This is a genomic window from Neoaquamicrobium microcysteis (assembly GCF_008180155.1).
Lineage (GTDB): Bacteria > Pseudomonadota > Alphaproteobacteria > Rhizobiales > Rhizobiaceae > Aerobium > Aerobium microcysteis.
Genome location: NZ_VSZS01000064.1, coordinates 164,592 through 221,052 on the forward strand (window position 1 = coordinate 164,592; position 56,461 = coordinate 221,052).

The 56,461-nt window shown below is 66.5% G+C and carries 54 protein-coding genes and 1 tRNA gene (2 of these 55 only partly in view); 26 read left to right on the top strand and 29 right to left on the bottom strand.

What is annotated here, in order from left to right; translation table 11 throughout:
• The 4 genes from FY036_RS14465 to trxA form a co-directional block, all read left to right on the top strand.
• On the top strand, positions 1-450 hold the 3' portion of the coding sequence (locus tag FY036_RS14465) for a nucleotidyltransferase family protein (RefSeq protein WP_148915450.1). 273 nt of this gene lie to the left of the window's left edge; only the last 450 of its 723 coding nucleotides appear in the window; its start codon lies beyond the left edge, outside the window; the stop codon is at positions 448-450.
• Positions 447-3,557 carry a double-strand break repair protein AddB gene (gene addB / locus FY036_RS14470; RefSeq protein WP_148915451.1) on the top strand — a complete coding sequence of 1,037 codons (3,111 nt, stop codon included), beginning with the start codon at positions 447-449 and terminating at the stop codon, positions 3,555-3,557. Before FY036_RS14465 ends, addB begins: the two co-directional genes overlap by 4 nt.
• A complete protein-coding gene (gene addA, locus FY036_RS14475; RefSeq protein WP_148915452.1) occupies positions 3,554-7,081 on the top strand; it encodes a double-strand break repair helicase AddA in 3,528 nt (1,175 codons plus the stop codon). Before addB ends, addA begins: the two co-directional genes overlap by 4 nt.
• A 70-nt stretch (positions 7,082-7,151) precedes the next feature.
• A complete protein-coding gene (trxA, locus tag FY036_RS14480; RefSeq protein WP_148915453.1) occupies positions 7,152-7,475 on the top strand; it encodes a thioredoxin in 324 nt (107 codons plus the stop codon).
• Positions 7,476-7,717: 242 nt separating this feature from the next.
• Here the strand turns inward: trxA and FY036_RS14485 are convergent, their stop codons facing one another.
• From FY036_RS14485 to FY036_RS14510, 6 genes are read right to left on the bottom strand one after another with little or no spacing between them, the layout of a single operon-like run.
• Entirely contained in the window at positions 7,718-9,055 is a 1,338-nt protein-coding gene (locus tag FY036_RS14485) for a bifunctional folylpolyglutamate synthase/dihydrofolate synthase (protein WP_201744767.1), read from the bottom strand.
• A 40-nt stretch (positions 9,056-9,095) separates the two neighbouring features.
• A complete protein-coding gene (gene accD / locus FY036_RS14490) occupies positions 9,096-10,022 on the bottom strand; it encodes an acetyl-CoA carboxylase, carboxyltransferase subunit beta (protein ID WP_148915454.1) in 927 nt (308 codons plus the stop codon).
• Positions 10,023-10,070: 48 nt separating this feature from the next.
• Complete coding sequence (gene trpA / locus FY036_RS14495) at positions 10,071-10,910, bottom strand: tryptophan synthase subunit alpha (RefSeq protein ID WP_148915455.1); 840 nt, start codon at positions 10,908-10,910, stop codon at positions 10,071-10,073.
• 2 nt (positions 10,911-10,912) lie between these two features.
• Positions 10,913-12,133: a tryptophan synthase subunit beta gene (gene trpB / locus FY036_RS14500; RefSeq protein ID WP_148915456.1), complete on the bottom strand. Its 1,221-nt coding sequence runs from the start codon at positions 12,131-12,133 to the stop codon at positions 10,913-10,915.
• A 25-nt stretch (positions 12,134-12,158) separates the two neighbouring features.
• On the bottom strand, positions 12,159-12,818 hold the full coding sequence (locus tag FY036_RS14505; protein WP_148915457.1) for a phosphoribosylanthranilate isomerase: 660 nt from the start codon (positions 12,816-12,818) through the stop codon (positions 12,159-12,161).
• Between the two features lie 32 nt (positions 12,819-12,850).
• Positions 12,851-13,510 (bottom strand): hypothetical protein, encoded by a 660-nt coding sequence (locus FY036_RS14510; protein ID WP_148915458.1) that lies wholly within the window; start codon positions 13,508-13,510, stop codon positions 12,851-12,853.
• Between the two features lie 141 nt (positions 13,511-13,651).
• On the opposite strand from FY036_RS14510, the gene FY036_RS14515 reads away from it, so the two are divergent.
• Positions 13,652-13,870: a hypothetical protein gene (locus FY036_RS14515; protein WP_148915459.1), complete on the top strand. Its 219-nt coding sequence runs from the start codon at positions 13,652-13,654 to the stop codon at positions 13,868-13,870.
• 19 nt (positions 13,871-13,889) lie between these two features.
• Here the strand turns inward: FY036_RS14515 and FY036_RS14520 are convergent, their stop codons facing one another.
• The 4 genes from FY036_RS14520 to FY036_RS14535 form a co-directional block, all read right to left on the bottom strand.
• Entirely contained in the window at positions 13,890-14,654 is a 765-nt protein-coding gene (locus tag FY036_RS14520; RefSeq protein WP_148915460.1) for a M48 family metallopeptidase, read from the bottom strand.
• 122 nt (positions 14,655-14,776) lie between these two features.
• Positions 14,777-15,211: a DUF2852 domain-containing protein gene (locus FY036_RS14525; RefSeq protein WP_148915461.1), complete on the bottom strand. Its 435-nt coding sequence runs from the start codon at positions 15,209-15,211 to the stop codon at positions 14,777-14,779.
• 107 nt (positions 15,212-15,318) lie between these two features.
• Entirely contained in the window at positions 15,319-16,473 is a 1,155-nt protein-coding gene (locus FY036_RS14530; RefSeq protein ID WP_148915462.1) for a benzoate/H(+) symporter BenE family transporter, read from the bottom strand.
• Positions 16,470-17,261 carry an alpha/beta hydrolase gene (locus tag FY036_RS14535; protein ID WP_148915463.1) on the bottom strand — a complete coding sequence of 264 codons (792 nt, stop codon included), beginning with the start codon at positions 17,259-17,261 and terminating at the stop codon, positions 16,470-16,472. Before FY036_RS14535 ends, FY036_RS14530 begins: the two co-directional genes overlap by 4 nt.
• A 213-nt stretch (positions 17,262-17,474) precedes the next feature.
• On the opposite strand from FY036_RS14535, the gene infC reads away from it, so the two are divergent.
• The 7 genes from infC to pheT all read left to right on the top strand — a co-directional run bounded on the left by infC (position 17,475) and on the right by pheT (position 23,638).
• The gene (gene infC / locus FY036_RS14540) at positions 17,475-18,011 is read left to right on the top strand and encodes a translation initiation factor IF-3 (protein ID WP_148915464.1); all 537 of its coding nucleotides are present in this window, start codon (positions 17,475-17,477) and stop codon (positions 18,009-18,011) included.
• A 53-nt stretch (positions 18,012-18,064) separates the two neighbouring features.
• Positions 18,065-18,685: a methyltransferase family protein gene (locus FY036_RS14545; protein WP_235897678.1), complete on the top strand. Its 621-nt coding sequence runs from the start codon at positions 18,065-18,067 to the stop codon at positions 18,683-18,685.
• A 156-nt stretch (positions 18,686-18,841) separates the two neighbouring features.
• On the top strand, positions 18,842-19,051 hold the full coding sequence (gene rpmI / locus FY036_RS14550; RefSeq protein ID WP_148915466.1) for a 50S ribosomal protein L35: 210 nt from the start codon (positions 18,842-18,844) through the stop codon (positions 19,049-19,051).
• 36 nt (positions 19,052-19,087) lie between these two features.
• A complete protein-coding gene (rplT, locus tag FY036_RS14555) occupies positions 19,088-19,489 on the top strand; it encodes a 50S ribosomal protein L20 (protein WP_148915467.1) in 402 nt (133 codons plus the stop codon).
• A gap of 152 nt (positions 19,490-19,641) precedes the next feature.
• Positions 19,642-20,739, top strand: coding sequence for a phenylalanine--tRNA ligase subunit alpha (gene pheS, locus FY036_RS14560; RefSeq protein ID WP_148915468.1), 1,098 nt, complete (start codon positions 19,642-19,644; stop codon positions 20,737-20,739).
• Positions 20,736-21,137, top strand: a complete 402-nt coding sequence (locus FY036_RS14565; protein WP_148915469.1) for a GFA family protein — start codon at positions 20,736-20,738, stop codon at positions 21,135-21,137. The genes pheS and FY036_RS14565 overlap by 4 nt, the downstream gene beginning before the upstream one ends.
• 20 nt (positions 21,138-21,157) lie before the next feature.
• On the top strand, positions 21,158-23,638 hold the full coding sequence (pheT, locus tag FY036_RS14570; RefSeq protein WP_148915470.1) for a phenylalanine--tRNA ligase subunit beta: 2,481 nt from the start codon (positions 21,158-21,160) through the stop codon (positions 23,636-23,638).
• Between the two features lie 5 nt (positions 23,639-23,643).
• Here pheT and FY036_RS14575 read toward each other — a convergent pair whose 3' ends face one another.
• The 3 genes from FY036_RS14575 to FY036_RS14585 form a co-directional block, all read right to left on the bottom strand.
• Complete coding sequence (locus FY036_RS14575) at positions 23,644-24,237, bottom strand: cell wall hydrolase (RefSeq protein ID WP_148915471.1); 594 nt, start codon at positions 24,235-24,237, stop codon at positions 23,644-23,646.
• Positions 24,238-24,330: 93 nt separating this feature from the next.
• Positions 24,331-24,690 carry a DUF423 domain-containing protein gene (locus FY036_RS14580; protein ID WP_148915472.1) on the bottom strand — a complete coding sequence of 120 codons (360 nt, stop codon included), beginning with the start codon at positions 24,688-24,690 and terminating at the stop codon, positions 24,331-24,333.
• A 94-nt stretch (positions 24,691-24,784) separates the two neighbouring features.
• Positions 24,785-26,155, bottom strand: coding sequence for an HD-GYP domain-containing protein (locus tag FY036_RS14585; RefSeq protein ID WP_148915473.1), 1,371 nt, complete (start codon positions 26,153-26,155; stop codon positions 24,785-24,787).
• A 255-nt stretch (positions 26,156-26,410) separates the two neighbouring features.
• On the opposite strand from FY036_RS14585, the gene dnaK reads away from it, so the two are divergent.
• The 10 genes from dnaK to FY036_RS14635 all read left to right on the top strand — a co-directional run bounded on the left by dnaK (position 26,411) and on the right by FY036_RS14635 (position 35,539).
• Positions 26,411-28,327 (top strand): molecular chaperone DnaK, encoded by a 1,917-nt coding sequence (dnaK, locus tag FY036_RS14590; RefSeq protein WP_148915474.1) that lies wholly within the window; start codon positions 26,411-26,413, stop codon positions 28,325-28,327.
• Between the two features lie 128 nt (positions 28,328-28,455).
• Positions 28,456-29,577 (top strand): molecular chaperone DnaJ, encoded by a 1,122-nt coding sequence (gene dnaJ, locus FY036_RS14595; protein WP_148915619.1) that lies wholly within the window; start codon positions 28,456-28,458, stop codon positions 29,575-29,577.
• A 118-nt stretch (positions 29,578-29,695) separates the two neighbouring features.
• A complete protein-coding gene (gene pmtA, locus FY036_RS14600) occupies positions 29,696-30,298 on the top strand; it encodes a phospholipid N-methyltransferase PmtA (protein WP_148915475.1) in 603 nt (200 codons plus the stop codon).
• Between the two features lie 71 nt (positions 30,299-30,369).
• On the top strand, positions 30,370-30,960 hold the full coding sequence (locus FY036_RS14605) for an NADPH-dependent FMN reductase (protein ID WP_148915476.1): 591 nt from the start codon (positions 30,370-30,372) through the stop codon (positions 30,958-30,960).
• On the top strand, positions 30,957-31,541 hold the full coding sequence (locus FY036_RS14610; protein WP_148915477.1) for a histidine phosphatase family protein: 585 nt from the start codon (positions 30,957-30,959) through the stop codon (positions 31,539-31,541). The genes FY036_RS14605 and FY036_RS14610 overlap by 4 nt, the downstream gene beginning before the upstream one ends.
• A complete protein-coding gene (gene pyrF, locus FY036_RS14615) occupies positions 31,531-32,229 on the top strand; it encodes an orotidine-5'-phosphate decarboxylase (RefSeq protein WP_148915478.1) in 699 nt (232 codons plus the stop codon). Before FY036_RS14610 ends, pyrF begins: the two co-directional genes overlap by 11 nt.
• 194 nt (positions 32,230-32,423) lie before the next feature.
• Positions 32,424-32,717, top strand: coding sequence for a DUF1330 domain-containing protein (locus FY036_RS14620; protein WP_148915479.1), 294 nt, complete (start codon positions 32,424-32,426; stop codon positions 32,715-32,717).
• 164 nt (positions 32,718-32,881) lie between these two features.
• The gene (locus FY036_RS14625; RefSeq protein ID WP_235897679.1) at positions 32,882-33,250 is read left to right on the top strand and encodes a GNAT family N-acetyltransferase; all 369 of its coding nucleotides are present in this window, start codon (positions 32,882-32,884) and stop codon (positions 33,248-33,250) included.
• 219 nt (positions 33,251-33,469) lie between these two features.
• Positions 33,470-34,747, top strand: coding sequence for a polyhydroxyalkanoate depolymerase (locus FY036_RS14630; RefSeq protein WP_148915480.1), 1,278 nt, complete (start codon positions 33,470-33,472; stop codon positions 34,745-34,747).
• A 168-nt stretch (positions 34,748-34,915) separates the two neighbouring features.
• Positions 34,916-35,539 carry a transglutaminase-like cysteine peptidase gene (locus FY036_RS14635; protein WP_235897680.1) on the top strand — a complete coding sequence of 208 codons (624 nt, stop codon included), beginning with the start codon at positions 34,916-34,918 and terminating at the stop codon, positions 35,537-35,539.
• 793 nt (positions 35,540-36,332) lie between these two features.
• Here FY036_RS14635 and FY036_RS14640 read toward each other — a convergent pair.
• The 5 genes from FY036_RS14640 to FY036_RS14660 form a co-directional block, all read right to left on the bottom strand.
• The gene (locus tag FY036_RS14640; protein ID WP_148915481.1) at positions 36,333-37,865 is read right to left on the bottom strand and encodes a YifB family Mg chelatase-like AAA ATPase; all 1,533 of its coding nucleotides are present in this window, start codon (positions 37,863-37,865) and stop codon (positions 36,333-36,335) included.
• A 254-nt stretch (positions 37,866-38,119) separates the two neighbouring features.
• Positions 38,120-38,602: an SRPBCC family protein gene (locus FY036_RS14645; RefSeq protein ID WP_148915482.1), complete on the bottom strand. Its 483-nt coding sequence runs from the start codon at positions 38,600-38,602 to the stop codon at positions 38,120-38,122.
• 82 nt (positions 38,603-38,684) lie between these two features.
• Positions 38,685-39,626 (bottom strand): glutathione synthase, encoded by a 942-nt coding sequence (gene gshB, locus FY036_RS14650; RefSeq protein ID WP_148915483.1) that lies wholly within the window; start codon positions 39,624-39,626, stop codon positions 38,685-38,687.
• Positions 39,627-39,721: 95 nt separating this feature from the next.
• Positions 39,722-40,096, bottom strand: a complete 375-nt coding sequence (locus FY036_RS14655) for a GtrA family protein (protein WP_148915484.1) — start codon at positions 40,094-40,096, stop codon at positions 39,722-39,724.
• Complete coding sequence (locus tag FY036_RS14660) at positions 40,093-41,073, bottom strand: glycosyltransferase (RefSeq protein WP_148915485.1); 981 nt, start codon at positions 41,071-41,073, stop codon at positions 40,093-40,095. Before FY036_RS14660 ends, FY036_RS14655 begins: the two co-directional genes overlap by 4 nt.
• Before the next feature lie 87 nt (positions 41,074-41,160).
• Between FY036_RS14660 and FY036_RS14665 the strand changes: the two genes are divergently transcribed.
• The 3 genes from FY036_RS14665 (at position 41,161) to FY036_RS14675 (ending at position 45,450) form a co-directional block, all read left to right on the top strand.
• Positions 41,161-42,933, top strand: a complete 1,773-nt coding sequence (locus tag FY036_RS14665; RefSeq protein WP_148915486.1) for a GtrA family protein — start codon at positions 41,161-41,163, stop codon at positions 42,931-42,933.
• A 105-nt stretch (positions 42,934-43,038) separates the two neighbouring features.
• Complete coding sequence (locus FY036_RS14670) at positions 43,039-44,388, top strand: putative bifunctional diguanylate cyclase/phosphodiesterase (RefSeq protein ID WP_148915487.1); 1,350 nt, start codon at positions 43,039-43,041, stop codon at positions 44,386-44,388.
• Between the two features lie 6 nt (positions 44,389-44,394).
• Complete coding sequence (locus tag FY036_RS14675) at positions 44,395-45,450, top strand: D-alanine--D-alanine ligase family protein (protein ID WP_148915488.1); 1,056 nt, start codon at positions 44,395-44,397, stop codon at positions 45,448-45,450.
• Here the strand turns inward: FY036_RS14675 and FY036_RS14680 are convergent.
• The 3 genes from FY036_RS14680 to FY036_RS14690 all read right to left on the bottom strand — a co-directional run bounded on the left by FY036_RS14680 (position 45,447) and on the right by FY036_RS14690 (position 48,465).
• Positions 45,447-45,806, bottom strand: a complete 360-nt coding sequence (locus FY036_RS14680; protein ID WP_148915489.1) for a septal ring lytic transglycosylase RlpA family protein — start codon at positions 45,804-45,806, stop codon at positions 45,447-45,449. The genes FY036_RS14675 and FY036_RS14680 overlap by 4 nt on opposite strands.
• A gap of 154 nt (positions 45,807-45,960) precedes the next feature.
• Positions 45,961-47,340, bottom strand: coding sequence for a M20/M25/M40 family metallo-hydrolase (locus FY036_RS14685; RefSeq protein ID WP_148915490.1), 1,380 nt, complete (start codon positions 47,338-47,340; stop codon positions 45,961-45,963).
• Positions 47,341-47,421: 81 nt separating this feature from the next.
• Complete coding sequence (locus tag FY036_RS14690; RefSeq protein WP_148915491.1) at positions 47,422-48,465, bottom strand: HD-GYP domain-containing protein; 1,044 nt, start codon at positions 48,463-48,465, stop codon at positions 47,422-47,424.
• Positions 48,466-48,626: 161 nt separating this feature from the next.
• Here FY036_RS14690 and FY036_RS14695 point away from each other — a divergent pair, with 161 nt between their 5' ends.
• The gene (locus tag FY036_RS14695) at positions 48,627-49,739 is read left to right on the top strand and encodes an NAD(P)/FAD-dependent oxidoreductase (protein WP_201744768.1); all 1,113 of its coding nucleotides are present in this window, start codon (positions 48,627-48,629) and stop codon (positions 49,737-49,739) included.
• A gap of 3 nt (positions 49,740-49,742) precedes the next feature.
• Here FY036_RS14695 and hutG read toward each other — a convergent pair whose 3' ends face one another.
• The 8 genes from hutG to mepA form a co-directional block, all read right to left on the bottom strand.
• The gene (gene hutG / locus FY036_RS14700; RefSeq protein WP_148915492.1) at positions 49,743-50,552 is read right to left on the bottom strand and encodes an N-formylglutamate deformylase; all 810 of its coding nucleotides are present in this window, start codon (positions 50,550-50,552) and stop codon (positions 49,743-49,745) included.
• Positions 50,553-50,792: 240 nt separating this feature from the next.
• Positions 50,793-50,877: transfer RNA gene (locus FY036_RS14705), tRNA-Leu, on the bottom strand.
• A 120-nt stretch (positions 50,878-50,997) separates the two neighbouring features.
• Positions 50,998-51,618, bottom strand: a complete 621-nt coding sequence (locus FY036_RS14710; RefSeq protein ID WP_148915493.1) for a 2,3-bisphosphoglycerate-dependent phosphoglycerate mutase — start codon at positions 51,616-51,618, stop codon at positions 50,998-51,000.
• 25 nt (positions 51,619-51,643) lie between these two features.
• Positions 51,644-52,450 carry a 4-hydroxy-tetrahydrodipicolinate reductase gene (dapB, locus tag FY036_RS14715; protein ID WP_148915623.1) on the bottom strand — a complete coding sequence of 269 codons (807 nt, stop codon included), beginning with the start codon at positions 52,448-52,450 and terminating at the stop codon, positions 51,644-51,646.
• A 2-nt stretch (positions 52,451-52,452) separates the two neighbouring features.
• Positions 52,453-54,258 (bottom strand): ABC transporter ATP-binding protein, encoded by a 1,806-nt coding sequence (locus tag FY036_RS14720; protein ID WP_201744769.1) that lies wholly within the window; start codon positions 54,256-54,258, stop codon positions 52,453-52,455.
• A gap of 84 nt (positions 54,259-54,342) precedes the next feature.
• Positions 54,343-55,368, bottom strand: coding sequence for a glucokinase (locus FY036_RS14725; protein WP_148915494.1), 1,026 nt, complete (start codon positions 55,366-55,368; stop codon positions 54,343-54,345).
• Positions 55,358-55,771 carry a methylglyoxal synthase gene (locus FY036_RS14730; RefSeq protein WP_148915495.1) on the bottom strand — a complete coding sequence of 138 codons (414 nt, stop codon included), beginning with the start codon at positions 55,769-55,771 and terminating at the stop codon, positions 55,358-55,360. The genes FY036_RS14725 and FY036_RS14730 overlap by 11 nt, the downstream gene beginning before the upstream one ends.
• A gap of 82 nt (positions 55,772-55,853) precedes the next feature.
• A protein-coding gene (mepA, locus tag FY036_RS14735) for a penicillin-insensitive murein endopeptidase (protein ID WP_148915496.1) crosses the window boundary here: on the bottom strand, positions 55,854-56,461 show its 3' portion. The gene runs 424 nt beyond the window's last position; only the last 608 of its 1,032 coding nucleotides appear in the window; its start codon lies beyond the right edge, outside the window; its stop codon occupies positions 55,854-55,856.

Here is a 56,461-nt window from a genome sequence, read left to right on the forward strand (position 1 = left end):
GGCATCGTCAGGGCGCTGCCGCTTCTCGGCGGCGATCCGTTCTTCGTGCTCAACGCCGATACGTTCTGGATCGACGGAGATCTGGCCAATCTTCAACGGCTTGCCCTTGCATGGGATGGCGCGCGCATGGATATTCTTCTCATGCTCGCCCGCCTCGAAGACGCCACCGGCCACAGCGGCACCACCGATTTTCTGCTCGACGGCGAAGGCCGCCTGTCGCGCGCAAAAGGCGCGCCGCACGGCCTGATCTATGCGGGCGCGGCGATCGTCCACCCCCGCATCTTTGAGGGCGCAAGCGCTCAGCCGCATTCGCTCAACGCCTATTTCGACCGCGCGATCGCAGCCGGCCGGCTTTTCGGCATGGCCATGCAGGGCCACTGGATCACTGTCGGCACGCCCGACGCCGTGGCAGAGGCGGAAGCCGCCATCGTGCGGCATGGCGGGTCATGAGCGTCGGCCGGCAGCCGCGCGTTCTGTCCATTCCCGCCGGCGCGCCCTTTCTGCCCACCTTGGCCGACGGCCTTCTCTCGGGGCGCATCGTTCCGGGCTTCGGCTATGACGGCGACCCGCTGAAGCTTGCCGAGGCCACCATCTACGTGCCGACCCGCCGTGCCGCGCGCGCGTTGCGCGATGCATTCGTGGAGAGGCTGGGCGGCGTCTCGGCCATTTTGCCGACCGTGCGCCCGCTTGGCGAGTTCGACGAGGATGCTGCGGTCTTCGAGGGCGGGCAGGCCGACGAACTGGCGCTCGCGATGCCAATCGAGGCGCTGGACCGGGTGCTGCTGCTGGCGCCGCTGGTTCAGGCGTGGAAGCGCCGTCTGCCGGCGCACCTCGCCGCGCTCTTCGGCGAGGACGTGGTTGTCCCCGCCTCGCTGGCCGATGCCGTCTGGCTCGCGCGCGACCTTGCCGCGCTCATGGACGAGATCGAGACCGGCGGTGCGGAATGGGCGCGGCTTGCGGGCCTGGTCCCGGCCGATCTCGCCAATTGGTGGCAGGTCACGCTGGAATTTCTCGACATCGTCACCGGGGCGTGGCCGCAGCTTCTGGCGGAGCGCGACCGCTCCAACCCGGCGGCCCACCGCAACGCGATGATCCTTGCGGAGGCCGAGCGGCTCTTGCGCAATCCGCCCCCGGGCCCGGTCATCGCTGCCGGTTCCACGGGCTCCATCCCGGCCACCGCGCAGCTTCTGGCGGCGATCTCGCGCCTGCCTTCGGGCGCGGTGGTGTTGCCGGGGCTCGACTGCGCCATGGATGAACGCAGCTGGCTGGAGATCGGCAACGCCGAGCTTCCGCCCGCAAGCTTCGGTCACCCGCAGGCGGGCCTGAAAAAGCTTCTTGGCGTGCTTGGCATCGAACGCCGCGACGTAGACGAGGTCGCCTCCGCTCCCCCAGCCATCGCCGCCCGCGTTGTGATGGTGAGTGAGGCACTGCGTCCCGCCGAGACGACCGACGTGTGGGCGGAGCTCGGTCCTGCATCCGATCCAGCGGCGCTTGAGGGTGTGACGCTGGTCGAGGCGGCCAACGAGCGTGAGGAAGCGCTGGTGATCGCGGCCGCCCTGCGCCTCGCGGTCGCCGGGGGAAAAAGCACGGCGCTGGTCACGGGCGACCGCGCGCTGGCGCGCCGCGTGGCAAGCGAGCTTCGCCGCTTCGGCATCGAGGCCGACGATTCGGGCGGTGTGCCGCTCGTCCAGACGCCGCCGGCCTCGTTGTTCCGACTGATGCTGGATGCGGCCTTCGCGCCGGGTGACCCGGTCGCCATCATGGCGCTGCTGAAGCATCCGCTGCTGCGCCTTGGCATGGAGCGCGCCCGTCTGCGCGAGGCCGCCGAAACCGTCGATCTCGTCGCCCTGCGCGGCGGCACGGGCCGGCCGGATATCGGCACGCTGGCAGCCGATTTCGACAGGCGGCTGCAGGCGCGGCGCGACGACCCTCGAAAGCCGTTCTGGCTGGTGCGCCTGAACGCCGACCGCATCGCCGCCGCACGCGCAGCGCTGGCAGGGCTCGAGGCGGCCATGGCCCCCTTGTGTGCATTGCGCGGCCGCGACACGGACCTTGCCGGGATCGCCCGCGCCTGCGTTGCCTGCTTCGAGGCGCTCGGCCGCGACGAGAGCGGCACGCTGGCGGAGCTCTATCGCGGCGATGCCGGCGAGGCTCTGGCGTCGTTCCTGCGCTCGCTCGTCGGCGCGAATGTCGATTTTCCTGTCAGGGCCGAAGAATGGCCTGATGTCTTCGCGGCACTCGTTGCGGGCGCGTCGGTCAAGCCGTCGCTTGCCGGCGACAGCCGCGTCGCCATCTGGGGTGCGCTGGAGGCCCGGCTCCAGAGCGTCGACCTGCTCGTGCTTGGCGGGCTCAACGAAGGCTCGTGGCCACGTAAGGCCGACCCCGATCCCTTCATGTCGCGCTTCATGAAGGCAGGCATGGAGCTGGAGCCTCCGGAGCGGCGCATCGGCCAGGCGGCGCACGATTTCATCATGGGGATGGGCGCGAAAGAGGTGGTGCTCACCCGCGCGGCGAGGGCTGGCGACGCCCCGGCGCTGGCCTCGCGCTGGCTGCAGCGGCTGAAGACATTTGCCGGCGAAGCAAACGTCAGGCTGATGACCGAGCCGGGCCGGGCGCTGCTGCACTGGGCGCGCGACCTCGACAGCGCGGAGCCGGTGGATTTTGCACCACGTCCCAGACCGTGCCCGCCTCTGGACCTTCGGCCGAAAGCCTTTTCGGTCACCGAGATCGAGACGCTACGCCGCGACGCCTATGCCGTCTACGCCCGGCGCATGCTGCGGCTGGAGCCGCTGGAACCGCTGTTGCGCGATCCCGGCGCGGCCGAGCGTGGCAATCTGTTCCACGACATCGTTCACCGCTTTGCCGTCGATGAGGTTGACCCCTTCGCGGCCGACGCCGAGGCGAGGCTGGTCGAGATCGGACGAACGGTTTTCGACGCTTATGCGCTGCCGCCCGATATCGACGCCGTGTGGTGGCCGCGTTTCGTGCGCATGGCCGGCCATTTCATCGTGTGGGAGCGCGGCCGTCCCGCCGGCATCAAGCAGCGTCTGGCCGAGGCGCGCGCGGCACCGACGCCCATCGGCGCTACCGACGCGACGCTTCGCGGACGTGCCGACCGCATCGACCTTCGCGCAGCCGACATGGCCGACATTCTCGATTTCAAGACCGGTTCGTCGCCGTCCAAGGCCCAGGCCCACACGCTGCTTTCGCCCCAGCTTGCCCTTGAAGGCGCGTTGCTGATGCGTGGCGCCTTCGCGGATCGCGCATATACGCCGTCCGAGCTTGCCCATGTGCGCATGAAGGCCAATGGCGAGGTCCACGAGGAATCGATCCTCGAATACAATCGCCAGTTCAAGTCGGCGCGCGAGCTCTCGTCCGAAGCATGGGAACGTCTGGAGCGCCTGATCGCTTATTACGGTGTCGAAACGAATGGCTATTTGTCTCGCGCCCTGCCGTTCCGCGAGGGCGATGCGGGCGGTGACTACGACCATCTGGCGCGGGTGCTCGAATGGTCGGCGGGTGGCGATGCCGCGGCCGAGGAAGGCGGTGGCGAATGAGCGACCGCCCCAACATTCCCGAAGACACGCGCGCCGCGCAGTCTGCCGCAGCCACCCCCGGCGTGTCTGCCTGGGTGTCGGCCAATGCCGGGTCCGGCAAGACCCATGTGCTGGCCAGTCGCGTGATCCGGCTGCTGCTGGGCGGGGCGGAGCCGTCGCGCATCCTGTGCCTCACCTATACGCGTGCGGCGGCCGCCAACATGGCGGCCCGCGTCTTCGCCAATCTGGCGCGCTGGACCACGCTGGCCGAAGAACGCCTCGCAGCCGAACTGACGGAGCTTGAAGGCCGCCGTCCGGACGCCGCCCGCATCCGTCTGGCACGCAGGCTTTTTGCCCATGCGCTTGAAACGCCGGGCGGGCTCAAGATCCAGACCATCCATGCCTTCTGTGAGGCGGTGCTGCACCAGTTTCCGCTGGAAGCCAACATCGCCGGCCATTTCGAGATGCTGGACAGCCAGATGGAAGCTGCCCTCGTGGCCGAGGCGCGGCGCGAGATGATCGCCCATGCCGCAGCCGATGCGGGCGCCGATCTGGCCGAGGCCTTCGCCGTCGTGCTGGAGCATGGCGGCGAGAGCGGACTTGAAAGCCTGCTCGGAGGCATCGTCGCCCAGCGCGACGCGCTTAGGGCTTTCATTGCGCAGGCGGGCGAGGGCGATGCCCGCTTCCGCCCCTTTTTCGAGGAATTCGGCTTCGCCGAAACCGACACGACCGCTTCTCTGGCCGGCGCGATCTGGCCCGATCCCTATTTCAACCGCGGTCTGGCGGTCGCCATCGGCAGCCGCGCCGCCGCCGCAGGCAAGTCGATCGCCGAAACCTTCGCCTCCGACCTGACCAATGCCTGTGCGCTGGCCGATCCCGTCGAGCGTCTCGACGCCTTGCGCGGCCTCCTGCTGACGAAGAAGAGCGGCGGCGTGTGGGCGGCAAAGTCGGCGTCGCGGATCATGGCGAAGGGCGTGGGCGAATACTTCCCCGACTTCGTACCCGAGTTCGAGCGTTTCGCCGGCGCGATCGACGCGGCATGCGACCGCAAGGCCCTGCTGGCGATGTTGCAGGCGACGCGCGCCGCCCTCGTCATTGCCGACTGGCTGATCCTGCGCTACCAGCGGCTCAAAAGTGCGCGCGGCTTCCTCGACTTCAACGACCTCATCACCCGCACTGCCGCGCTTCTTGCGCGCAACGATGCTGGCGCATGGGTGCAGTACAAGCTCGACAAGGGCATCGACCACATCCTGCTCGACGAGGCGCAGGATACCAGCCCCGACCAGTGGGCGGTGGTCAACGCGCTGGCTTCGGAGTTTTTCGCCGGCATCGGCGCACGCGAAGGGCGCACGCGCACCGTCTTCGCCGTGGGCGACGAGAAGCAGTCGATCTACTCTTTCCAGGGTGCCGAGCCCGAATCCTTCGCGCTCAGTGGGCGCACCTTCCGCGAGCGCGTTGAGGGTGCCGAGGGACGGTTCGAGCATGTGAGGCTGACACGGTCCTTTCGTTCCACCGAGGACGTGCTTTCGGCGGTCGATCTTGTGTTTGCGAGCGAGACGAATCGCGACGGCCTGACCCGCGATCCCGAGCCGATCGAACACCTCGCCATCCGCGAGAACGCGCCGGGCCATGTCGAGCTGTGGCCGTCGCTCAGCCCCACCGTCGTCGAGGAACCCGACGATTGGACGCAGGCCATCGACCACGCGTCCGCCCCGGCCGTGCGGCTGGCGCAGCAGATCGCGTCCACCATCGCGCACTGGCTTTCTTCCGGCGAGGTGATCGCCGGCAGGGGCAGGCTGCTTGCGCCCGGCGACGTCATGGTGCTCGTGCGCAAGCGCGACCGTTTCATCCATGCGCTGGGTCGCGAGCTGAAGAACCGACGCATTCCGGTGGCCGGCGCAGATCGCCTCATGCTCACCGGCCATATCGCCGTTCAGGATCTGATGGCGGCAGCGCGCGTCGCGCTTCAGCCCGAGGATGACCTGTCGCTGGCGGCGCTGCTCAAGAGCCCGGCCTTCGGCTTCGACGAGGATTTGCTGTTCGAGCTCGCGGCAAGAAGGCCGGCGGGCCAATCGCTGCTGAGCGCGCTGCGCGCTTCCCATTCCACCGACGGGCGGGTGACGACGGCTCTCGAAACCGTTTCGCGCTGGCGGAACGAAGCCGGCTACAAAAGGCCGTTCGAGTTCTTCGCCGGCCTGCTCGCGCGCGATGGCCTGCGTCGAAAGTTCATCGCCCGCCTTGGGCCTGAGGCCGGTGATGTGGTCGACGAGTTCCTCAATTTCTGCCTGGTGGCCGAGCGCAGCGGCGTCGTCGGGCTGGAGGCGCTGATCGCGCTGCTGGACGGCGGCGGGCCGGAGATCAAGCGCGAGATGGACCAGACGCGCGGCGAGGTGCGGATCATGACCGCCCATGCTGCGAAAGGCCTGGAAGCGCCGGTCGTGTTTCTGGTCGACAGCGGGGCTGCGGCCTTTTCCGACAGCCACCTGCCGCGCCTGATGCCGTTCGAGGCTCCGCAGCGCGGCTGGCGGGGCAAGGGGTTCCTCTGGCGCGCCACCTCGGACATGAACAATTCTTTCGCGCAGGGGCTTTCGGCAACCGCGCGCCGCAAGGCCGAGCAGGAATACCGCCGGCTGCTCTATGTCGGCATGACGCGGGCGGAAGACCGCCTTGTCGTCTGCGGCTATCACGGCAAGCGCGGCCAGCCCGAAGGGGCTTGGCACGTCATGGTGCGCGACGCGCTGGCTGGCTCGCCCGCCACGCGTGAGATCACCCATCCGGCCACCAGCGAGACGATCCTGCGCTATCAGGTGACACCCTCTGGGCCCGTCGCGCTCAAGGCCGAGCAGGCGGGCGTCGCGCCTACGGTGCCGCCCCTGCCTCCCGCGCTCATGGAAGACGTTCCGCCCGCACCCGTCCTTCCGCGGCCGCTGTCGCCCTCCAGCGCCGGCGTGGTGATCGAGCCCGGCCCGGATGCCGTCCAGTCTCCCCGTTCGCCGGTTCTCGATGCCGATGCCGTCGGTTCGTTCGGCATAGAGCGCGGGCTTGCCGCCCACCGCCTGCTGCAGATCCTGCCGACGCTGCCCGGCGACCAACGCGATGCCGCCATGCGGCGCTATCTCGACCGTGTCGGCAGAGACTGGACACAGGGCGAGCGCGAGAAGCTGGGCGCCTCGGTGGCGGCCCTGCTGGCCGATGCGCAGTATGCGCCGATCTTCGCGCCGGGCTCCCGCGCGGAGGTCGCCATCATGGGTCGGGTGACCATCGGTTCCGTCGAACGCGCGGTGTCTGGAAAGATCGACCGGCTGGTGGTCACCGACGACGCCGTGCTCATCGTCGACTACAAGACCAACCGTCCGCCGCCGGCCGCGCCGGGCGAGGTTCCGCAGGCGCATATCGCCCAGATGGCGCTCTATCGCGCGCTTCTGGCGCCGCTCTATCCGGGCAGGCCGGTGCGCGCCGCACTGGTCTACACCGAGCGCCCTATCCTCGTTCCGGTTTCGCCCGAGACGATGGATGCCGCGCTTGCCCGACTCACCCATGCGTGAGAGAAGGGTGCTTGAAGCACGCCTGCGCGCGCACCACATAGCTGCTGACACAATCCATCAGGAGACCGCCATGGCCACCGTCACAACCGACAAGAACAACTTTCAGGCCGATGTGCTGCAGGCTGCCGAGCCCGTCGTCGTGGATTTCTGGGCCGAGTGGTGCGGCCCCTGCAAGATGATCGCCCCGGCTCTGGAAGAGATTTCGGCTGAACTCGGCGGCAAGGTGAAGATCGCCAAGCTGAACATCGACGAGAACCCGGAGCTCGCCGCCCAATACGGCGTGCGTTCCATCCCGACGCTCATGCTCTTCAAGGGCGGCGAGGTTGCCGACATGAAGGTCGGCGCCGCGCCCAAGACCGCGCTTTCGGCCTGGATCGGCGGCGCCGTCGCCTGAACAGGCCTGAAATTGAACTGAGAACAGCCCGGCCTCTGCGCCGGGCTTTTTCTTGGAGCCTTTCATGTTACCCGGAATGGTTCTGCCGGAGGAAATTCGGGACAAGGTCGAGGGCTTCGGCGAAGGTCGTATCGGGATACGGCCAAGTCCGAAGACCGAAGGATTTGGCCCGAATTGACCCGGCCCACGGATCGCTTCGTCATCGCCGAAACAGAACCGTTTCCGTGTAACGATGAAAGGCTCTAGGCGGGCGGCGTGCCGTTCTTACGCAGCACCTCGCCGACGAGGTAGAGCGAGCCCGAGATAAGGATGCGCGGCGGATGATCGATGTCGTCCCAACCGTCACGCAGCAGCATAAGCGCGTTCTCCACCGATGCGACCGGCTCGGCCGGCAGGCCCGCGGCCGCTGCTCTTGCCGCCAGCTCGTCATTGGGCACGCCGGCATCGCTTTCGTTGACGGGAACGGTGAATACGCGCCGCGCCATGCCGACGAAATTGTGGAAGTAACCCGTCTGGTCCTTGGTGTTTATCATGCCCGCGATCAGCACCAGGGGCCGCGGCCGCTTTTCCTCCTGATCGGCCAGCATCTCGGCCACCACCGCGCCCGCGCCCGGGTTGTGCCCGCCGTCGATCCAGATTTCCGCGCCGCGCGGCGCAAGCGCGACGAGGCTTCCCTCCGTCAGCTTCTGCATCCGGCCGGGCCACTCGACCCGCGCCATCGCCGCATCGGCGACGCGGTGGGTGATGCCGAAGCCGGCGGCCTTCACGGCGGCTATGGCGGCGGCAGCGTTGGCATACTGGTGCCGGCCCGGCAGGCGCGGCGGCGTCATGTCGAACAGCCCGTCATCGTCCTGATAGATCATGCGGCCGTTTTCCTCGAAGGCAAGGAAGTCCTGTCCGTAGACGAGCAGCGGGCAGTCGAGCCGGTCTGCGGTTTCGATCAGCACGTCGCGCGCCGGCTCGTATTCCTGCGCGCCGATCACCACCGGGCGGCCCGGCTTAATGATGCCGGCCTTTTCCGCCGCGATCAGTTCCACCCGGTCGCCCAGATAGGCTTCGTGGTCGAGCGAGATCGGCATGATGAGGCTGACGGCCGGCGAGGCGATCACGTTGGTGGCGTCGAAGCGTCCGCCGAGCCCCACCTCCACGATGGCCGCATCCGCCGGGTGCTCTGAAAACAGCACGAACATCGTTGCGGTGAGGATTTCGAAGACGGTGATCGTCTCGCCGCGATTGGCTTCCGCCACGCGCGAGATCGCTTCGGCCAGCACGGTGTCTTCAACGAGGCTGCTGCCGCGTGGCCCACCGATGCGGTAGCGCTCGTGCCAGTTGACGAGGTGCGGCGAGGTGTGGACGTGGCAGGTCAGCCCTGCCGCCTCCAGCAGCGCGCGCGAAAATGCGGCGGCCGAGCCCTTGCCGTTGGTGCCGGCGATGTGGATCACCGGCGGCATCCGGTCCTGCGGGTTGCCGAGCCGGTCGAGCAGCCGCCCGATGCGGTCGAGCGACAGGTCGAAACCCTTTGGATGGAGTGACATCAGCCGCTCGATCTCGCGGTCGGCGGCGTGTGCTTCGATGGTCATGGCGACCGTCCCCGGTGTCGCGGCTGTGAAGGCAGTGGTATCAGGCCTGCGCCACGGTTTCGGCGACGGCGGTCGGCGGCGGCAGGATTTCCGGCTCGATGGGCTTTGCCGCGCTGGCCTTCTGCTTGAGCAGTATCTTCAGCAGCCGCGCCACCGTTTCCTTCATCTCAAGGCGCGAGACGACCATGTCGACCATCCCGTGCTCCATCAGATATTCGGAGCGCTGGAAGCCTTCGGGCAGCTTTTCGCGGATCGTCTGCTCGATAACGCGCGCGCCGGCAAAGCCGATCACCGCGCCCGGCTCGGCGATGTGGATGTCGCCCAGCATCGCGTAGGAGGCGGTCACGCCGCCGGTGGTGGGGTTGGTCAGCACGACGATGTAGGGCAGGCCTGCTTCCTTCAGCCGGTCGACTGCGACCGTGGTGCGGGCAAGCTGCATCAGCGACAGGATGCCTTCCTGCATCCGCGCGCCGCCCGAGGCCGAAAACAGCACCAGCGGACGCTTCAGCTCGATCGCCTTCTCGAATCCCCTGACGATCGCCTCGCCGGCCGCCATGCCCAGCGACCCGCCCATGAAGGCGAAGTCCTGCACGGTGACGACGATCGGCAGATCCTCGATCGTGCCGGTCCCCGACAGCACGGCGTCCTCAAGCCCGGTGCGCGACTTGTAGTCCTTGAGGCGGTCGGTGTAGCGCTTCTCGTCGCGGAACTTCAGCGGATCGACCGGAACCTTGGGGCTTTCCAGCAGCTCGTACGCGCCGTTGTCGAAGAACGCCTTCAGCCGCTCCTTGGCCGAGATCTTCATGTGGTAGCCGGAAGACGGGATCACCCACTGGTTGCCCTCCAGCTCGGTATGGAACACCATCTCGCCGGTCTCGGGATCCTTGATCCACAGGTTCTCGGGCATGTCGCGCCGGCCAAGAAACGAATTGATCTTGGGGCGGACGAAATTGGTGATCCAGTTCATTGCAGTATCCTCGGCTGCTTGTGCAACTCGGTCTAGATGGGACGACTATCAGGCAGGAGCAAGGCGCGCGTCGCGCACGCCGTGCGCCAGCCCGTCCACCAGCGTGGCGACGGCCTCGGCAGGATCGGCCACCATCTTGCCGTCAGGGCCGATCACGTTGGCGACCGCGTTGACGATGGCGGTACCGACCACCACGCCGTCGGCCGATGCGCCGATGGCGCGCGCCTGGCTTGCCGTCTTGACGCCGAAGCCGACGCAGACCGGCAGGCCGGTATGCGCCTTGATGCGCGACACGGCGCCGGCAACCTTGCTGGTGTCGGGCAGCGCCGAGCCGGTGATGCCGGTCATCGACACGTAGTAGACGAAGCCCGACGTGTTCTCGAGAACCTTGGGCAGGCGCTTGTCGTCGGTTGTGGGTGTCGCCAGCCGGATGAAGTTGATGCCGGCTTTCAGCGCTGGGATGCACAGCTCGTCGTCCATCTCGGGCGGCAGGTCGACGACGATCAGCCCGTCGATGCCCGATGCCTTCGCATCGGCCAGGAAGCGCTCGACGCCGTAGATGTAGATCGGGTTGTAATAGCCCATCATGACGATCGGGGTCTCGTCGTCTTCCTTGCGGAAGTCGGCGGCCATCGCCAGCGTCTTGGCCAGCGTCTGGCCGCTTTTCAGCGCGCGCAGGCCCGCCGCCTGGATGGCGGGGCCGTCGGCCATCGGGTCGGAGAACGGCATGCCCAGCTCGATGACGTCCGCACCCGATTTCGGCAGCGCCTTCATGATGCGCAGCGACGTCTCGTAGTCCGGGTCGCCGCCCATGAAGTAGGTCACCAGCGCCGGGCGGCCTTCCTGCTTCAGCTTCGCCATGCGGCGGTCGATGCGGGTATTCGTCATCGTCAGATCTCCATGCCCATCATGCCGGCGACGGTGTGCACGTCCTTGTCGCCGCGGCCGGAAAGGTTGACGACGATGATCTCGTCCTTGCCCATCTTCGGCGCGATCTTCATTGCATGGGCGATGGCGTGGGCCGATTCCAGCGCCGGGATGATGCCTTCGGTTTTGGTGCAAAGCTGGAAGGCTTCCATCGCCTCGTCGTCCATGATCGGCACATAGTCGACGCGGCCGGTGTCGCGCAGCCAGCTATGCTCGGGGCCGACGCCCGGATAGTCGAGCCCGGCCGAGATCGAATGGCCGTCGAGGATTTGCCCGTCGTCGTTCTGCAGCAGATAGGTGCGGTTGCCGTGAAGCACGCCGGGCCTGCCGGCGTTCATCGAGGCGCAATGCTCGTCTCCGCCGAGCCCGCGCCCGCCGGCCTCGATGCCGATGATCTTGACGTCCTTGTCGTCGAGGAAGGGGTGGAAGATACCGATTGCGTTGGAGCCGCCGCCCACGGCAGCGATCACGACGTCGGGCAGCCTGCCCTCCTGCTCGATCATCTGGGCCCGGGCCTCGTTGCCGATCACCGACTGGAACTCGCGCACCAGCTCGGGATAGGGGTGCGGGCCGGCCGCCGTGCCGATCAGGTAGTAGGTGTCCTCGACATTGGTCACCCAGTCGCGCAGCGCCTCGTTCATCGCGTCCTTGAGCGTGCCGTGGCCGGCCGACACCGGCTTCACCTCGGCGCCCAGAAGCTTCATGCGGAACACGTTCGGCTTCTGCCGCTCGACATCGGTTGCGCCCATATAGACGACGCAGGGAAAGCCGAACCGGGCAGCCACCGTGGCCGAGGCGACGCCGTGCTGGCCCGCGCCGGTCTCGGCGATGATGCGCTTGCGGCCCATGCGCTTGGCCAGCAGGATTTGCCCGAGGCAGTTGTTGATCTTGTGCGAGCCGGTGTGGTTCAGGTCCTCGCGCTTGAAGTAGATCTTCGCGCCGCCCAGATGCCGGCTCAGCCCTTCTGCATGGTAGAGCTTCGACGGGCGCCCGGCATAGTGCGTCGACAGCGCCTGCAGCTCTGCCTTGAATGCGGGGTCGTCCTTGGCCTCGGTCCAGTGCTTCTCGAGGTCCAGGATCAGCGGCATCAGCGTTTCGGCAACGAAACGACCGCCGAATATGCCGAACATACCCTGTTCGTCGGGTCCGGTGCGGAACGAATTGGGGGCCACGGGCTGGTTCAAGGCCGGTCTCCTCGGGGTGGTGCCGTCAGGCGGCGCTTGCGTTGCGCGCGGTCCTCACGGCCTGGAAGAAATCTGCTATCAGCGCCGCGTCCTTGACGCCCGGCGCGCTTTCCACGCCCGACGAGATGTCGATGCCGGGCGGAGTGGCAAGGCGCAGCGCGTCGCCGATATTGGCGGCGTTGAGCCCTCCCGAAAGCATGTAATCGATGCCGGGGTCAAGGGCCGCCAGCAGTCGCCAGTTGAACGACACGCCGTTGCCGCCCGGCAGGTCGGAGCCCTTCGGCGGCTTGGCGTCGAAGAGGAAGCGGTCGGCCACGCCGCGGAACGGCTCAATCTTGTCCAGATCGGCCGCCTCGCTGATGGCGAAAGCCTTCATAACCGGCAGGCCGTAGCGCGCCTTCACGTGTGCGACGCGCTCCGGCGGTTCCTTGCCGTGAAGCTGCAGCATGTCGGGCGACATGGCCGCAACGATGCCGTCGAGGATGCTGTCGTCGGCATCCACCGTCACCGCCACCGCCTGCGCATGCCCCCGCGCGGCCGCGCGCAGTGCTCCGGCCGTCTGGGGCTCCACGTTCCGCGGGCTCCTGGCAAAGAAGATGAAGCCGACATGCGAAGCGCCGCCCGCCAGCGCGGCGTCCAGCGCGTCCGGCGTCTTCAGGCCGCATATCTTGATGTCGAGGCTCATGGCCTCCTTATCGGCATGAAAAGCGGCGGATTTCAAGAAGCCGCGACAAGTCCGAGCACGATCCCGCCAAAGGTGCCGAGCAGGAGAACGGCGGGCGCCAGCAGCAGCGCGCGCAGCGCCGTCTGTCGCGCATAGTCCCGAAAGAATATGTACTGCACGGCGAGGAACCAGAGCGTCACCGCCGCGAACGCGGCATAGACGGACCATGAATCGTGCTGGATGTTCACCAGCGTCGGCGACGCGATCAGCGCGAACGGCGCGCAGATGTAGCATTGCAGGTAGAACGGCGTGCGCAGCGTTTCGCGAGAGACCGGACCGGGCGTCAGCAGGTCGAGCAACAGCGCGCCGCAAAGCGGAAACAGCGAAAACACCACCATCCGGTAGAAGACGAGGAAGAACCACGATGTCGTTACGAGGCTGCCGATGGGTGTGCCCTCGAGCAGGGCGCGCTGGTCGGCGCTGAACGGGGCCAGGAAGGTGCCTATCGCGATGGAGATGAAGATCAGCAGCGCCGGGCGGATCGCTTCCGCGAAAGCCGAGTCCTGGTCCTTTCGCGCCTCGGCATAGACATATTGCAGCGTCGAGGCCGGAAAGATGATCATGCGCAGCAGGGTGAGCGGATAAAACAATATCCACATCATCACGTCGTAGATGCCCTGCTCGACCGCCTTGGCGAAGTTGAAGAAGTCCAATCCGGCCTCCGCGGTCGTGCGACATATGACGCAACGCTTGCCACGAAACGCCCCTCAAGTCGAGGAAACCCGCCCGGTTCAATCCGCCGCCGTCTTGGTCTAGGCTGTACCGGCTGGCGACAAGGCGGGAGGATGCGATCCATGAGCGACAATGAGACGACACGGCTGCGCGCCAAGCTCGAGCAGGCCCGCGCGGTGATAGCCGAGCTGGTCGGCACGCAGGGCGCGCTGGGCTCCGAAGGAGACCGAGCCCTCGACTATTTTGCCGACGATCGCTTCGATCCCGGGTTTCTGCCCTGGCCGCGCCACGCCGCCGAAGGTACGCGGCCTGAAGACCTCAACGCCGCCAACGACGATTGACGCCAATTCAAGCCGGCCCTTAGTCGAACTGGATAGCCTGCAAGGCGTTGCCGTTGCGCTTGAGCCAGGCGCGCGCCTCTTCGGTGCGCGGGCATAGCTCCCTGCACAACGCCCAGAATTTCGGCCCGTGGTTCATCTCGCGCAGATGCGCCACCTCGTGTGCGACGAGGTAGTCGATCACCGTCGGCGGCGCCATCATGATGCGCCACGAGAAGGAAAGGCTCCCGTCGGCCGTGCACGACCCCCAGCGCGACGAGGTGTCCTTGAACCGGATCGCCTTGGCGGGCCGGCCCACGCTTGCGGTGTGCTTCGCCACCAGCGCATCGATGTCGCGCTTCGCCTCGCGTTTGAGGAAATCGGCCAGCCGCCGCGGCAGATGCCGCCGCTCGCCGTGCACCAGCAGCGCCGGCACGCCTTCCTCCTCGCCTTGCGTGACCGTGCCGCGCCGTCCTGGCTCGTGCACGATCAGGTGCGGCACGCCGCGCAGCGGCAGCCTGATGCCGGGGCGCACCTGCGGCCGGTCCGGCACCTTGGCGAGCTTCGTTTCGAGCCAGCCCTGATGCCGGTCGAGGAAGCGCTCCACCTCGCCGCGCGCCAGCCCCGGCGGAATGGTGATGCGCAGGCCCTTGCCGCCGGCGTCGATGCGCAGTGTCAGACGCTTGGCGCGGTCGTTCTCGACGATCCGCAGCGGCAGTTCGCGGTCGGCCACGACATGCGTGCGCTCGAGCGGCGCGGCCCGGGGCGCAGGGCGCGACGCGATCTTTCTGAGGAAGCCGAACGACATGAAGCCAGTCTACCCGATTCGCGATGATGGTGGAGCGACGCAACCCTCCTGTAAAACCGAAAACGGCGCCGGATTTCTCCAGCGCCGTTTCCGGGAGGATGCACTCGCGTGCAAGCCTTGGTCTAGACGTCGTCGAGCAGGCCTTCGCCCTTCCTGGGCTTGCGCGGCGCGGGCGTCGTCTTGGAGCGGTCGGCCATGAAGCGGTCGAACTCCTGCTGGTCCTTGGCGCGGCGCAGTTCGCTCAGGTACGAGTCGAATTCGGCGCGCATTTCGTCCAGCTTGCGGCGCTCTTCCTCGATGCGCTCCAGTTCCTTCTGGCGCCAGTCGTCGAAGGCGACGTTTCCGGTGCGTCCATACATGGCAGGCCCTTTGCGGCACGATCCAAAGAAGTTCTCGCGTGCTTTGCTCCAGTCGCCTTTGAAACCATCGAGGCGATCGCCCCAGATGATGTAGGCGAGCATGGCAAGGCCGAGCGGCCAGAAGACCATGAAGCCCACGACCATCAGCGCAATGGTGGCTGGCGTCCATGCGGGACGGATCAGAGCGGTTTTTGTCATGAATATCCGTTCCTTCCAGTTCGGGCGCAGCCCCGTTTGGCTGCATGATTTCGAAATGGGAACGGCAAAATGGCGATTCAAGATGGCCCTGTGTAAAACCGGGCAACCTATTGTTTCGGTTGGCGCATTTTCATCCGGTCGAGCGCCAGCACGATCAGGCCCGCCACGAGCCCCCAGAAAGCCGCACCTATTCCGCCCAGCGTCAGCCCCGAGGCGGTGACGGCGAAGGCCACCGTCGCCGCGATCCTGTCGCCCGGATCGGTCATCGCTATCGACAGCGCGTTGGCGAGCGGGGCGAGCAGGCCCAGACCCGCCACCAGCACGATCAGGCTTGGCGGCAGCACCGCGAACAGGGCCACCAGCGATGCCCCGAACAGCGCGAAGACCAGATAGGTCAGGGCGTAGAACGGCCCCGTCAGCCAGCGCTTGTCGGGGTCGGGGTGCGCGTCCGGCCCGGTGCAGATGGCGGCCGAGATCGCGGCGAGGTTGGTGGTGATCGCGCCGAAGGGCGCGGTGAGCAGCGATACGCCCCCCGTCACCGCGATCAGCGGCCCGGCCGGCGGCTGGTAGCCCGATGCGCGAAGCACTGCTAGGCCCGACAGGTTCTGCGAGGCCATCGTCACCAGATAGAGCGGTATCGCCAGCCCGATCACCGACGCCGGCGAGAACGACGGCGCGATCCATGTCAGCGTGGAGATTTCCAGCGCCGGGAGTTCGGGCACCCGTCCGGTGAACCATGCCAGCAGCGCCCCTCCCACCAGGACCAGCAGCACCGACAGCGCCGGGCTGAACAGCCTGACGACGAAGAACCCGGCCAGCAGCGGCAGCACCAGCGCCGCGTCGGCCTGCACGCTGCGCGCGGCCGCCATCACGAAGGTCACGACGATGCCGGCGAGCATTCCAGATGCGATGGATGCCGGAATCCGCGAGATCAGGCGCGTCAGCGGCCCGAACAGGCCGGTGGCGACCAGCAATATGGCGGCGACGATGAACGCCCCGATCGCCTCCTCGACCGAAAAGCCGACGCTGGCGGCCACGAGTGCCGCGCCCGGCGTCGACCACGCCGTCACGATCGGCATGCGATAGCGCCATGACAGCCAGGCCGTCTCCACCGCCATGGCAAGGCACACCGCCGCCACCCAGCTCGTCGTCTGCGCGCGGTCTGCGCCCACGGCGCTGGCGGCGGCGATAATCAGGGCCAGCGTCCCGCCGAAGCCGACGATGGCCGCCACGAAGGCGGAAGCCGGCACCGATGCCCTCATCGCTGCAGTTCCGCTGCCCGCGCGACGAGGCCTTCCAGCGCCGAGACGATCATGGCGAGATCTTGCGGGCGCGACAGGCGGTGGTCGCCGTCGCGCACCAGCGACAGCGTCACGTCGTCGGCCGGCAGGTGCTCCACCAGCTTAAGCGCGTGGGTGTATGGCACGTCGGGGTCGTCCATGCCTTGCAGGATGTGCACCGGACAGTGCGTATCGACCACGCCGGTCATCACGCGGTTGGCCCGCCCGTCCTCGAACAGCGCGCGCGTGTAGATGTTGGGCTCGGGTGAATATTCCGAGTGCTCCTCGAAATATCCCTTCTCAGCCAGGTCGCGGCGCTGCGCATCGTCAAGCTGCGGTTCCATCAGCTCGGCGGTGAAGTCCGGCGCGGGCGCGAGCAGCAGCAGGCCCGCCAGCCGTTCGTGTTCACCCGCTTTGTGCAGTTCCTGCACCATGCGCAACGCGATCCACGCGCCCATCGACGAGCCGACGAGGATTTGCGGCCCTACGGTGCGCTGGCGGAAGACCGCAAGGCTCTGGGCCAGCCAGCGCGAGATGGTGCCGTCGGCAAATGCGCCGCCAGACTCGCCATGGCCCGAATAGTCGTGGCGTGTAAACGCGCGTCCGTGTCCTGCCGCCCAGGCGTCGAGCGTCTCGGCCTTGGTGCCCAACATGTCGGATCGGTAGCCGCCCAGCCACACCACGCCGGGCGTCCTGCCGTTGCGATGGCGCAGCGCGATCCGGTCGCCGTCGACGGTCAGGAATGTGGGCTCTGCTGGCGTCGTGGACATCGCGGACTGGCTTTCCTATATCTTTGCGGAGGGAACCTCTGCCACGCCGGAAGCTTTTCTTGAAGCCGGCTGCGCTGTCGTGCACGAGTTTGTGCCGACCCGCGTGATTCTTTTCCGGTCCTGTGTTAAAGACGGTCGCGAAATGCGACCGCTTGAGGCGTTTCGCGCTGCGTTACACACATTTCACATCAACGATTCGAGGAGTTTACGACCATTCGCAGACCATTCAAAGCTACGGCGCCCGTCAAGGAGGGCCCGCGCTCCAATCTTGAGATTCGCGTCCCCCAGGTTCAGCTGATCGACGCTGAAGGCCAGAATCGTGGCATCGTTTCGATCAACGACGCGCTGCTTATGGCTGAAGATGCCGGTATGGATCTGGTCGAGATCGTGCCCCACGCACAGCCGCCAGTCTGCAAGATCACCGATCTTGGCAAGATGAAGTATCAGAGCCAGAAGAAGGCCGCCGAGGCGCGCAAGCGCCAGAAGACCATCGAGATCAAGGAGATCAAGATGCGTCCGAACATCGACACCCACGACTATGAGACGAAGATGAAGGCCGTGCGCCGCTTCTTCGACGAAGGCGACAAGGTCAAGCTGACCCTGCGCTTCCGTGGCCGCGAGATGGCGCATCTGGAGCTCGGCATGCAGCTTCTCAACAAGGTCAAGGAAGACGTCGGCGAGATCGCCAAGGTCGAGGCCGAGCCCAAGCTCGAAGGCCGTCAGATGATGATGGTCCTCGCCCCGAAATAGTCATGTTTCCAGATGAGCGTCGCCTTGATCGTGGGCGACGCTCTGGTGGAACCGTGAACCCTGAAAATCCGAAGACCTTGTCGCGCTTCCAGACGGTGCGGAAGCAGGTGCTTGCGCTCCTCATCGTGCTGGCCTTCGCCGTTCTCGTCTTCGGCGGCTCGGCGCACGACGAACTCACGCACGAGCACATCGAGACGCTGGGGCTGGCGCTCATCATGGTCGGCATCGGCGGCAGGCTCTGGGCCACGCTCTACATCGGCGGGCGCAAGTCCGCAGAGGTGGTGTCCACCGGCCCCTATTCGATCACCCGCAATCCGCTTTACCTGTTTTCGACCATCGCGGCCGCAGGCGTCGGCGCGCAGACCGGCAGCTACGTCATCACCGTCGTGTTCATGGTGCTGTGCGCGGCCGCCTTCCATCTCGTCGCGCTGCGGGAGGAACGCTACCTCTCCGCGACGCTGGGGGATGAATACCGCGCCTATCTCCACCGGGTCCCGCGTTTCCTTCCCAACCCGCTGCTTTACCGCGACGATCCGGAAGTGACGTTCCAGACCGGCCGCCTGCGCGCGACGCTGCTCGACGGTCTGGTGTTTCTTGCCGCCATCCCGGTGCTCGAGGCGATGGAAACCGCGCAGGAGATGGGTTGGGTTCCGGTTCTTTTCGCGTTTCACTGAACCCTGTTGCGCTTTTCCGGACTCACCGGTATATAGCGCGCGTTCAAAAGAGCCGCCCGGCAGGGCATGCCGTGGCGGTTTCTTATGCTTTTCAGGCTCTGGTCGGCCTGAAGCACATTCGCCCCGACAAGCGGGGCGCACAGAAAGGAAAGCAAAATGCCCAAGATGAAGACCAAGTCGGCCGCCAAGAAGCGGTTCAAGATCACCGGCACGGGCAAGGTGAAAGCCGCCGCCGCCGGTAAGCGCCACGGCATGATCAAGCGCTCCAACAAGTTCATTCGCGACGCTCGCGGCATGATGGTTCTCGCCGAACCCGATGCCAAGAAGGTCATCAAGAATTTCCTGCCTAACGGCGGCGGCCTCTGAGCCGGTTGGAACCAGAGTTTTTAAGGAGATCATGACATGGCACGCGTAAAGAGAGGCGTTACCGCCCACGCAAAGCACAAGAAGGTTCTGGCCAAGGCCAAGGGTTTCTACGGCCGCCGCAAGAACACTATCCGCATCGCCAAGCAGGCGGTCGAGAAGTCGCTGCAGTACGCCTACCGCGACCGCAAGAACCGCAAGCGCAATTTCCGCACTCTGTGGATCCAGCGCATCAACGCCGCGGTTCGCGAGCACGGCCTCACCTATGGCCGATTCATCGACGGCCTCAACAAGGCTGGCATCGAGATCGACCGCAAGGTTCTGTCCGACATGGCCATCCACGAGCCGCAGGCATTCGTGGCCCTCGTCGCCAAGTCGAAGACCGCGCTCGAATACCTCAAGGACACCACCCCGAACGCTTTTGAAAGCGCTGTCGCCTAAGGCCGCCGCGTTTCCCAAGCACTCGGAAATCTGATTTGGGAAACCCGCGCCGGCTGGGCTGGCGCGGGTTTTTCTTTGAGCCGATGCTCTTCAAAGGGCCATTCAGCAACCGCGTTTCACGTGAATCTGACCGCAGGAAGTGACCGCAAGACATGAGCGCAGCACAAGCCGAACTGGAACAACTCGAAGCATCGCTGCTGTCCGACATCGCTTCGGCCGGCGACGAGCAGGCGATCGAGGCCGTGCGCGTCGCGGCTTTGGGCAAGAAGGGCTCGGTCTCCGAAAAGCTCAAGACCCTGGGCGCGATGAGCGCGGAGGAACGCCAGGTCATGGGCCCGGCCATCAACGGGCTGAAGGATCGCGTCGCCGCCGCACTGGCAGAACGCAAGACCGCGCTGCGCGATGCCGCCATCGAGGCGCGGCTGGCTTCCGAGAAGCTGGACGTGACCCTGCCCGTGCGCCAGAGCCCGGCCGAGCGCGGCCGCATCCACCCCATCAGCCAGGTGATCGACGAGATCGCGGCCATCTTCGGCGATCTCGGCTTCGCCATCGCCGAGGGGCCGGATGTCGAGACCGACCACTACAATTTCACCGCGCTGAACTTCCCCGAAGGCCACCCGGCGCGCGAGATGCACGACACCTTCTTCTTCCAGCCGGACGACAACGGCGAGCGCAGGCTTTTGCGCACGCACACCTCGCCCGTGCAGATACGCACCATGGAAGCGCAGAAGCCGCCGATCCGCATCGTCATCCCCGGCAAGACCTACCGGCAGGATTCAGACGCGACGCACTCGCCGATGTTCCACCAGCTCGAAGGGCTGGTCATCGACAGGACGGCCAACGTCGCCAACATGAAGTGGGTGCTCAGCGAGTTCTGCAAGGCCTTCTTCGAGGTGCCGAGCGTCAACATGCGCTTTCGCCCGTCCTTCTTCCCGTTCACCGAGCCGTCGCTGGAAGTCGACATCCAGTGCGACCGCTCGCGGCCGGGCGAGGTGCGCTTCGGCGAGGGCAACGACTGGATGGAGATCCTCGGCTGCGGCATGGTGCATCCCAACGTGCTGCGCCATGGCGGGCTCGATCCCGACGAGTATCAGGGTTTCGCCTGGGGCATGGGCATCGACCGCATCGCCATGCTGAAATACGGCATGCCCGACCTGCGCGCCTTCTTCGACGCCGACGTCCGCTGGCTCCAGCACTACGGCTTCCGCCCGCTCGACCTGCCGACGCTGTTCGGAGGGCTCAGCCAGTGACGAAGCTGCACGCCGGCGCATGCCGCTGCGGGCTGATCTCGGTCGAGATCGGGTCGGAGCCGCTGCTGCGCTCCTACTGTCACTGCCGCGACTGCCGCAAGCAGACCGGTGCGCCGGTCATGGCCTTCGTCGCCTTCCGCGACGAGGCGGTCGAATGGTTCGGCACGCCCAAGACCTTCCGCTCTGCGGGCGTGGAGCGGTCGTTCTGCGAGCATTGCGGCAGCCAGATCGGCTATCGCGACGACCAGCTGCCGGGCGAGATCTATTTCACGCTCGGCTTCATGGACGACCCCGAGCGCTATCCGCCGATGTGGCACGCCTTCGAGCAACGCCGCCTGCCATTCCTGCACATTCAAGACGACCTGCCGCGCTATGACGGCTTCTCCGTAGAGCGATAGATCGAGCCGAGGACACAGACATGAAATTCACCCTTTCCTGGCTGAAGGACCATCTGGAGACCGACGCCTCGCTGGACGAGATCGTCGAAAAGCTGACCATGATCGGCCTGGAGGTCGAGAGCGTCGACGACAAGGCTGCACTCCGGCCCTTCGTCATAGCCAAGGTGCTGACGGCCGAAAAGCACCCCGACGCCGACAAGCTGCGCGTGCTGACGGTCGATACCGGCTCCGGTGATCCGATCCAGGTGGTCTGTGGCGCGCCCAATGCGCGCGCGGGCCTCGTCGGCGCGTTCGCGGCTCCCGGCACATACGTTCCGGGCATCGACGTGACGCTGTCGGTCGGCAACATCCGCGGCGTCGAAAGCCGCGGCATGATGTGTTCGGAGCGCGAGCTCGAGCTTTCCGACGAGCATGACGGCATCATCGACCTGCCCGCCGATGCGCCGGTCGGCACGCCCTACGCGACATGGGCCAAGCTCGACGATCCCGTCATCGAGATCAACCTCACGCCCAACCGCCCCGACGCCACCAGCGTCCACGGCATCGCGCGCGATCTGGCCGCTGCCGGCCTCGGCACGCTGAAGACCGCCCCGGTCGAGCCCGTCAAGGGCGACGGCGCATGCCCGGTCAAGGTCACCATCGAGGCACCCGATCTGTGCCCCGGCTTCGCGCTGCGTCTGGTGAGGGGCGTCACCAACGGGCCGTCGCCCAAGTGGATGCAGCAGCGGCTGATCGCCATCGGCCTGCGCCCCATCAACGCGCTGGTCGACATCACCAACTACGTCACCTTCGACCGTGGCCGCCCGCTGCACGTCTTCGACGCGGCGAAGGTCGCGGGCGACCTCGTGGTGCGCCGCGCAAACGACGGCGAGACGGTGCTGGGCCTCGACCAGCGCGAATACACGCTGACGCCGGAGATGTGCGTCATCGCGGATCGTAACGGCGTCGAATCGATCGCCGGTATCATGGGTGGCGAGCATTCGGGCTGCGACGAGACCACCACCGACGTGCTGATCGAATCGGCGCTGTGGGACCCCATCACCACGGCGCGCACCGGCCGCACGCTGGGCATCATCACCGATGCCCGCTACCGTTTCGAGCGCGGCGTCGATCCCGAATTCATGGTGCCCGGTCTCGAGCTCGCAACCCGGCTCGTGACGGAGTTGTGCGGCGGCACGCCCAGCGAGGCGGAAGTGGTCGGCTATGCGGGCCACACGCCGAAAATCGTGTCGTTCCCCTTCTCGGAGGTCAGGCGCCTCACCGGCATCGACGTGCCGGCCGACGAAAGCCGTTCGATCCTGACGCGCCTCGGCTTCACGGTGTCGGGTGCGGTCGAGATGAAGGTCTCGGCTCCCGGCGGCCTCGCCGAGCTCATGCCGTCCAGCGGCGTGCATGCGGTGCCGGCGGGCGACCGTGTGGATGTCGCCGTGCCGTCATGGCGCCCCGATGTCGAGGGCAAGGCCGATCTGGTGGAGGAGGTGATGCGCATTCACGGCGTCGACAACATCGCGCCGCAGCCGCTCGCCTCGCACGACGCCGTCAACGGCCGCATCCTCACCACGCTGCAGATACGCACCCGCAACGCCCGGCGCGCTCTGGCCGTGCGCGGCATGATGGAGGCCGTCACATGGTCGTTCATCCCGGCGAAGCATGCCGAGCTGTTCGGCGGCGGGCAAAGGACGCTCAAGCTCGCCAACCCCATCGCCGCAGACATGTCCGACATGCGGCCTTCGCTGCTGCCTGGTCTGCTTGCCGCGGCCCAGCGTAATGCAGATCGCGGCTTCGCCGACGTGGCGCTGTTCGAGGTTTCGGGCACCTATGAGGGCGACCGGCCGGAACAGCAGCGCCGGGTGGCCGGTGGCGTGCGTCGTGGCACCGCCCGCCTTGACGGGCAAGGCCGCGACTGGGCGGGCAACGCCGCCCCCGTCGGCGTGTTCGACGCCAAGGCGGACGCGTTCGCCGCTCTCGAGGCGGCCGGCGCGCCGGTGGACAAGCTTCAGGTCGAGGCCGGCGGTCCCGGCTGGTACCACCCCGGCCGTTCGGGCACGATCAAGCTCGGTCCGAAGGTCGTGCTCGGCACCTTCGGCGAGTTCCACCCAAGGACGCTGGAGGCGCTCGACGTGTCCGGCCCGCTCTGCGGCTTTGAAGTGTTCATCGACGCGGTCCCGGAATCCAAGGCCAAGCCGACCCGCACCAAGCCCCGGCTCGACCTGTCGCCGTTCCAGGCGGTGCGGCGTGACTTCGCCTTCGTGGTCGACAAGGCGGTGGAGGCGGGAACGCTGACCCGCGCGGCCGCGTCCGCCGACAGGAAGTTGATCACCGGCGTGCGCGTGTTCGACGTGTTCGAGGGTGCGTCTCTTGGCGAAGGCCGCAAGTCCATCGCCATCGAGGTCTCGATCCAGCCGGTCGAGCGCACGCTCACCGACGAGGATTTCGAGGCGCTGGCAGCGAAGATCGTCGAGAACGTCGCCAAGCAGACGGGCGGCTCGCTGCGCGGCTGACGGCCCTACATGGAGCGCGTCACGCGCGGGCTGGTATAGAAGATGTGGCGGCCGATCAGGCCGACGCGTTGCTTCACCCGGCCCCAGCGCGGCATCACGTAGTCTGCGTGGTAGTGCGTCGCGCTGCGCAGGGCGGGCGCCAGCAGCCCGATCTGCGAAATCCGCGGCGCGACCGCACCATCCTGTGCGTCCATGATTTCGTGGGCGAGCCGTCTGGCCGCCAGCCACGCTGCGCGCTCGCGGGGGCGATCCGATATGCCGTCGCAGGCAAACGAGAACTGGCAACGGTTGCGCCAGCGCGCGTTCTGGTAGACCACCTTGCAGATCGTGTCCGGGAAGGCCGCGCTCTTCACCCGGTTGACGATCACCTGCGCAACCGCAATTCGCCCCATCAGCGGCTCGCCGCGCGCCTCGTGGTAGATCGCATGGGCAAGGCAGCCGGTCTCGCGCGGCCCGCGCGGCGCGGTTTGCGGCAGTTGCAGTGCGCTCACGTCGAACGAGCGTGGAATGTTGTGGACCGTCGCTCCTGCCGGCGTGGAAACCGCGGCAAGCAGGACGGTCAGAAACGCGCCGGCTGCGGCCGGCCCCCTGTACCTCATGACACCCTCCGATCTTCGGGGTGACAACGAACGGGATGCGGCGACTATTCCGGTTGCTGGGAGAAAAATCTGTCCGCCGAAGCGGGTTTGCGATCAGGGGCGGCCGCGGCCCGCCAAAGCCGAGGCTGCGATGACCAGCCAGCCGGCAATCATCGCCGTGCCGCCGATGGGCGCGGACATCGGAAACAGCCGCGTGCCGGCATAGTGCCGCATCAGCAAATCGCCGCAAAACAGCGCCAGCCCGGCAAGCAGGATAGCGCCGCCGGCAGACAGCACGCGGTTGCCTCCGAGAAGGCCGATGGCGAGAAGCGCCGGCGCGTGGGCGAGCAGGAACGAGGCTGCGGTGCCCACATTGCCGCCGCCGGCATGCGCGGCCACCGCCGAAAGCGCGACGCCCGCCGCGCCCGCCACGCCGCCTGCGAGAATGAAGACTGTGTGCGTCTGACTATGCATGCCGCTGTCGATTGCCTCGCCCGTCGAGCCGATCGTTGAGCCTTATCAACCTTTGCGGCAATTCTCCATCGCGCTGAGGCAGCTTCCGCCGTGGTCAGGCCGCGACGGCCTCGATGTTCATCATCGCGCGGCGTAGCGCGGCGAGGCAGTCCGGGTCTATCGCGGTGCCGGCATCGCGCTCCATGATCGCGAAGGCATCCGATACCGGCAGTGCCGGGCGGTAGGGCCGCTCGGCCGTAAGCGCGTCGAATATGTCGGCGGTCGTGACGATGCGGGTTTCCTGGTCGATGGACGCCGCGGGGAGGCCGAGCGGATAGCCCTTGCCGTCGAGCCGCTCGTGATGGGCGCCCGCGATGCGTGCCAGTTCCTGAAACGCGCCGATCCGCTTGAGGATTTTTTCGCCCAGCACCGGGTGGTTCCTGACCGCGGCCCATTCGGCCTCGTCCAGCTTGCCCGCCTTGTCGAGTATCTGGTTGGACACGCCGAGCTTGCCGATGTCGTGCAGGAGGGCTGCCCGCTTCAGGCGTCGTCGGCGCTCGTCGGAAAAGCCAAGTTCCTCTGCGATCATGTCGGTAAACAGCGCGACGCGTTCGCTGTGGCCGCTCGTATAGGGCGATTTGGCATCGACCACCTTGGCGAAGGCGGCGGCAACGTCGTCGAGATAGTCGTCGTCGATGGCCTGACGCACGTCGTCTTTCAACAGGTCGGCCACTGCCAGCGGCAGTTCCGGCGAATCGAGCATCGTCCAGAAATGCGGCATCCGCGCCGCCCGTTCGAAGGCGTCCACCACCTTCGGGTCGAACCACTTGCCGGATCGCGCCCGCAATTCCTCCAGCGCCCGTTCGCCGCCTGCGCTGGCATGGAACACGTCGGCGATCTGAGCGGCCAGCGCGATCCGCGCATGGATCGAGATCGCCTCGCCCTCCAGCCGCATCGGCTGTCCGGCCCCGTTCCAGTGCTCGTCCAGTTCGCGCACGCCGCGCGCGACGGTTTCGGGAAACCGCATCTGGCGCACGATTTCCGCGCCTGTCTGGCAGCGCGCGTGGAAAAGCTCGTTGACGATGGTGCCGCCATGCATGGCGATGTTGAGCAGCGCTCGGAAGCGTTCGGCCAGCCCGGCCTTCATGCCCGTGCGCGACAAAACGAAGCCGAGGATTTGCGGCAGGCTGTCGTTGACGAGGTGAAAATCCTGCTTCAGTGCGATGTCGTCGGCCAGATAAAGCTGGCAGATGCGCGCGGCATTGCTGCTGCAGCCCACATCCTTCAGCAGGATCGTGTAGTAGAGGTCGGAGAGTTCGGTCGGCGACAGGCCCAGTTCCCGCCCGGCATGAAAGCCCAGCCAGCAGGCGCGCACGCCATGACCGGTCGGGTGGCCTTCGCTGATGTCGAGCGCATAGCTGAGCGCGCCGACCAGTTCCGACAGGCCGATGCCCTGCTGCCCCGCATTTCGCCCGCCGTCGTCCATGGCTCGTCCTCCGCAAGGCATGATGGCGCAAGGGCATTAAGGTTGTGTTGAGTTGCACCTGGCAAGAGGCTATGCCGCGTATTTCCTTGGCAAACGGGCCTCACAGCGACTTGCGTGTCAAATCGCTGCTTCTTATATACCCCGCAACGTCGCGGAGAGGTCGCAGAGCCTGCTCCGTGAAATCTTGAGAGAAGGGGTCGTCCCCCGGAACGCCTCATAGGGTCCAGGACGGCCTGCTAGACGGAGAGAGTGAACATGGCCAAAGTTATCGGTATCGATCTCGGGACAACCAATTCCTGCGTCGCCGTGATGGACGGCAAGGACGCCAAGGTAATCGAAAATGCGGAAGGCGCGCGCACCACGCCTTCGATCGTCGCTTTCAGCGGCGACGGCGAGCGCCTCGTCGGCCAGCCTGCCAAGCGCCAGGCGGTGACGAACCCGGAAAACACCCTTTTTGCGATCAAGCGCCTGATCGGCCGTCGCTATGACGACCCGGTCACCGAGAAGGACAAAAAGCTGGTCCCCTACAAGATCGTCAAGGGCGACAACGGCGACGCGTGGGTCGATGCCGGCGGCAAGAAGCAGTCGCCCAGCCAGGTCTCGGCGATGATCCTCCAGAAGATGAAGGAAACGGCGGAAGCCTACCTTGGTGAAAAGGTCGAGAAGGCCGTCATCACCGTTCCCGCCTACTTCAACGACGCCCAGCGTCAGGCCACCAAGGACGCCGGCAAGATCGCCGGCCTCGAAGTGCTGCGCATCATCAACGAGCCGACCGCTGCCGCGCTCGCCTACGGGCTCGACAAGAAGGACGGCAAGACCATCGCCGTCTACGATCTTGGCGGCGGCACCTTCGACATCTCCGTGCTTGAGATCGGCGACGGCGTGTTCGAGGTCAAGTCGACCAACGGCGACACCTTCCTCGGCGGCGAGGATTTCGACATGCGTCTGGTCGAGTATCTGGCCGACGAGTTCAAGAAGGAACAGGGCATCGACCTGAAGAACGACAAGCTCGCCCTTCAGCGCCTCAAGGAGGCCGCCGAGAAGGCCAAGATCGAGCTGTCGTCCGCGTCGCAGACCGAGATCAACCTGCCGTTCATCACGGCCGACCAGACCGGTCCCAAGCACCTGACGATGAAGCTCACCCGGGCCAAGTTCGAGACGCTGGTCGACGATCTGGTCCAGCGCACCGTCGCGCCCTGCAAGGCGGCGCTGAAGGATGCCGGCCTCAACGCCGGCGAGATCGACGAAGTGGTTCTGGTCGGCGGCATGACCCGCATGCCCAAGATCCAGGAAGTCGTGAAGCAGTTCTTCGGCAAGGAGCCGCACAAGGGCGTCAACCCCGATGAGGTCGTCGCCATGGGCGCGGCCATTCAGGCCGGCGTTCTGCAGGGCGACGTCAAGGACGTGCTGCTTCTCGACGTCACCCCGCTGTCGCTGGGCATCGAGACGCTGGGCGGCGTGTTCACCCGCCTGATCGAGCGCAACACCACGATCCCGACCAAGAAGAGCCAGGTCTTCTCGACCGCGGAGGATTCGCAGTCGGCCGTGACCATCCGGGTCTTCCAGGGTGAGCGCGAGATGGCCGCGGACAACAAGATGCTCGGCCAGTTCGACCTCGTCGGCATTCCGCCCGCACCCCGCGGGGTGCCGCAGATCGAGGTGACCTTCGACATCGACGCCAACGGCATCGTCAACGTGTCGGCCAAGGACAAGGGCACCGGCAAGGAGCACCAGATCCGCATCCAGGCGTCGGGTGGCCTTTCCGACGCCGACATCGAGAAGATGGTCAAGGACGCCGAGGCCAATGCCGAGACGGACAAGAAGCGCCGCGAGGCTGTCGAGGCCCGCAATCAGGCCGAAGCGCTGATCCATTCGTCGGAGAAGTCGCTGAAGGACTACGGCGACAAGGTTTCCGAGGATGACCGCAAGGCCATCGAGGACGCCATCGCCGCGCTGAAGACGGCTTCCGAGGGCGACGACGCCGAGGACATCAAGGCGAAGTCGAACACGCTTGCCGAAGTCTCGATGAAGCTGGGCCAGGCCATGTACGAGGCCAGCCAGGCCGAGCAGGCGGAAACCGATGCCCGCGCCGATGCCGAGAAGAGCGGCGAGGACGTGGTCGACGCCGATTTCGAGGAAATCGACGACGACGACAAGAAGAAGTCCGCCTGATCCGGCTTCGATGAACGGAAACCCGGCCTCGCGCCGGGTTTTTCCGTGAGAACGCCCGGGGATCAACCCCGGCAAGGCGAAAAATCCCAGTACTCACGACCAAGGCGAACGGCCGCCCAGGGAAGATGATGAAGGCTGATTTCTACGAGACGCTCGGGGTTCAGAAGGGCGCGGACGACAAGGAGCTCAAGGCTGCGTTCCGCAAGCTGGCCATGCAGTTCCACCCCGACCGCAACCCCGGCGACGAGGCCTGCGAGCACAAGTTCAAGGAAATCAACGAGGCTTACGAGACCCTCAAGGACCCGCAGAAGCGCGCGGCCTACGACCGTTTCGGCCACGCCGCCTTCGAGAATGGCGGCGGCGCCCAGGGCTTCGGCGCCGGCGGTTTCGCCGACATCTTCGAGGACATCTTCGGCGACATGATGGGTCGCCAGCGCCGCTCGTCGGGTGGTCGCGAGCGCGGGGCCGACCTGCGCTACAACATGGAGATCACGCTGGAGGAGGCGTTCGGCGGCAAGACGGCGCAGATTCACGTCCCCGCCTCCGTCGTGTGCGACGAGTGCACCGGTTCGGGCGCCAAACCCGGCACCCAGCCCGTCACCTGCCAGATGTGCTCGGGCTCCGGCCGCGTGCGCGCCAGCCAGGGCTTCTTCTCCATCGAGCGCACCTGCCCGCAGTGCCAGGGCCGCGGCCAGACGATCAAGGATCCGTGCCCCAAATGTTCGGGCCAGGGCCGCGTCACCGAGGAGCGCTCGCTGTCGGTCAACATCCCGGCCGGCATCGAGGACGGCACCCGCATCCGCCTTGCCGGCGAAGGCGAGGCCGGCATGCGCGGCGGCCCGGCCGGCGACCTCTACATCTTCCTGTCGGTCAAGCCGCACGAGTTCTTCCAGCGCGACGGTGCGGACTTGTTCTGCAAGGCCCCCATCTCGATGACGACGGCGGCGCTTGGCGGTTCGTTCGAGGTTGCCACGCTCGACGGCACCCAGACCCGCGTGAAGGTTCCCGAAGGCACGCAGAACGGCAAGCAGTTCCGCCTGCGCGGCAAGGGCATGCCCATCCTGCGCCAGCCCAATGTCGGCGACCTCTACATCCAGGTCGCGATCGAGACGCCGCAGAACCTCACCAAGCGCCAGCGCGAGCTGCTGCAGGAGTTCGAGGAGATTTCCTCGCAGGAGAACAACCCGCAATCGACGGGCTTCTTCTCGCGCATGAAGGACTTCTTCGAATCCTTCGGCGACAAGGCCTGAGCCGCTCGCCCTGAGACAAAGCGTCCGCCTCCCCTGCTAATTTCGCCCACGGTCTTGCATCGTCGGGCGCAGACCTTACGTTACGTTGCGACAGAACCTGTCCGGGAGACGACATCGAATGGGAGAAAACCTGCGCCGGTCGCTTGCGCGCCGCTTCGACGAGGAACTTCGCTTCTTCAAGGGGTGGATCGACAAGCCGCGCGCCGTCGGCTCCATCATTCCCACCAGCAGCGTCACCGCGCGCAAGATGGCGACCGTCGTCAATCCCGACTCCGGCCTGCCGGTGCTCGAGCTCGGGCCAGGCACCGGCGTCATCACCAAGGCGATCCTGGAGACCGGCCTCGCCCCGTCAAACCTTTGGTGCATCGAATATTCGCAGGATTTCGTCGAGCACCTGCGCCGCGACTATCCGGGCGTCAATATCGTGCAGGGCGACGCCTTCAATCTCGACGAGACGCTGGACGACCAGCGCGACATGACGTTCGATTCCATCGTGTCGGGCGTGCCGCTGCTCAACTTCCCCGTCCCGCAGCGCGTCGCCTATGTCGAGGATTTGCTCGACCGCATCCCGGTCGGCCGTCCCATTGTGCAGCTGACCTACGGGCCCAAATCGCCCGTGCCGCCCGGCATGGGCAACTACACGGTCGAGCATTTCGACTTCATCATCCGCAACCTTCCGCCCACCCAGCTGTGGATTTACCGCCGCCCCAAGGCGTCCTGACCGGCACCTTTTGACAAGCAGCGCGAAGCAGACTATGCGAACCCCCGACCCAACGGGAGGCTGCCCGCCCAATGACGCCGAAGATCCTGGTTTTCGCCGGCTCGATACGTTCGGGAGCCTATAGCGGCAAGACCGCCGATCTGGCGCAGAAGGAACTGGCGGCGCAGGGCGCGGAAGTCACGCGCATCTCGCTTGCTGACTACCCGCTCCCCATCATGGACGAGGATCTGGAGAAGGAAGAGGGCGTCCCCGAAAACGCCGTTCGCCTCGCCCGCCTGTTCGTGGAGCATGACGGCATCCTCATCGCCACGCCGGAATATAACGGCTCCATGCCGCCGCTGCTCAAGAACGCGATCGACTGGATCAGCCGCGTCGGCACCGACAATGGCCGCCGGCTGCGGCCGTTCAACGGCAGGGCGGTGGCGATCTGCTCCTCGTCCAACGGCCACTTCGCCGGCATCCGCTCTGCGGGCCATCTGCGCGCGGTCCTCGCCCATATCCAGATGGACGTGATCGCACCGCAATGCTCGGTTCCCTATGGCGGGGAGGCCTTCGACGACGAAGGCGGCTTCCGCGAGGAGCGTCACGCCAAGTCGATGCACAATGTCTGCCACGCGCTCATCGAGCGTGCCTGGCAGGCATCCGACAGGGTGGCGCGGTGATCGGCTACTATCTCACCCATCCCCAGGTTGAGATCGATCCAGAAATTCCCGTTCCGCAGTGGTCCCTTTCAGACAAGGGCCGCGCGCGCCTCCACATCATCCTGAAGCGCGACTGGGTCCGTTCGCTGTCCCGCATCGTCGCCAGCGACGAGCGCAAGGCGGTCGAGACCGCGACGCTGCTTTCGCAGGCCTGCGGCGCGCCGGTCGAAACCGCTGCCGACATGGGCGAGAACGACCGTTCGTCCACCGGCTTCCTCGCGCCCGAAGCGTTCGAGGCCGCAGCCGACCGCTTCTTTGCCGAACCGGAAGAAAGCTGGAACGGCTGGGAGCGCGCCATCGACGCGGCCGACCGTATCGAAGCCGCCGTCACGCGGGTTCTCGCCACGCACGCGCCGGATCGCCCCATCCTGTTTGCCGGCCACGGCGCCGTCGGCACGCTTCTCAAATGCCGGCTGGCCGGGCGCGCCATCGCGCGCAGCGAAAACCAGCCCCATGGCGGCGGAAACGTCTTCGCCTTCCGCCTCGCCGACCGTTCCCTGATGTGTGACTGGACCCCGATGGAGGATTTTCATGGCTGCTGAAACGATGAGCGACCGTTTGATCGTGGGGCTCGACCTGCCGACGGTTGCCGAGGCGGAGAAGGTGGTGCGCGAGCTCGACGGCGTCGTCACCTTCTTCAAGATCGGCTATCGGCAGGTCTTTGCCGGCGGGCTGGAGCTTGCGCGCGATCTGGTCGCCGACGGCAAGAAGGTGTTTCTCGACGTCAAGCTGCTCGATATCGACAACACGGTGGCCGAAGGCGTCGAGAACATCGTCGCGATGGGCGTCGACATGGTCACGCTGCACGCCTACCCCAAGGCGATGCGCGCGGCCGTCGCGGCTGCGAAGGGTTCCGACCTCTGCCTTCTTGGGGTCACCGTGCTGACCTCCATGGACGCGCAGGACCTCATCGACGCCGGCTACGAATACGATCCGCAGACGCTCGTCATGCGCCGCGCAGAACAGGCGTTGGCCGCAGGCATGGGCGGCGTGGTCTGCTCGGCTGCCGAGGCGTCGGCGGTACGCCGCATCATTGGCCCCAAGCTCGCCCTCGTCACGCCGGGCATCCGCCCCGCCGGGGCCGCCCATGGCGACCAGAAGCGGGTGATGACGCCGGCCGACGCGCTGCGCGCCGGCGCCAGCCACCTCGTCGTCGCCCGCCCCATCGTCGCCGCACCCGACCCCCGCGCCGCCGCTCAGGCCATCCTCGCCGAGATGCAGGCCGCCTGAGCGGTAGCGGAAGGCCCGGTCTCCCCGGATCAAAGCCAATCTATCCAAGAACCAACACACAAGGGGGACTTCAGCGCCTCAGAATCCCCTCCCCCTTGAGGGGAGGGGTACGGGGTGGGGGTCTGCTACCGCGCATCCTTGCGCAAACCCGAAACGATGCCCATTGTCGGGCGACACGATTTCAGGAGAACACGATGCCCAAGGGATACTGGATTGCGCATGTCGATGTGCGCGACCCCGAGCGCTACAAGGATTATGTCGCCACCGCCACGCCTGCGTTCGAGCGCTACGGCGCCCGGTTCCTGGCGCGGGGCGGCGCCTGGGAAGGCCTCGAAGGCACCGGCCGCGCTCGCAACGTCGTCATCGAGTTTCCTTCCATGCGGGCCGCGCTCGACTGCTACAATTCGGCCGAGTACCAAGCGGCCAAGGCCATCCGCGTCACGGTGGCCGACGCCGATATGACCATTGTGGAAGGTTTCGAGGCCTGACCGCGCCCACCGACATTCCGCCGGGCTACGCCATCCGCCGGCACCAGCCGGAGGACGATCCGTCGCTGCTGGCGATCGAAAACCGTGCGGCCGAGCTGTTTCGCGACCACGGCTATCCGGAAATCGCAGACAATCCGCTTGCGAGCGTGGCGGATTTCCGGGCCATGGCCGAGGGGTGCCCGGTTTGGGTGGCCACCGGCGCGCAGGGCCTGCCCGTCGGCTACGCCGTGGCGCTGCCGCTTGGGCCGTTCTTCCACCTGCGCGAGCTCTCCGTCGACCCCGCCCACGGCCGTCGCGGGCTGGGCGGGGCGCTGGTGCGAACGGTTGTCGAGGCCGCACGCGAGCGCGGCTTCGAAGCGGTCAGCCTCACCACGTTCCGCACCGTGCCGTTCAACCAGCCCTTCTACGAAAAGCTGGGCTTTGCCGAACGGCCGCTGGAGACCGCCCCGCAAGCCCTGCGCGACGCCTTCCACCGTGAATTGCCCGAAGGCATGGACCCCGCGGCAAGGGTGCTGATGCTGCTTTCGCTCTAAAGGATGTCTCCCGAAAGTGGGAACCGGTTTCGGGACAAAGACATGCGTCAAAACAAGGGACGGAGGGGGCAGCTGGAACACCGCCGCCTGTCCAAGCGTCAACACGCGTGGTGATTGTACTCTATTGCATCGCAGCAAAAGACTGTTAGCTTTTGCGTCATAACATTTGTTCGACCGGTTCCTCCTTTCACCGCTACCGGCCGCGGTTCAGGAGCGCCGATGTACTATCAGCTCTACGAATTGAATCACGCCGCCCTGCAGCCCTATCGCGCCTATGCCGATGCTGTCCGGCTCTTCTACCAGAACCCGCTAAACCCGTTCTCCGCCACCCCGCTCGGCCGCTCCATGGCCGCCGCAGCCGAGATGTTCGAGCGCACGACGCGGCGCTATGGCAAGCCCGAATTCGGCCTCAAGACCGCTAAGGTGGATTTTTCGGAAGTCGCGGTAAAGGAGCGCGTGGTCTGGTCCAAGCCCTTCTGCAACCTCATCCATTTCGAGCGCGACCTGCCCAAGGGCCGCAAGCCCGACCCCAAGCTCCTGATCGTCGCGCCCATGTCGGGCCACTACGCCACGCTTCTGCGCGGCACGGTGGAAGCGATGATGCAGCACGCCGAGGTCTACATCACCGACTGGACCGACGCACGCATGGTGCCGCTGGCCGAGGGCCGCTTCGACCTCGACGATTATGTCGACTACATCATCGAGATGCTGCACCACATCGGCCCCGGCACTCACATCATGGGCGTGTGCCAGCCTTCCGTGCCGGTGCTGTCCGCCGTGGCGGTGATGGAAGGGCGCGGCGACAGTTTCGCGCCCGCCTCGATGACGCTGATGGGCGGGCCGATCGATACGCGGCGCAACCCCACGGCCGTCAACATTCTGGCCGAGGAAAAGGGCATCGACTGGTTCCGAGACAACGTCATCATGCAGGTGCCGTTTCCCAATCCCGGCTTCATGCGCGACGTCTATCCGGGCTTCCTGCAGCTTTCGGGCTTCATGAGCATGAACCTCGACCGCCACCTGATCGCCCACAAGGACTTCTTCATGCATCTGGTGAAGGACGACGGCGATTCGGCGGAGAAGCACCGCGATTTCTACGACGAATATCTGGCGGTCATGGACCTGACGGCGGAGTTCTACCTGCAAACTGTCGAAACCGTCTTCGTCAATCACGATCTGCCCAAGGGCCAGATGAAGCATCGCGGCGAGCTCGTGGACCTGACTGCCGTGCGCAACGTGGCGCTTTTCACCGTCGAGGGCGAGAACGACGACATCTCCGGCCTGGGCCAGACGCAGGCCGCCCACGATCTGTGCGTCAACATCCCGGATGCCATGCGCGCCCACTATATGCAGCCGAAAGTCGGCCATTACGGCGTCTTCAACGGCTCGCGCTTCAGGGCCGAGATCGTGCCGCGCATCGCCGACTTCATGGCAAGCCACGGCAGGGCGAAGACGAAGCCGTCGGCCGGCCCGCGTCTCGTCAGCTCAAAGAAGTGACACTGCCCGTTGCGTGTGCAAGGCACTGTGTGCATTGCGCCACACTGCGTCCTTCGCGGTAACCATCGCGCCATTCCTCACCTTCCCGTCAATTGACTTGGACGGGACTCGCCCCTTAACGTTTCTTTAACGGCCAAAAGATTCGGTGATACGGGGGTATTGGGCGAAATGGGAGCCATTCATGGCAGGTGGCGGCTGTGGCCGCTTGCGGCCGCCGCGCTATTCCTTGCGGCAGCCACCGGAACCACCACCGAAGCCTCCGGCGTCGGCTCGATGATCACCGGCGGCCTCACCTCCCAGCCCATCGGCCACTACGAGTTCTGCCAGCGCCTTCCGCGCGAATGCGCGATGCGCGTTCACGATCGCGGGCCGCTGCGCGTCGATGACGGCGTCATGCGCACGATCAGCCGCGTCAATGCCGCCGTCAACAAGGCCGTCAAGCCGATGAGCGACTTCGACATCTACGGCAAGGACGAATACTGGGCCTATCCCGATCAGGGCGTCGGCGACTGCGAGGACTACGCGCTGGAAAAGCGCCGCCAGCTCGCCGCCAAGGGCATCTCGCTGTCGAACCTGCTGATTACCGTGGTGCGCAAGCCGGACGGCGAGGGCCATGCCGTTCTGACGGTCCGCACCGACCGGGGCGACTTCATCCTCGACAATCTGAACGACGAGCTGCGCCCCTGGTACAAGACCGGCTACCGCTTCCTCAAGCGGCAGGCCAGCACCCATACCGGACGCTGGGTCACCCTTCGCGAGGAGCAGAACATGCTGGTCGGCGCGGTCAACTAGAGCTTTTCATTCTTGCACGGAAACGCTTCTGTTTCGGCGATGACGAGGCGGCCCGTCAGCGGGGCGGTGCAGGTCGTACCGGTGGCACGGCCAATCCGGCCGACGCCCGTCAGCGCGAAACCCACCGTCGGTTGCCGTCGGCAACCGACAATGCTTCAAAACGCCGGTCGTCCTTTTCGGTCAGTCATCGGCTGACCGGGCGACCGGTGGGCCGGGTCAATTCGGGCCAAATCCTTCGGTCTTCGGACCTGGCCGTATCCCGATACGGTTTGCGCCGAAGCCCTTGACCTTGTCTCGAATTTCCTCCGGCGGAACGATTCCGGGTAACATTGAAAGGCTCTAGCGCCGTTCATCTGCAAACGTTCTACCGGGGGAATTGGGGCTAACCCCGCAGGGGTTGGTTCATCTCGCCCCGGCGCACTTGTTCTCCGATCAGCCTCCGCTGCCCGAAAGCACGACCCGCGCTTTGCCGGATTGTCGGCTGCCTTCGGCACTGACGGAGCCCTCCCGCCGACGGATACCCGTCTCCCCCGGCCGGACCCCGCCGCCCGACCCTGCCGTCCAACCCCTCCCGGCCGCGTGATCCGGGCCGCCCCGACCAGCCCTTCAAGCAGGCGTTATCGCCCCCGATTTCACCCTATCATCCGAAGTCGCGTTCGGTTTCTGCGCATCATGCCCCGCACACGCTGGAAAACGCCGGTTTTCAAGGGGTTCTGCAATCGCAGGCTCTCCTTTGCTTTGCTTCAAGCCCTTGTTTTAACTGCATTTACGAGTCTCTCGCGGCAACCTCGGCTCATGCCGCCTGCGCCATCCTGTCGCCGGCCATGCGATAGGAGATCGCTTCGGCGAGGTGGATGCGACCGACGGCCTCCCTTCCTTCGAGGTCCGCCAGCGTGCGCGCGACCTTGAGAACCCGGTGATAGGCGCGGGCCGAAAGCGCCAGCTTCTCGCTCGCCTCGGCCAGAAGGGCCGTGCCGGCGGCGTCCGTGGCGGCCACCTCCTCAACCATTGAGGCGGGGCATCGCGCGTTGACGGAAATGTCCTGAAGCCCAAGCGCCGCATAGCGTTCGGCCTGGATCGCGCGCGCCCGCGCGACCCGCTCGGCCACCGCTGCGCTGGGTTCCGCGCTGGACGGGCGGATGAGATCGGCAGCCGTCACCGCCGGAACATCGACCCGCAGGTCGATGCGGTCGAGCATCGGGCCTGAAATCCGCGCCTGATAGTCGGCCTGGCACCGCGGGCCGCGCGCGCAGCGATGTCCGGGCTCGCCGGCCATGCCGCACCGGCACGGGTTCATTGCCGCCACCAGCTGGAACCGTGCCGGATAGCTGACACGGCCGTTGGCGCGGGCGACCACGCATTCCCCGCTTTCCATCGGCTGGCGCAGCGAATCCAGCGTCTGCGGCGAAAATTCCGGCAGTTCGTCGAGGAACAGCACGCCGTGATGGGCGAGCGACGCTTCGCCCGGCCGCACCCTCAAGCCGCCGCCCGTCAGCGCAGCCATGGTCGCCGAATGGTGCGGCGCGCGGAACGGCCGCCGGTCGGAAAGCCTGCCGCCGGCAAGCTCGCCCGCAACCGAAGCCACCATCGACACCTCCAGCAGTTCGCGTGGCGACAGCGGGGGCAGGATGGAGGGCAGGCGCTGCGCCAGCATCGACTTGCCCGAACCGGGAGGCCCGCAGAAAAGCAGGTGGTGTCCGCCGGCCGCCGCAATCTCCAGCGCACGCTTGGCGCTCTCCTGGCCCTTGATGTCGGCAAGGTCCGGCAGATTGCCTGCGGGCGCGTGCACGGCGGGTTCAGGCCGCGACAGCACCTGCGTGCCGCGAAAATGGTTGGCGATGGCGATCAGGCTTCGCGGCGCCAGAATGTCGATCTCGGCGCCCGCCCACGCCGCCTCCTGCCCCACCCCGTGCGGGCAGATCAGCCCCTTGCCCAGCGCGTTGGCCCCGATGGCGGCCGGCAGCGCGCGCGCCACCGGCGCTGTCGTGCCGTCGAGCGCCAGCTCTCCCACGACGACATAGGATGCCAGGGCATCGTGCGGGATCGCGCCAAGCGCCGCCATCAGGCCGAGCGCGATCGGCAGGTCGTAATGGCTGCCCTCCTTCGGAAGATCGGCCGGCGCGAGGTTCACCGTCACCCGCTTGGCTGGCATCGACAGGCCGGAGGCATGGAGCGCGGCATGCACCCTCTCGCGGCTTTCGGCCACGGCCTTGTCGGCCAGCCCGACGATCTGCATGCCCATTTTGCCGGGCGCGACCATCACCTGCACATCGACCGGAACGGCCTCGATTCCCTCGAACGCGATCGTGCTGACGCGCGATACCATGCTGCCCCGCTTTCCCCGTCGAGCCCTGCTGCGACGTCCCTGCCCTGTGCGGGCCCTCCGAGTATGTCCCGAAATGACCCGGCCTTGCGGCAGTGAAGCACAAAGCTGCCGCAACGGCAAGAACAAGACGGGAACAAAGACGCGCTTAGGGTGCAGGCGGGTTGCACGCGGTTGCAAGGATGGAACGGATGTTCCTCCAAACGGAAAGGCCGGCGTTTCCGCCGGCCTTTCGTGAGCTGCCACTCGTTTCGCGTTCAAAGGCCCCTGGCGACCTCTTCGAGCTGGTCGGCGCATTGGCCCCAGCCCTCGTGGAACCCCATCTTTTCGTGGGCTTCCTTGTCTTCCATGGTCCAGTGGCGGGCACGCGCGGTGTAGCGCGTCTTGCCGCCTTCGTCCTCGAAGGTCAGCACGCCGACGAAGAACGGCTTCTGCGAAGCGTTCCAGCCCTCGGTGAAGGCGTCGGTGAAGACCAGCTTTTCGTTGGGCACGGCCTCCAAATAGACGCCGGCATTGGGATATTCGTTGCCTTCGGGGTCGCGCATCGTGATGTTGCTGCGCCCGCCCGGGCGCACGTCGACATCGACTGCACCGATGCTCCACGGCTTGGGCACGAACCACTGCTTGAGCAGCTCGGCTTCGGTCCAGCAGCGCCAGACCTTGTCGCGCGGTGCGTCGATCAGGCGGCTGATGACCAGCTCGCGGTCGTCGGACGGGGTGGCGTCGATAATCGTTGTCATGTGTGGCTCCTCTCGGTTCTATGCCCCAAGGACGGACGCGGATCGCGCCATCCGACAATCACCCGCCACGAAATTGATTTTTCTATCGGCGCTTGGCTTCCACCGCGTCCCAGAAGAGGGCCGCTATGTCCGCGCCGCCGAACTTCTTCACCTCGCGCACGCCCGTTGGCGACGTCACGTTGATCTCGGTCATGTAATCGCCGATCACGTCGATGCCGACGAGGATGAAGCCGCGCTCCTTGAGCGAGGGGCCGATGCGGGCGCAGATTTCGCGCTCGCGTTCGGTCAGCTCGGTCTTCTCGGCGCGGCCGCCTACATGCATGTTGGAGCGCGAATCGTGCTCGGCCGGCACGCGGTTGATCGCGCCGACGGGCTCGCCGTCGATCAGGATGATACGCTTGTCGCCCTTGCGCACGTCCTTGAGGTAGCGCTGCACGATGAAGGGCTCGCGGAACATCTGCTGGAACATTTCCAGAAGCGAGGCGAGGTTGCGGTCGGCCTCCTGCAACATGAAGATGCCGGCCCCGCCATTGCCGTAGAGCGGCTTGACGATGATGTCGCCATGCTGCTTGCGAAACGCGTCGACCTCGCGCACGTCCTTGGTAATCAGCGTCTCCGGCATCAGGTCGGGGAACTCGGTGACGAAGATCTTCTCCGGGCTGTTGCGCACCCAGGCCGGGTCGTTGACCACCAGCGTCTTCGGGTGGATGCGCTCGAGAATATGGGTCGTAGTGATGTAGTTCATGTCGAAGGGCGGGTCCTGCCGCAGAAGGATCACGTCCATCTCCGACAGGTCGGTTCGCACCTGCTCGCCCAGCGTGAAGTGGTCGCCCTTCACGTCGCGTACCTGCATCTCCTCGATGCGCGCGAAAACCTTGCCGTCCTGCATCGAAAGCCGGTCGGGCGTGTAGTGAAACAGCTGGTGGCCGCGCCGCTGCGCCTCCAGCGACAGCGCGAAGGACGTGTCCCCGGCGATGGAAACGGTCGAGATATGGTCCATCTGGACGGCGACCTTGAGGGTCATGGGCAGCTCCGCGCATTGCCTTGTTGGTGGGTGAACCATCTACCGGCTGGCGGCGCGCTTGCCAATCCGTCTGGCAAAGGCTGGCGCGCCGTGGCCTACCGGCCGAACACCAGCCGAGAATAGCCGAGAAAGGACAGCACCATCGCCGCACCCGACGCGATCGCCAGTGCGGCCACCGGCCACAAGGCTGGAAAGGCCAGAAGCAGGCCGGCATAGGCGGCATAGTTGAAGAGCCCCACGGCCACCGCCACGGCGGTGTAGCGCGCGCCCTCTCGCGCCAGCGAACGCCCGCTCGGCCCGAAGGTCAGCCTCCGGTTGATAGCCCATGTCACGCAGACCGCGGCGGCGAACGAAAACAGCCGGGCGACGAAAGGGTTGAGCCCGATCCCGGCGGTCAAAAGCAGCAGTACGGCGGCGTCGGTGGCAAAGCCCGACCCGCCGGCAAGCACGAAGGCGGCGATGCGGTTCATGCCACGCGGACGCGCCGCGCCTGCGTTTCCGCCTGCCCGGCATGGGCCGGCGCGTGGGAGAGATAGTGGATACGCTTCTGCTCGGCGCGGCCGCGCGCCACCGAATCGAGAATAAGCCCCGCCACCATCATGATCATCGCCAGCATCAGCAGGCCGATGGAGAGTATCCAGGTCGGCATGCGCGGGACGAGGCCCGTCATCGCATATTCGTAGAGCACCGGCAGCGCGAAGCCCGCGCTGGCCAGCAGGAAAATTGCGGCAAGGGCCGCGAAGAAGCGGGCGGGCCGCGTCTCCTTCATCAGCATGGCAAACATCCAGAGGATCTTCGCACCGTCGCGATACGTCGAGAGCTTGGATTCCGACCCTTCCGGCCGGCGCCCGTAGTCGAGCGCCATTTCGCAGACCGGAATGCGCAGCATCGAGGCGTGGACGGACATCTCGGTCTCGATCTCGAAGCCGCCCGATACGGCCGGGAAGCTCTTGACGTAGCGGCGCGAGAAGACGCGGTAGCCCGAAAAGATATCGGTGAAATCGCGCCCGAACAGGAACTGGTAGAGCCCGTTGAAGATGCGGTTGCCGAAAGCGTGGCCGGCGCGGCCGGCATCGTCGGTGACGCCGCGGCGGGTGCCCACCACCATGTCGACGCGCTCCGTCAGAAGCGTATTGACGAGCTGCGGCGCGTCCTGCGGATCGTAGGTCCCGTCGCCATCGGCCATGATGTAGATGTCGGCGTCGATGTCGGCGAACATGCGGCGCACCACGTTGCCCTTGCCCTGCCGGGGTTCGCGGATGACCGTCGCGCCCGCCGCGCGCGCCTGCAGCGCCGTCAGGTCGGTCGAGTTGTTGTCGTAGACGTGGATGGCGGCTTTCGGCAGCGCCTCGCGGAAGCCGCGCACCACCGCGCCGATGGTGCGTTCCTCGTTGTAGCACGGCAAAAGCACGGCGATCGCGGGCTCGGCCTGGGTCAGGACTTTCATGCGGCGCTCCCGGTCGGATTGGCGCTTTACTATTTCTTGAAGCCGTTAAAGCTAGGTTTAGCCCCTACAAAAGGCTTGGAGCTCGTCGTGGCCACGGTCACATCCCCCTCATGGATACGCCTGCGTTCCGGCCGGAGCAGTGATGCCGTGCTGGCGGTTGCAGTCGCGCTGGCGCTGCTGGCGTTCCATGCTGTCCGGGGCTTCCCGACCATCGCCGACAATGGCGGCGACAATGACAGCCTGCTGCGGCTGGTGCAGGTGCGCGACCTTTTGGCGGGGCAGGGCTGGTTCGATCCGACGCAGTATCGCATGGGGCCGGAAGGCGGCTTTGCCATGCACTGGTCGCGATTGGTGGATCTGCCGATCGCGCTGCTGGTGGCCGTCTTCGGCGAGGCGGCGGCGCTGGTGATCTGGCCGTCGCTTCTGTTTGCGCTGGCGCTATTCTTCATCGTGCGTTCTGCCCGCGTGCTGGGTGGCGAATGGGCGGTGCTGCCCGCGCTCGTCATCGGCGGGCTGGCGCTCTATTTCGTCAACGTCTTTCCGCCCGGCGCGCTCGACCACCATAACGTCCAGCTGGTGCTGGCGCTTGCCGCCCTGTTGTTCCTGATGCGGGCGAAAGAGTTTGCCGCCGGCGGCGCGCTTGCAGGCGCGAGCGCGGCGCTGATGCTCGCCATCGGCATGGAGGCCGCGCCCTATGCGGCGACGGCCTGCGCCATCGCGACGATAGGCTTCCTTGTCGGCGAGGAAGGCGATGCCCGCGCGGCGCGCGGTTTCGGCCTCGCCTTTGCCGGCGTCTCGGCAGCGGTGCTGATCGTCACGCTTCCCGCGGGACAATGGCTGGCGGCGCAGTGCGACGCCTTCTCGCTGCCGCAGGCCTCGCTGGCCGTACTGGGCGGCGGCGGGCTGGCGCTGCTGGCCGCGGTCCCCGCTCTGCGGTCCTCGTGGCGCACGCGGCTGCTCGGCCTCGGCGTCCTTGGCGTGCTTGCGGCGGTGCTGGCTGTCTCTGCCTTTCCGCAATGTCTCGCAGACCCCTATGCAGGGCTCGACCCGATGCTACGCCGCTACTGGCTGAGCGCAGTGTCGGAGGCGCAGTCGGTTGTCAGCGTTGCGCGGGCGAACCCGGTTATGTTTGCCGGCTATTACGTGACGCCGCTCATAGCGCTGGCCACGCTTTGCTGGGCTCTTGCATGCGGCGGCGCGCGGCGGGAGCATGCGGTCGCGGCGGGTTTCCTGGGTGCTGCGGTGCTGGTCAGCTTCTGGCAGGTGCGCGGCGCGATGTTCTCCATTCCGCTGGCCGCACTGGTGCTGGCTTCATGGGTCGGCGGCCTGCGCCGGCGTGTCGAAAGGGACGGCACCCCGCGCGCCCAGCTTGCGATGCTGGCAGGGTGGCTGGTGTCGATGAACCTCGTCTGGCAGCTGGCGGCAAGTCCCTTCGCGGCCGCCGAAGAAGGCGATGCCACAGGCCAGGCGGCGTCGCGCTGCTATGCGCTTGCCGACTACGAGGCACTGGCGGCCTTGCCGGCAGGTACCGTGCTTGCGATCTCCAATCAGGGCTCCGCCATTCTCAGGCAGACGCATCATCGTGTGCTGAACGGGCCCTATCATCGCAACAATGCCGGCAACCTTGCAGCGCTCGAGATGCTGATGGGCGACCCGGCAGCGGCGGAAGCGGCGGCCCGTGCGCAGGGCATCGACTATGTCGCGCTGTGCCGCGGCAACCCCGAAACCGTCTCGCTTGGCAAATGGGCGCCCGATGGGCTGCTGGCGGCACTTGCAGGTGGAACCCCGCCCGTATGGCTGGAACCGCTGGCGGGCACGCAGGGGCAGGCGGTCGAAATCTACCGCCTCCGCGCGCCCTGACGACGAATGCCCGCTCACGAAAATTTTGTTCTGTAAGATACCTTTCCTAAACGGTTTCGTGCCAACGTCCCCTCGGTGGGGAAATAACAAGAATGAGGGGCGTCGATGCAAAGCCCTAGCGGTGCAGGGCAGTTTTTTACCGAGGGCGCGGATCTGGCCTATACCGATCCGCTGACCGGGCTCGGCAATCTGCGCCGATTTTTCGACAAGGTGGACAGGCTGATCCTCGACCGGGCGGATGATCCCGCACCGTTCGCTATAGGCATTCTCGACCTCGACGGCTTCAAGCCGATCAACGATCTTTTCGGCCGCAGCGCGGGCGACAACATCCTCCAGCAGGTCGCCATGCGTCTCAAGGCGTCGATGGACCAGCATTCGACGGTGGCGCGCGTCGGCGCCGACGAGTTCGCCTTCCTCTACCCGCTCGTCTTCAGCGAGGATGCCGCGCAGGAGCGCGCCCTGATGCTGATCGAAATCCTTTCGGCGCCCTACGACGTGGGCGACCGCACCGCGCGGCTTTCGGCGTCGGTCGGGTGCTCGCTGTTCTATTCGGGCGAGGAGAAGACCGAGACGCTGGTGTCCAAGGCGGAGACCGCGCTCTACCACGCCAAGCGCTCCGGGCGCGGCAAGGTGGTGGTCTACACCCGCGAGATGGAAGAGGCGGCCAAGCGCACCACCCGCGTCGAGCAGGCGCTGCGCCGCGCCGTGGCCGCCGAGGAGGTGGAGCCGCATTTCCAGCCCATCGTCGACCTGAAGACCAGGCAGGTGATCGGCTTCGAGACGCTGGCGCGCTGGACCGACCGCGACCTCGGCTTCGTGCCGCCCAACGTGTTCATTCCCATTGCCGAGGAGCGCGGCATCATCGGGCCGCTGTCGCAGCTTCTGCTGCGTAAGGCGACCGAGACGGCCCGCAACTGGCCCGACGAGCTGTTCCTCTCGTTCAACCTCTCGCCTTCGCAGCTCGTCGACCAGAACACGGCCGAGCAGATACTGGGCATCATCGCCAAGACCGGCTTCGACCCGCGCCGCCTCGAGATCGAGATCACCGAAACCGGCCTGATGACCGATCCGGCCTCGGCCGAGAAGATCGTCAGCGAGCTGCGCGCCGTCGGCATTCGCGTGTCGCTCGACGATTTCGGCACCGGCCAGTCCTCGCTCGGCCGGCTGCGCGAGTTCCACTTCGACAAGCTCAAGATCGACCGCGCCTTTGTGTCGTCCATCCTCGAGGACAAGCCGTCCGAGCACATCATCCGTGCCATCCTCGCCATGTGCGAGGGCCTTGGCATGGACGTGGTGGCGGAGGGCATCGAGGAGGAGGGGCAGGCGAGCCGCCTCGTCCAGTTCGGCTGCGGCGGCGGGCAGGGCTACCTGTTTGGCCGGCCCTGCGATGCCGAGGCGACGATGGGCTACCTGCGCGAGGCCTACCGCTCGATGGCGCGGCTGCGCACCGCCTGACGCCAGATGGCCACGAAGCCGACGCTGCTTCTCGTCCATGAGCCGGAGACGGCCTGCCGCGCGCGGCTGGAGGCGCAGGGCATCGCGGCCGAACACGCCTTCGAGATTTCATCCTACCTCGCCCAGTCGACTGACCTCGAGCCGGAATTTCCTGAGATCGAGCGCGAATGCGCTGCACTTGGCCTCGCCTTCCGCCCGGTCGAGCTCGACATGGCGGCCGATGCGATGGCCCGCGCCGATCCGCGCGCTACGCTCGTCTGGACGCTGACGGACGGCATCGCCTATTTCCGCGGCGGTGCCTCGCCCGCGCTGGCGCGGCTTCATGGATTGCGCATGCTGGGTTCCGACGATGCGCTGTTTGCGCTTTGTCAGGACAAGTTCCGCTCCGGCGCGGTGCTGCGGGCGCTGGGCTTGCCGGGGCCGCAGGCGGGGCTGGCGCGCGACGGCCGCTTTCTCGTCGATCCGCCGCCATCGGCCGATGGGTGGTTCGTCAAGCCCAACCGCCTGGGCGCCAAGATCGGCATCTGGAAGGATTCGCGCTGTTTCAGCCTCGATGAAGCGCTGGCGCTGAGCCGCCGCATCTTTTCGGCCTATCGCGACGACGCGCTGGTGCAGGCCTATGTGCCGGGCCGCAATGCGCGCGCAAGCTTCCTTGCCGTCGAGCCCGGCGCTGGCGCCGAAGCGCTTGCCAGCGTCTTCGTGGATTCAGGCGGAGATTTCCAGACGATGGGAGACAGCCTCGCGCTCTATGGCGAGACGGGTGCCGCAGCGCGCGCCGAAAGACGCTATGCCGAGCCCGAGCTCAGCGATGTGGTGGCAACCCAGCCTGCCGCCTCCGGCGCGATACGGGCGATGGCGACCCGCCTCTCCGACGCGCTCGGCCTGCGCGACGTGTTCTCGCTCGACCTGCGCATCGAGGACGACGGCCGCCCCCATCTCATCGAGTTCGAGGTCTGCCCCGGCCTGCCCTGCTTCGACTTCCGCGACTATTGCCGGCGGCAGTGGAACATGACGCTGCCCCAGGCCATGGCGCAGGCGGCAGCGCGGCGTCGGGGGACCTAGCCCACCGATTCCATGCAGATCTTGGTGTGGCCGGAGCGGATGAAGCCGAGCTGGTTGGCGGCCGCCTTCGAAAGGTCGATGACGCGGCCCTTGATGAAGGGACCCCTGTCGTTGATGCGGACCACGACCGACTTGCCGTTGCGCTGGTTGGTCACCTTGATCTTGGAGCCGAAGGGAAGCGAGCGGTGGGCGGCGGTCATGGCCGCCGGGTTCATGCGCTCGCCCGATGCGGTTTTCGAGGTCAGCGCGTACCAGGAAGCGCTGCCGCACTGGGCGGATGCAGTCGTTGCGGACAAGGCCACAATGGCGGCCGCGGCGAAGCCTGGCGCAGCCAGACGCAGGGCAGGTGCAATCATGCAGGATAGGTCCCGTTCCGTTGATATGAGCCGGCCGTAGGAACGGAATCGGGCATGCGCGGGGCAGGCCCACGCATGCGCCGGACAAATATGAAGACACGCTGAAATATTAGGTCAGGCCAGCGTGCGATTCAGGGTTGCAGCGAAACTGCTTTCAGACCGCTTTCTCGAGCCTGCCGATCTCGGTCAGCAAGGCCGCGCCCGTGCGGATGCCGTCGATGAAACGCACGATCTCGAGGTTCTCGTTGGGCGCATGGTTGGCCTCGTCGGCATTGGCGTAGGGCACGCCGAAGGCCGGCAGGCCGAGCGTCTTGGTGAAGACGTATTCGGGCAGGCTGCCGCCCATGGAAGGGTACATCAAGGGTTCGACGCCCCTCGCCGCCAGCACCGCCTTGCGGACCGGCGCCGCGAACGGCGAATCCATCTGCGTGCGCGACGGCAGCATGCTGTTGCCGCGCACGAACTCGACATCCGGCGCGTGCAGCGCGATGTGCGCCTCGACCTTTTCGTAGACGTAGTCGGGCGTCAGCGGCTCGACGAGCCGGATGTCGCACTTGGCGAACGCCTCGCAGGGCAGCACCGTCTTGGTGCCCGGCCCGCCATAGCCGCCATGCAGCCCGTTGATGGTCAGGGTAGGGTGAAACATCAGCCGGTCGTAGAAGCCGCGCCCCGCCGGCCCGTCCAGTTCGTCGATGCCCAGCTCCCGCTTCACCGCGTCGAGGTCGAGCGGCAGCTTCGACATCATCTCGCGCTCATAGTTGGTTGGCGGAATGACCGGCTCGTTCAGCCCTTCGATGGTGATATCGCCCGCCGGGTTCTTCATCGTCGCCAGAAGGTGGACGAGTTTCCAGATTGCGTTGGGAACCACACCGCCGAAATTGCCGGAATGCACGTCACGGCTCGCAGCCTTGGCGCGAAGCTCGAACGCCGCGATGCCGCGCGTGCCGAAAGTGACGACGGGTGCGCCCGAATCGTGCAGCGGCCCGTCGGATGCGATCACCAGATCGGCTTTCAGCCGGTCTGCATGCTCGGCGACGAACTCTGCGATGTGCGGGCTGCCGATCTCCTCCTCGCCCTCCAGAAGGAAGATGACGTTGCAGGGCAGGTCGCCATGGATCGCCAGATGCGATTCGATCGCCAGCAGCTGCGCGAGATGCTGGCCCTTGTTGTCGCCGACCCCGCGCGCATAGATGCGTCCGTTGCGGATCGTGGGCTCGAAGGGCGGGCTGTCCCACAGCTCCAGCGGGTCCGGCGGCTGCACGTCGTAATGGCCGTAAAACAGCACCGTCGGCTTGTCCGGCGACACGTCGCGCCGGCCCAGAACCATCGGATGGTTCTTCGTCTGCACCGCCTCGGCCTCCATGCCGAGCTCCTTCAGCATGCCGACCAGCATATCCGCCACCTCGCGAATGCCGATATCGTGGGCGCTGATCGAAGGGTGGCGCACATAGTCCATCAGCCGGCTAATGAACGAGTCGCTGTTGGTCTCGATATGGTCGAAGACCTTTTGCAGGCCGGGTTCGATAGCGCTCATGGGACGCCTCCTTCATGTCTGGTCGAGTCACGAGGGTGGCCGTAGCACGCACGGGCGTCGATCATAAGGGGAAACCGGCGATCAGCTGTCGCCGGCGGCCGCATCCGTTGTCATGACGGCCATGATCTGCGGCCATTGCGCCTGAAATGCTTCCACGCATGCCGGGTCGAAATGGGTTCCGCTGCAGGCGACGATCTCGGCGTAGGCCTTGTCGAGCGGCCACGCCTGCTTGTAAGGGCGCACGGAACACAGCGCGTCGAAAACGTCGGCGACGGCGACGATGCGGCCTTCGACGGGAATGGCCTCGCCCGCCAGCCCCTCCGGGTACCCTTTGCCGTCCCAGCGTTCGTGATGCGCGCCGGCAATCAGGCGTGCTGCGCGGATGAGATCGGAAGAGCCGTTTTCGAGGATGTGGCAGCCGATCTCGACATGGGTGCGCATGATTGCCATTTCCTCGTCGGTCAGCCGCCCCGGCTTCTGCAGGATCGCGTCCGAGACGCCGATCTTGCCGATGTCGTGCAGCGGCGCGCCCAGATAGATCATGCGCGCGCGTTCCTCGTCGAAGCCGAGGCCCTCCGCGATCAGGCGCGAGATGGTCGCCACGCGCGAGACGTGCTCCCCGGTGGTGCCGTCGCGAAACTCGATGGCGCGGGCGAGCCGCCAGATCACCTCCTCCTCGCGCCGCACCAGATGGCGCGTCGCCGCCTCGACCTGGGAGGTGAGCAGGCGCGCCCGGTCTGCGAGGTCGAGCTGCGCCCGGCGCAGCGCGAGCAGGTTGCGCACGCGCGCCTGAAGCTCGACCCAGTCGAAAGGCTTGGTGAGAAAATCGGTCGCGCCGGCCTCGATCGCCTTGAGCCGAAGCCCCCTGTCGATGTTGGACGTCACCATGATGATCGGGACGAGACGATAGGTGTCGGTCGCGCGCAGCTCCTGCACCACCTGGATGCCGTTCATCCGGGGCATCACATAGTCGACCAGCACCATGTCGAATTGCTGCTGTTTGCACAGCGCGATGGCCTCGACGGGGTCGAGACGGAACTCGACCGCACAGCTCTCGCCTTTGGCGATCATGCCGGTGATCGCCATGGCGCTCGACTTGCTGTCGTCTATGGCAAGAACTCTCACATCATCAGCCCCCTCATGACCCGATGACGCAGCGTTATAATGCAGAAAGCTGTTGATGCAGTTAATGGTTGCAGCAGGTTGCGGCCAGTCGCTGGCTGGTGGAGGGCAGGCGATTGACTTCGCCGGTGCAACTGCTTTTCTGGCACGCCTCGGCAATGGAAATGCGACGGAGCGTCGACGGGGTGGACATCGATATCGACTGCATCGTCATCGGCGCCGGCGTGGTGGGGCTCGCGGTGGCGCGCACGCTTGCGCTCCACGGGCGCGAGGTGATCGTGCTGGAAGCCGCCCCGGCCATCGGCACCGGCATTTCCAGCCGCAACAGCGAGGTCATCCACGCCGGCCTCTATTACGCCCCCGACAGCCGCAAGGCGCGCCACTGCGTGCGCGGGCGCTCGATGCTCTATGCCTATTGCGAGACGCGGGGCATCCCCCACAAGCGGCTGGGCAAGCTCGTGGTCGCGCGTGAGGAGAGCGAGGTCGCGGCACTCGAGGCGGTCGCCGCGCGTGCCGCGCGCAACGGCGTCGACGACCTGCGTTTCGTCGACCGGGCTCAAATTGCCGCGCTGGAGCCTGCCCTGTCGTCACACGCAGCACTTCACTCGCCAAGCACGGGTATCATCGACACCCATGCGCTCATGCTGTCGCTGCTGGGGGAACTGGAAGACAATGGCGCGGCGCTGGCACTCGACACGCCTGTCGTGTCGGGCGAGGTGTGGGAAGGTGGCGTCGAGATCGTGACCGGCGGGGCGGAGCCGGCGCGGATCGTCGCGCGCTGCGTCGTCAATTGCGCCGGGCTTGCAGCGACGGACGTTGCATCGCGCGTTGCGGGGCTTGCGGCGCCGCCGCCACAGATTCGCTTCGCCAAAGGCAACTATTTCGGCATGACCGGGCGCGTCCCGTTCTCGCGGCTGGTCTATCCGGTGCCCGAGCCCGGCGGGCTCGGCGTGCATCTCACGCTCGACATGGGCGGCCGCGCCCGCTTTGGCCCGGACGTGGAATGGATCGACGAGATCGACTTCCACGTCGATCCCGCCCGCGCCACGCCGTTCTACGAGGCGATCCGGCGCTACTGGCCGGGCCTTCCGGAAGGCAGCCTCTATCCCGACTATTGCGGCATCCGCCCCAAGCCGGTCGAGGGAGACGGCGATTTCATCATCGATGTCGCCACGCCCGGCATTATCTGCCTGTACGGCATCGAGTCGCCTGGCCTCACATCGGCCCTGTCGATAGCCGACGAAGTGGCGTCCGCGGCGGACGAGGTGTTCGGCTGACGTTCAGCTACCGGACAAGGAGGTCGATACCATGGCGTCGAACACCCGGCGCAGATGCGCCTGCGCGCTGCTCCAGCCCTCGGCCGGCAGGCGCTCGACCCTGGCCTCGTCCATGTAGAAACGCTGCGCGAGCTCCATCTGGATCGCGTGCACGCCGCTGGCCGGGTCGCCATAGTTGCGGGTGATCCAGCCGCCCTTGAAGCGGCCGTTGAGAACCACGCTCAGCCCGCTGGCAAGGCAGGCCGAGGCGACCGCGTCCTCGATGCGCCTGTCGCAGCTCGCGCCGCCATTGGTGCCGATGCTGAAGATCGGTAGTTCGCCCTCGAACAGCCGCGGCACGACCGAGCGGATCGAGTGGCAATCATACAGCACGACATGGCCGTGAAGCGCCTTTAGGCGTTCGATCTCACCTCGGATGGCGTCATGAAAAGGGTCGAACCACACCGTCCTGCGCTCGGCCACATCCTCCGGCGAGGGTGGCGCGCCCGCATAGAGAGGCACGCCGTCGAAGGTCTCCACCGGCACCAGCCCGGTCGTCGCCTGCCCCGGATAGAGCGACACGCCGGCGGGATCGCGATTGACGTCGATCACCGAGCGCGAGAACGGCGTCCGCACCGTGGTCGCACCGTAGTCGCCAACGAAATCGTAGAGCTCGTGGATCCACCAGTCGGTGTCGAGCAGCGCGAGTTCGCGCGAATGCATCGCCGCCAAAGGGCTGTCGGGGATGACCGTGCCGGTATGGGGAAAGGTGACGAGAAGCGGCGCATCCCGCCGCTCGATCTCGATTTCGCCGAAAGAAAGCGCAGCGGTCATCAGGGCTCCGTGGACGAGGTGTCGGCGCATCATCGCCGAATTGGCTCGCATATGTACAGTCGTCGGCGGCGGTTACGCGCGGCACGACATTGCCGCTTGCCGGCCGTTAATGCGACAGGACGCAAAACGATGATCGGGGGTAGTCGAACCCGCAGGGTCCGCAAGGGCGACCGCCCGTCGGCCAGTCAGGCCGCCCCATCGGAGCGGTGAGCGAAGCGAACGCGCGCGAGATAAGGAAAATGGTGCCCAGGAGAGGACTCGAACCTCCACGCCTCGCGGCACACGGACCTGAACCGTGCGCGTCTACCAATTCCGCCACCTGGGCTAGTGACCACATGGCCGCAACGGCAGCTTGTACCGGGGAACCATGCGTGGTGCGACGCCGATGTAAGCGGGCGCGCCGGTGCTGTCAATGACAATCTCGCAGCCGGCGCGCAAAGTCGCGTCAGCCCTCCAGTATCTCCTTGGAGGCGACGGTGGAGTCGGCGTTGAGCCGGTAGACGATCGGCACGCCGGTGCCCAGCTCCACCTTGATGACGTCCTCGCCGGTCAACCCGTCGAGCGCCATGATGAGCGCGCGCAGCGAGTTGCCGTGGGCAGCCACCAGCACCGTCTCGCCGCGCAGCACGTGCGGCTGGATGACGTGCATGTAGTAGGGCCACACGCGCGCGCCGGTGTCGCGCAGGCTTTCGCCGCCGGGCGGCTGGATGTCGTAGGAGCGCCGCCAGACATGCACCTGCTCCTCGCCCCATCTGGCGCGCGCGTCGTCCTTGTTGAGGCCGGAGAGGTCGCCATAGTCGCGCTCGTTCAGGGCCAGGTTGCGCACGGTTTCGAGGTCGGGCTGGCCGACGGCGTCGAGAATGTGCTGGCAGGTCACCTGCGCACGCCCGAGATCGGAGGTATAGGCGATGTCGAATTTCAGGCCGCGTGCGGCAAGCTTTGCTCCCGCAGCCTTGGCCTCGGCGTGGCCCTGCTCGGTCAGGCCCGGATCGCGCCAGCCCGTGAACAGGTTCTTGAGGTTCCATTCGCTCTGGCCGTGGCGGACGAGGACCAGCGTTCCGGACATGGGCATCTCCTGCTTGTGTTGGGGATCAGGTGGAAAGACCGAGGACGTCGCGCATCGAATAGAGGCCCGGCTTGCGCCCATGCGCCCACAGCGCCGCCTTGACGGCGCCGCGCGCGAACAGTGCCCGGTCCTCGGCATGGTGCGACAGGACGATGCGCTCGCCAGCGCCCGCGAGGATGACCGAATGGTCGCCGACGACCGAGCCGCCGCGCAGCGTCGCAAAGCCGATGGTGCCTTCCGGGCGCGGGCCGGTGTGGCCGTCGCGCGAGCGCACGCTGTTGTCGGCGAGCGGCACCTGCCGGCCTGTTGCCGCGGCCTCGCCCAGAAGCAATGCCGTGCCCGAAGGCGCGTCGACCTTGTGGCGATGGTGCATTTCCAACACCTCGATGTCGAAGTCCGCCGCATCCAGCGCGCGTGCGGCCTGCTCCACCAGCACGGCGAGCAGGTTGACGCCGAGGCTCATATTGCCGGACTTGACGATGGTGGCATGGCGCGCGGCGGCGGCGATCGCCGCGTCGTCGGCCTCGGAGCATCCCGTGGTGCCGATGATGTGGGCGATGCGCGCCTGCGCGGCATAGCCGGCGAAGACGACGGTCGCGGCCGGCGCGGTGAAGTCCAGCACGCCGTCGGCCTTCGCGAAGGCCGGCAGCGGGTCGTCGGCAATGGCGACGCCGAGGCGGCCGACGCCTGCGAGCTCGCCTGCATCCTGCCCGACGAAGGGCGAGCCCTCGCGCTCGACCGCGCCGACGATCGCGGCGCCTGGCGTTTCGTGGACGGCGCGGATGAGCGTGCGGCCCATGCGGCCGGCTGCGCCCACGACGACGAGACCCATAGTCACGCGGCGTTACCCCCCTGCTTGGCCCGCGGCTCGCCCTGCAGGCGATGGAAGCGTGCATAGGCCCCGGCCTTGCTCTTCATCAGGCTGGCATGCGTGCCCTCCTCGATGACGCGGCCTGCCTCCAGCACCACGATATGGTCGGCCTTTACCACCGTCGACAGGCGGTGCGCGATGACGATGGTGGTGCGGTCCTTCATCACGGTTTCCAGCGCGTCCTGAACGCGGGCTTCCGATTCCGTGTCGAGCGCCGAGGTGGCCTCGTCCAGAAGCAGGATGGGCGCGTTGCGCACGATGGCGCGCGCGATGGAGAGCCGCTGGCGCTGTCCGCCGGAAAGCGTCACGCCGTTCTCGCCGACGGGCGTGTCGTAGCCCATCGGCATCTGGCGGATGAACTCCTCGGCGTGGGCGAGTCGCGCGGCTTCCTCGATCTCGGCGTCGGTGGCGTCCGGACGGCCGTAGCGGATGTTGTCGCGAACGGTGCCCTCGAAGAGGTAGGGATGCTGCGAGACATAGGCGATATGGGCGCGAAGCGACGCCTTGGTGACGTGGGCGATGTCGTGGCCGTCGATCAGGATCGCGCCTGAGGACAGGTCGTAGAACCGCTGCACCAGCGCCACCACGGTCGACTTGCCCGCACCCGAGCCGCCCACCAGCGCGGTGGTCTTGCCGGCCTCGGCGCGGAAGCTTACGTCGCGCAGAACCGGCACGTCGGCACCGTAGGAGAACGACACGTCCTGGAAGCGCACCTCGCCGCGCGGGACGGAAAGCGGGTGCGCGCCGTCGCGGTCGCGCTGGCGCGGCTCGATGTCGAGCAGCTCGTAGATCATGCGCGCGTTGACGAGCGATTTTTCTAGGTTGACCTGAACGCGGGCGAGCTTGCGCGCCGGGTCGTAGGCCAGCAGCAGCGCCGTGATGAAGGCGAAGACCGAACCCGGCGGCGTGCCGTCGGCGGATGAGCGATAGGCGGCGTAGGCGATGACGCCCGCGATGGCGAAGCCCGCCAGCGTCTCGGAGATCGGCGTCACGCGTTCGGAGACGCGCGCGATCTTGTTGGCGCGGTTTTCGGCCTGCGCGATCAGCCCGGCCATGCGCTGCGCAAGCTGCTCTTCCATGGTGAAGGCCTTGACGACGGCGATGCCCTGCGTCGCCTCCTGCATCGCGCCGACGAGGCGGGCATTCACCTCCACAGCCTGCCGTGCGACCGAGCGAAGGCGGCGCATGATGCGGTTGACGGCGAAGATCAGCGGCGGTCCGATCAAAAGCGCGATCAGCGACAGCATGGGGTCCAGCGCGACCATGGCGGCGACGAGCGCGACCAGCAGCACGGCATCGCCGGCGATCGACTTCAGCGTCATGCTCAGCATGTCGCGCACGCCCAGAACGTTCTCGTTGATCTGCGCCGCCAGCCGCCCCGAGCGCTGCTCGGTATAGAAGTCGAGGCCGAGCTTCATCAGATGGTCGAAGATGCGGCGCTGGTAGCGCGCGACGAGGTTGTTGCCGATGGTGGCGAGGATGACCGCCTGTCCGTAGGTTGCCGCACCCCGCACGACGAAGACGCCGGCGATGGCGCCGCAAATCCACGGGATCAGCTCGTAGCGCTCGTTGTAGAAGACGTCGTCGATCAGCGGGCGCATCACCCACGGGATGAAGGCGGTCGCGCCGGCGACGGCCAACAGGCACAGGATGGCTGCGACGTAGAGGCCGGCATACTCGCGCGCGTTTTCGGCAAGCACGCGCCTGAGAACGGGAAGGATATCCCCCCGCAGGGCCGCAATCGCCCCCTTTTCTTCTCCTGACGCCAAGTGAACCGTCTTTCGTCCTGATTTCAGGCCCTGCCTATGCCTTCTTGCGGCGCAATGTGCAATCGGCAAGTGGCGCGAACGCCGTCAGCCCCGGGCCCAGTGGCGGTCTTCGATCTCGACGCCGAAGCGGCCGGGCGTGCGTGCATAGGCGGCGAGCCCGGCAAGGGCTGCCAGCGGATGGGTGATGACGTAGACCGGCATGGAGCGGACGAGCGCGTTGTGCGGTGCCTTGTCCTCGAAGGCGGCGCGAAACAGGCCGTTCTTCAGCGCGGGCACGATCTTCTGCGCGATGCCGCCGGTCAGGAACACGCCGCCGCGGCTCATGAAGATGAGCGCCAGGTCGCCGGCCAGACGACCCAGGCAGGTGACGAAGATGTCGAGCGCTTCGGCCGCGGTCGCGTCGCTGCGGTCGAGTGCCGCGCTGGTGATCTCCGCCGGCGTGGTGAAGCGCGCCTGCTTGCCGTCGGCGCGCGCGACCGCGCGGTAGAGGTTCACCAGCCCGCGCCCGCACAGCATCTGCTCGGCCGAGATGCGCCCCTCGATCTTCTCGATATGCGGAAAGACGGTGAAATCGCGCTCGCTGCGCGGGCCCATGTCGACATGGCCGCCTTCGCCGGGTACGGGTATCCAGGTATGGCGCGCATGGACGAGGCCTGCGACGCCGAGGCCGGTGCCGGGGCCGAGCACGACGCGGCTGGCCGCGTCTTCGGCCTCGCCGCCGCCGATCTGCTCCATGTGCTCCGGGCCGAGCGCCACGACGCCCAGCGCCTGCGCCTCGAAATCGTTGAGCACGACGACCTCCTCGAGGCCCAGCGTCTCGAACATCTGTTTGGGCTTGACCACCCAGTCGCAGTTGGTCAGCGCGATCTCGTCGCCGTCCACCGGTCCTGCGACCGCCAGCACCGCCGAAAGCGGCAGCACCGAGGTCTTGTCGAGTATGGCGGTCTGGATCGCCTCGTCGATGGTCGCGAAGCTTGCGGTCTGGACGGTCGGGAACTCCTTCGGCTCGGCATAGGCGTCCACCAGTATCGCGAAACGCGCATTGGTGCCGCCGATGTCGCCGATGAGGACCGGAAACTTCATCATGATGTGGTCGTCCTCACCTGGCATGTCCGTGCCGGTCCCCGCTCTGTGTGGCCTCGTGCACGGCAACCATCATCTGCGCCGTGGCTGCGTTCAGCGCCATGGGAATATCATAGACGATCGCCAGCCGCATCAGCGCCTTCACGTCCACGTCATGCGGCATGGGGGTCAGCGGATCAACGAGGAAGATCACGGCATCCACGGCGCCTTCGGCGATGAGCGCGCCGATCTGCTGGTCGCCGCCGAGCGGTCCGCTTTTCAGCCGGCGCACTGAAAGACGCGGGTCGGCTGCGGCGATGCGCATGCCGGTGGTGCCCGTGGCGACGATGTCGCAGCTGGCCAGAAAGTCGGCATGGATGGCGCAGAAGGCGACGAGATCGTCCTTCTTGGCGTCATGGGCGATCAGCGCAAGGCGCAGGCGGTCTGCCACGATGAATATCCGTCGGGGAGGTTAAATCGATTTAGACCAGTCTTAGGGCGCAGCGCGCTGCGGTGTCAAGGAAGGCGGACCCTCAGTTATAGGGCCGCGGCTGCGGCACGGGGATCGTGCGCTCCGGCGTCGGTGCATAGGCGCTGGCTGCAACAGGCGGTGCGGCCGTGGTGGCGAGCATGGTGCGTCCGCTGCCGCCGACTGTCACTGCGGCTTCCGAAGTGGGGGCGGGCGCGGACAAAACGGCCTTGCAGGCTGCCGGCAACGCCGAAAGGCGCATCACGTCTCGCGCGCGGGGCTGGGCCGGTCCGGTCGCGGGTCGCCACGGCTCGTCGGTGAACCACCATGCCAGCGACTGGTCGCAGCCTTCGCCGCGCGGTGTCGCCTCCTGCCCGCCGCAGCCGGGCGAGCCGGCGGGGCAGCCGATGCGGATGTGGAAATGCGAATCGTGGCCCCAGAACGGCCGCACCTTGCGCAGCCACGAGCGGTCGCCCGAAACCGTGTCGCACAGCTTCTTCTTGATGCCGGGGTGAACGAGGATGCGCTCGACATTCGGGTAGCTTGCCGCGCGGCGCAGGATCGCGGCGTGCGCGGGCGTCCACTTGCGGTCGTCGACATGCAGCGAGTTGGGCTTGAGCATGGACACGAAGTCCATGTTCTCGCGCTGGCGCGCCGAAAGCCGCCCGTTTG

Bases quoted from the DNA above. Each gene is read 5' to 3' on its own strand.
- addB (WP_148915451.1), top strand. From the start codon at position 447: ATGAGCGTCGGCCGGCAGCCGCGCGTTCTGTCCATTCCCGCCGGCGCG.
- addA (WP_148915452.1), top strand. From the start codon at position 3,554: ATGAGCGACCGCCCCAACATTCCCGAAGACACGCGCGCCGCGCAGTCT.
- trxA (WP_148915453.1), top strand. From the start codon at position 7,152: ATGGCCACCGTCACAACCGACAAGAACAACTTTCAGGCCGATGTGCTG.
- FY036_RS14485 (WP_201744767.1), bottom strand. From the start codon at position 9,055: ATGACCATCGAAGCACACGCCGCCGACCGCGAGATCGAGCGGCTGATG.
- accD (WP_148915454.1), bottom strand. From the start codon at position 10,022: ATGAACTGGATCACCAATTTCGTCCGCCCCAAGATCAATTCGTTTCTT.
- trpA (WP_148915455.1), bottom strand. From the start codon at position 10,910: ATGACGAATACCCGCATCGACCGCCGCATGGCGAAGCTGAAGCAGGAA.
- FY036_RS14505 (WP_148915457.1), bottom strand. From the start codon at position 12,818: ATGAGCCTCGACATCAAGATATGCGGCCTGAAGACGCCGGACGCGCTG.
- FY036_RS14515 (WP_148915459.1), top strand. From the start codon at position 13,652: ATGAGCGACAATGAGACGACACGGCTGCGCGCCAAGCTCGAGCAGGCC.
- FY036_RS14520 (WP_148915460.1), bottom strand. From the start codon at position 14,654: ATGTCGTTCGGCTTCCTCAGAAAGATCGCGTCGCGCCCTGCGCCCCGG.
- FY036_RS14525 (WP_148915461.1), bottom strand. From the start codon at position 15,211: ATGACAAAAACCGCTCTGATCCGTCCCGCATGGACGCCAGCCACCATT.
- FY036_RS14530 (WP_148915462.1), bottom strand. From the start codon at position 16,473: ATGAGGGCATCGGTGCCGGCTTCCGCCTTCGTGGCGGCCATCGTCGGC.
- FY036_RS14535 (WP_148915463.1), bottom strand. From the start codon at position 17,261: ATGTCCACGACGCCAGCAGAGCCCACATTCCTGACCGTCGACGGCGAC.
- rpmI (WP_148915466.1), top strand. From the start codon at position 18,842: ATGCCCAAGATGAAGACCAAGTCGGCCGCCAAGAAGCGGTTCAAGATC.
- rplT (WP_148915467.1), top strand. From the start codon at position 19,088: ATGGCACGCGTAAAGAGAGGCGTTACCGCCCACGCAAAGCACAAGAAG.
- pheS (WP_148915468.1), top strand. From the start codon at position 19,642: ATGAGCGCAGCACAAGCCGAACTGGAACAACTCGAAGCATCGCTGCTG.
- pheT (WP_148915470.1), top strand. From the start codon at position 21,158: ATGAAATTCACCCTTTCCTGGCTGAAGGACCATCTGGAGACCGACGCC.
- FY036_RS14575 (WP_148915471.1), bottom strand. From the start codon at position 24,237: ATGAGGTACAGGGGGCCGGCCGCAGCCGGCGCGTTTCTGACCGTCCTG.
- FY036_RS14580 (WP_148915472.1), bottom strand. From the start codon at position 24,690: ATGCATAGTCAGACGCACACAGTCTTCATTCTCGCAGGCGGCGTGGCG.
- FY036_RS14585 (WP_148915473.1), bottom strand. From the start codon at position 26,155: ATGGACGACGGCGGGCGAAATGCGGGGCAGCAGGGCATCGGCCTGTCG.
- dnaK (WP_148915474.1), top strand. From the start codon at position 26,411: ATGGCCAAAGTTATCGGTATCGATCTCGGGACAACCAATTCCTGCGTC.
- dnaJ (WP_148915619.1), top strand. From the start codon at position 28,456: ATGAAGGCTGATTTCTACGAGACGCTCGGGGTTCAGAAGGGCGCGGAC.
- pmtA (WP_148915475.1), top strand. From the start codon at position 29,696: ATGGGAGAAAACCTGCGCCGGTCGCTTGCGCGCCGCTTCGACGAGGAA.
- FY036_RS14605 (WP_148915476.1), top strand. From the start codon at position 30,370: ATGACGCCGAAGATCCTGGTTTTCGCCGGCTCGATACGTTCGGGAGCC.
- pyrF (WP_148915478.1), top strand. From the start codon at position 31,531: ATGGCTGCTGAAACGATGAGCGACCGTTTGATCGTGGGGCTCGACCTG.
- FY036_RS14620 (WP_148915479.1), top strand. From the start codon at position 32,424: ATGCCCAAGGGATACTGGATTGCGCATGTCGATGTGCGCGACCCCGAG.
- FY036_RS14625 (WP_235897679.1), top strand. From the start codon at position 32,882: ATGGCCGAGGGGTGCCCGGTTTGGGTGGCCACCGGCGCGCAGGGCCTG.
- FY036_RS14630 (WP_148915480.1), top strand. From the start codon at position 33,470: ATGTACTATCAGCTCTACGAATTGAATCACGCCGCCCTGCAGCCCTAT.
- FY036_RS14635 (WP_235897680.1), top strand. From the start codon at position 34,916: ATGGGAGCCATTCATGGCAGGTGGCGGCTGTGGCCGCTTGCGGCCGCC.
- FY036_RS14640 (WP_148915481.1), bottom strand. From the start codon at position 37,865: ATGGTATCGCGCGTCAGCACGATCGCGTTCGAGGGAATCGAGGCCGTT.
- FY036_RS14645 (WP_148915482.1), bottom strand. From the start codon at position 38,602: ATGACAACGATTATCGACGCCACCCCGTCCGACGACCGCGAGCTGGTC.
- gshB (WP_148915483.1), bottom strand. From the start codon at position 39,626: ATGACCCTCAAGGTCGCCGTCCAGATGGACCATATCTCGACCGTTTCC.
- FY036_RS14655 (WP_148915484.1), bottom strand. From the start codon at position 40,096: ATGAACCGCATCGCCGCCTTCGTGCTTGCCGGCGGGTCGGGCTTTGCC.
- FY036_RS14660 (WP_148915485.1), bottom strand. From the start codon at position 41,073: ATGAAAGTCCTGACCCAGGCCGAGCCCGCGATCGCCGTGCTTTTGCCG.
- FY036_RS14670 (WP_148915487.1), top strand. From the start codon at position 43,039: ATGCAAAGCCCTAGCGGTGCAGGGCAGTTTTTTACCGAGGGCGCGGAT.
- FY036_RS14675 (WP_148915488.1), top strand. From the start codon at position 44,395: ATGGCCACGAAGCCGACGCTGCTTCTCGTCCATGAGCCGGAGACGGCC.
- FY036_RS14680 (WP_148915489.1), bottom strand. From the start codon at position 45,806: ATGATTGCACCTGCCCTGCGTCTGGCTGCGCCAGGCTTCGCCGCGGCC.
- FY036_RS14685 (WP_148915490.1), bottom strand. From the start codon at position 47,340: ATGAGCGCTATCGAACCCGGCCTGCAAAAGGTCTTCGACCATATCGAG.
- FY036_RS14695 (WP_201744768.1), top strand. From the start codon at position 48,627: ATGCGACGGAGCGTCGACGGGGTGGACATCGATATCGACTGCATCGTC.
- hutG (WP_148915492.1), bottom strand. From the start codon at position 50,552: ATGACCGCTGCGCTTTCTTTCGGCGAAATCGAGATCGAGCGGCGGGAT.
- FY036_RS14710 (WP_148915493.1), bottom strand. From the start codon at position 51,618: ATGTCCGGAACGCTGGTCCTCGTCCGCCACGGCCAGAGCGAATGGAAC.
- dapB (WP_148915623.1), bottom strand. From the start codon at position 52,450: ATGGGTCTCGTCGTCGTGGGCGCAGCCGGCCGCATGGGCCGCACGCTC.
- FY036_RS14725 (WP_148915494.1), bottom strand. From the start codon at position 55,368: ATGCCAGGTGAGGACGACCACATCATGATGAAGTTTCCGGTCCTCATC.